General features: G+C 74.5%; 55 protein-coding genes and 3 pseudogenes (2 of these 58 only partly in view). 12 read left to right on the top strand and 46 right to left on the bottom strand.

The features are described 5' to 3' along the window. The 3 genes from pyrH to rpsB all read right to left on the bottom strand — a co-directional run. On the bottom strand, positions 1-190 hold the 5' end (the start) of the coding sequence (gene pyrH / locus V2J63_RS10940) for a UMP kinase (protein ID WP_331231065.1). The gene continues 566 nt to the left of window position 1, outside the view; 190 of the gene's 756 nt are visible here — the first part of the coding sequence; the start codon lies at positions 188-190; the stop codon falls past the left edge of the window. 94 nt (positions 191-284) lie between these two features. Further along, positions 285-1,124 carry a translation elongation factor Ts gene (tsf, locus tag V2J63_RS10935; RefSeq protein ID WP_331231064.1) on the bottom strand — a complete coding sequence of 280 codons (840 nt, stop codon included), beginning with the start codon at positions 1,122-1,124 and terminating at the stop codon, positions 285-287. 30 nt (positions 1,125-1,154) lie between these two features. After that, positions 1,155-2,198: a 30S ribosomal protein S2 gene (gene rpsB / locus V2J63_RS10930; RefSeq protein WP_331231063.1), complete on the bottom strand. Its 1,044-nt coding sequence runs from the start codon at positions 2,196-2,198 to the stop codon at positions 1,155-1,157. 398 nt (positions 2,199-2,596) lie between these two features. Here rpsB and V2J63_RS10925 point away from each other — a divergent pair, with 398 nt between their 5' ends. Further along, the gene (locus tag V2J63_RS10925) at positions 2,597-3,169 is read left to right on the top strand and encodes a M23 family metallopeptidase (protein WP_331231062.1); all 573 of its coding nucleotides are present in this window, start codon (positions 2,597-2,599) and stop codon (positions 3,167-3,169) included. Between the two features lie 4 nt (positions 3,170-3,173). On the opposite strand, the gene V2J63_RS10920 is transcribed toward V2J63_RS10925, so the two are convergent. From V2J63_RS10920 to ileS, 34 genes and pseudogenes are all read right to left on the bottom strand, one after another. Beyond that, a complete protein-coding gene (locus tag V2J63_RS10920; RefSeq protein ID WP_331231061.1) occupies positions 3,174-4,118 on the bottom strand; it encodes a tyrosine recombinase XerC in 945 nt (314 codons plus the stop codon). Positions 4,119-4,346: 228 nt separating this feature from the next. Beyond that, a complete protein-coding gene (gene dprA, locus V2J63_RS10915; RefSeq protein ID WP_331231060.1) occupies positions 4,347-5,528 on the bottom strand; it encodes a DNA-processing protein DprA in 1,182 nt (393 codons plus the stop codon). Further along, positions 5,521-7,065, bottom strand: a complete 1,545-nt coding sequence (locus tag V2J63_RS10910) for a YifB family Mg chelatase-like AAA ATPase (protein ID WP_331231059.1) — start codon at positions 7,063-7,065, stop codon at positions 5,521-5,523. The genes dprA and V2J63_RS10910 overlap by 8 nt, the downstream gene beginning before the upstream one ends. Beyond that, on the bottom strand, positions 7,066-7,431 hold the full coding sequence (locus V2J63_RS10905) for a YraN family protein (protein WP_331231058.1): 366 nt from the start codon (positions 7,429-7,431) through the stop codon (positions 7,066-7,068). 135 nt (positions 7,432-7,566) lie between these two features. Further along, on the bottom strand, positions 7,567-7,881 hold the full coding sequence (locus V2J63_RS10900) for a DUF2469 domain-containing protein (protein ID WP_331231057.1): 315 nt from the start codon (positions 7,879-7,881) through the stop codon (positions 7,567-7,569). After that, entirely contained in the window at positions 7,878-8,615 is a 738-nt protein-coding gene (gene rnhB / locus V2J63_RS10895) for a ribonuclease HII (RefSeq protein ID WP_331231056.1), read from the bottom strand. Before rnhB ends, V2J63_RS10900 begins: the two co-directional genes overlap by 4 nt. Before the next feature lie 65 nt (positions 8,616-8,680). Beyond that, complete coding sequence (gene lepB / locus V2J63_RS10890; RefSeq protein ID WP_331231055.1) at positions 8,681-9,460, bottom strand: signal peptidase I; 780 nt, start codon at positions 9,458-9,460, stop codon at positions 8,681-8,683. 85 nt (positions 9,461-9,545) lie between these two features. After that, entirely contained in the window at positions 9,546-9,902 is a 357-nt protein-coding gene (rplS, locus tag V2J63_RS10885; protein ID WP_331231054.1) for a 50S ribosomal protein L19, read from the bottom strand. A 148-nt stretch (positions 9,903-10,050) separates the two neighbouring features. Continuing rightward, positions 10,051-11,466, bottom strand: coding sequence for a tRNA (guanosine(37)-N1)-methyltransferase TrmD (gene trmD / locus V2J63_RS15875; RefSeq protein ID WP_491062236.1), 1,416 nt, complete (start codon positions 11,464-11,466; stop codon positions 10,051-10,053). A 1-nt stretch (position 11,467) separates the two neighbouring features. Next, positions 11,468-12,055 carry a ribosome maturation factor RimM gene (gene rimM / locus V2J63_RS10870; protein ID WP_331231053.1) on the bottom strand — a complete coding sequence of 196 codons (588 nt, stop codon included), beginning with the start codon at positions 12,053-12,055 and terminating at the stop codon, positions 11,468-11,470. 84 nt (positions 12,056-12,139) lie between these two features. Continuing rightward, positions 12,140-12,433: a YciI family protein gene (locus V2J63_RS10865; protein ID WP_331231052.1), complete on the bottom strand. Its 294-nt coding sequence runs from the start codon at positions 12,431-12,433 to the stop codon at positions 12,140-12,142. Positions 12,434-12,655: 222 nt separating this feature from the next. Next, a complete protein-coding gene (locus tag V2J63_RS10860; protein WP_331231051.1) occupies positions 12,656-12,901 on the bottom strand; it encodes an RNA-binding protein in 246 nt (81 codons plus the stop codon). Beyond that, a complete protein-coding gene (gene rpsP, locus V2J63_RS10855) occupies positions 12,891-13,364 on the bottom strand; it encodes a 30S ribosomal protein S16 (protein WP_331231050.1) in 474 nt (157 codons plus the stop codon). The genes V2J63_RS10860 and rpsP overlap by 11 nt, the downstream gene beginning before the upstream one ends. 230 nt (positions 13,365-13,594) lie before the next feature. Further along, entirely contained in the window at positions 13,595-14,377 is a 783-nt protein-coding gene (locus V2J63_RS10850; protein WP_331231049.1) for an ABC transporter permease, read from the bottom strand. Further along, positions 14,374-15,316 (bottom strand): annotated as a pseudogene (locus tag V2J63_RS10845) (ABC transporter ATP-binding protein). Before V2J63_RS10845 ends, V2J63_RS10850 begins: the two are co-directional and overlap by 4 nt. Positions 15,317-15,352: 36 nt before the next feature. Then, entirely contained in the window at positions 15,353-16,120 is a 768-nt protein-coding gene (locus tag V2J63_RS10840; RefSeq protein ID WP_331231048.1) for a hypothetical protein, read from the bottom strand. Further along, positions 16,117-16,992 (bottom strand): ABC transporter ATP-binding protein, encoded by an 876-nt coding sequence (locus V2J63_RS10835; protein ID WP_331231047.1) that lies wholly within the window; start codon positions 16,990-16,992, stop codon positions 16,117-16,119. Before V2J63_RS10835 ends, V2J63_RS10840 begins: the two co-directional genes overlap by 4 nt. Next, entirely contained in the window at positions 16,989-17,360 is a 372-nt protein-coding gene (locus V2J63_RS10830) for a GntR family transcriptional regulator (protein WP_331231046.1), read from the bottom strand. The genes V2J63_RS10835 and V2J63_RS10830 overlap by 4 nt, the downstream gene beginning before the upstream one ends. 361 nt (positions 17,361-17,721) lie before the next feature. Continuing rightward, positions 17,722-18,816 carry an amidohydrolase family protein gene (locus V2J63_RS10825; protein ID WP_331231045.1) on the bottom strand — a complete coding sequence of 365 codons (1,095 nt, stop codon included), beginning with the start codon at positions 18,814-18,816 and terminating at the stop codon, positions 17,722-17,724. Positions 18,817-18,841: 25 nt separating this feature from the next. Continuing rightward, on the bottom strand, positions 18,842-20,410 hold the full coding sequence (gene ffh / locus V2J63_RS10820) for a signal recognition particle protein (RefSeq protein ID WP_331231044.1): 1,569 nt from the start codon (positions 20,408-20,410) through the stop codon (positions 18,842-18,844). Positions 20,411-20,572: 162 nt separating this feature from the next. Beyond that, positions 20,573-22,369 carry a [protein-PII] uridylyltransferase family protein gene (locus tag V2J63_RS10815; protein WP_331231043.1) on the bottom strand — a complete coding sequence of 599 codons (1,797 nt, stop codon included), beginning with the start codon at positions 22,367-22,369 and terminating at the stop codon, positions 20,573-20,575. Positions 22,370-22,379: 10 nt separating this feature from the next. Next, positions 22,380-22,718, bottom strand: a complete 339-nt coding sequence (locus tag V2J63_RS10810) for a P-II family nitrogen regulator (RefSeq protein WP_331231042.1) — start codon at positions 22,716-22,718, stop codon at positions 22,380-22,382. Continuing rightward, positions 22,715-24,034 (bottom strand): ammonium transporter, encoded by a 1,320-nt coding sequence (locus tag V2J63_RS10805; RefSeq protein ID WP_331231041.1) that lies wholly within the window; start codon positions 24,032-24,034, stop codon positions 22,715-22,717. Before V2J63_RS10805 ends, V2J63_RS10810 begins: the two co-directional genes overlap by 4 nt. A 170-nt stretch (positions 24,035-24,204) precedes the next feature. Beyond that, positions 24,205-25,368: a signal recognition particle-docking protein FtsY gene (ftsY, locus tag V2J63_RS10800; protein ID WP_331231040.1), complete on the bottom strand. Its 1,164-nt coding sequence runs from the start codon at positions 25,366-25,368 to the stop codon at positions 24,205-24,207. Between the two features lie 63 nt (positions 25,369-25,431). Next, complete coding sequence (locus tag V2J63_RS10795) at positions 25,432-25,728, bottom strand: hypothetical protein (protein ID WP_331231039.1); 297 nt, start codon at positions 25,726-25,728, stop codon at positions 25,432-25,434. Positions 25,729-25,806: 78 nt separating this feature from the next. Continuing rightward, positions 25,807-29,466 carry a chromosome segregation protein SMC gene (gene smc, locus V2J63_RS10790; RefSeq protein ID WP_331231038.1) on the bottom strand — a complete coding sequence of 1,220 codons (3,660 nt, stop codon included), beginning with the start codon at positions 29,464-29,466 and terminating at the stop codon, positions 25,807-25,809. A gap of 41 nt (positions 29,467-29,507) precedes the next feature. Continuing rightward, positions 29,508-29,951: a nucleoside-diphosphate kinase gene (ndk, locus tag V2J63_RS10785; protein WP_434056316.1), complete on the bottom strand. Its 444-nt coding sequence runs from the start codon at positions 29,949-29,951 to the stop codon at positions 29,508-29,510. 5 nt (positions 29,952-29,956) lie between these two features. Beyond that, positions 29,957-30,481 (bottom strand): DUF4233 domain-containing protein, encoded by a 525-nt coding sequence (locus tag V2J63_RS10780; protein ID WP_331231036.1) that lies wholly within the window; start codon positions 30,479-30,481, stop codon positions 29,957-29,959. Then, a complete protein-coding gene (locus tag V2J63_RS10775) occupies positions 30,478-31,278 on the bottom strand; it encodes an HAD-IIA family hydrolase (protein WP_331231035.1) in 801 nt (266 codons plus the stop codon). The genes V2J63_RS10780 and V2J63_RS10775 overlap by 4 nt, the downstream gene beginning before the upstream one ends. Before the next feature lie 37 nt (positions 31,279-31,315). Beyond that, positions 31,316-32,023, bottom strand: a complete 708-nt coding sequence (dhaM, locus tag V2J63_RS10770; RefSeq protein WP_331231034.1) for a dihydroxyacetone kinase phosphoryl donor subunit DhaM — start codon at positions 32,021-32,023, stop codon at positions 31,316-31,318. After that, the gene (gene dhaL, locus V2J63_RS10765) at positions 32,020-32,682 is read right to left on the bottom strand and encodes a dihydroxyacetone kinase subunit DhaL (RefSeq protein WP_331231033.1); all 663 of its coding nucleotides are present in this window, start codon (positions 32,680-32,682) and stop codon (positions 32,020-32,022) included. Before dhaL ends, dhaM begins: the two co-directional genes overlap by 4 nt. Before the next feature lie 7 nt (positions 32,683-32,689). Then, positions 32,690-33,691: a dihydroxyacetone kinase subunit DhaK gene (gene dhaK / locus V2J63_RS10760; protein ID WP_331231032.1), complete on the bottom strand. Its 1,002-nt coding sequence runs from the start codon at positions 33,689-33,691 to the stop codon at positions 32,690-32,692. Between the two features lie 7 nt (positions 33,692-33,698). Beyond that, positions 33,699-35,297 carry a bifunctional folylpolyglutamate synthase/dihydrofolate synthase gene (locus tag V2J63_RS10755; RefSeq protein WP_331231031.1) on the bottom strand — a complete coding sequence of 533 codons (1,599 nt, stop codon included), beginning with the start codon at positions 35,295-35,297 and terminating at the stop codon, positions 33,699-33,701. Further along, the gene (gene ileS, locus V2J63_RS10750; RefSeq protein ID WP_331231030.1) at positions 35,294-38,545 is read right to left on the bottom strand and encodes an isoleucine--tRNA ligase; all 3,252 of its coding nucleotides are present in this window, start codon (positions 38,543-38,545) and stop codon (positions 35,294-35,296) included. Before ileS ends, V2J63_RS10755 begins: the two co-directional genes overlap by 4 nt. 398 nt (positions 38,546-38,943) lie before the next feature. On the opposite strand from ileS, the gene V2J63_RS10745 reads away from it, so the two are divergent. Next, entirely contained in the window at positions 38,944-39,558 is a 615-nt protein-coding gene (locus tag V2J63_RS10745) for a PepSY domain-containing protein (RefSeq protein ID WP_331231029.1), read from the top strand. A gap of 88 nt (positions 39,559-39,646) precedes the next feature. Here the strand turns inward: V2J63_RS10745 and V2J63_RS10740 are convergent, their stop codons facing one another. Next, entirely contained in the window at positions 39,647-40,414 is a 768-nt protein-coding gene (locus V2J63_RS10740; RefSeq protein WP_331231028.1) for an SDR family oxidoreductase, read from the bottom strand. Between the two features lie 189 nt (positions 40,415-40,603). Here V2J63_RS10740 and proC point away from each other — a divergent pair, with 189 nt between their 5' ends. From proC to V2J63_RS10720, 4 genes are all read left to right on the top strand, one after another. Further along, positions 40,604-41,425 (top strand): pyrroline-5-carboxylate reductase, encoded by an 822-nt coding sequence (proC, locus tag V2J63_RS10735; protein ID WP_331231027.1) that lies wholly within the window; start codon positions 40,604-40,606, stop codon positions 41,423-41,425. A gap of 137 nt (positions 41,426-41,562) precedes the next feature. Then, a complete protein-coding gene (locus tag V2J63_RS10730; protein ID WP_331231026.1) occupies positions 41,563-42,648 on the top strand; it encodes a putative F420-0 ABC transporter substrate-binding protein in 1,086 nt (361 codons plus the stop codon). Continuing rightward, positions 42,645-43,721 carry a putative F420-0 ABC transporter permease subunit gene (locus tag V2J63_RS10725; RefSeq protein ID WP_434056315.1) on the top strand — a complete coding sequence of 359 codons (1,077 nt, stop codon included), beginning with the start codon at positions 42,645-42,647 and terminating at the stop codon, positions 43,719-43,721. Before V2J63_RS10730 ends, V2J63_RS10725 begins: the two co-directional genes overlap by 4 nt. Beyond that, complete coding sequence (locus V2J63_RS10720) at positions 43,718-44,548, top strand: ABC transporter ATP-binding protein (RefSeq protein WP_331231025.1); 831 nt, start codon at positions 43,718-43,720, stop codon at positions 44,546-44,548. The genes V2J63_RS10725 and V2J63_RS10720 overlap by 4 nt, the downstream gene beginning before the upstream one ends. A gap of 148 nt (positions 44,549-44,696) precedes the next feature. Here V2J63_RS10720 and V2J63_RS10715 read toward each other — a convergent pair whose 3' ends face one another. Continuing rightward, positions 44,697-45,482: a hypothetical protein gene (locus V2J63_RS10715; RefSeq protein WP_331231024.1), complete on the bottom strand. Its 786-nt coding sequence runs from the start codon at positions 45,480-45,482 to the stop codon at positions 44,697-44,699. A 405-nt stretch (positions 45,483-45,887) separates the two neighbouring features. On the opposite strand from V2J63_RS10715, the gene V2J63_RS10710 reads away from it, so the two are divergent. Together V2J63_RS10710 and V2J63_RS10705 are read left to right on the top strand one after the other, a co-directional pair. Beyond that, entirely contained in the window at positions 45,888-46,670 is a 783-nt protein-coding gene (locus tag V2J63_RS10710) for an alpha/beta hydrolase (protein ID WP_331231023.1), read from the top strand. 57 nt (positions 46,671-46,727) lie between these two features. After that, entirely contained in the window at positions 46,728-46,922 is a 195-nt protein-coding gene (locus V2J63_RS10705; protein ID WP_331231022.1) for a hypothetical protein, read from the top strand. Between the two features lie 112 nt (positions 46,923-47,034). Here the strand turns inward: V2J63_RS10705 and V2J63_RS10700 are convergent, their stop codons facing one another. From V2J63_RS10700 to V2J63_RS10685, 4 genes and pseudogenes are all read right to left on the bottom strand, one after another. Then, positions 47,035-47,178: a hypothetical protein gene (locus V2J63_RS10700; protein ID WP_331231021.1), complete on the bottom strand. Its 144-nt coding sequence runs from the start codon at positions 47,176-47,178 to the stop codon at positions 47,035-47,037. A gap of 138 nt (positions 47,179-47,316) precedes the next feature. Further along, entirely contained in the window at positions 47,317-48,036 is a 720-nt protein-coding gene (locus tag V2J63_RS10695; RefSeq protein ID WP_331231020.1) for a class I SAM-dependent methyltransferase, read from the bottom strand. A 205-nt stretch (positions 48,037-48,241) separates the two neighbouring features. Next, positions 48,242-48,882 (bottom strand): annotated as a pseudogene (locus V2J63_RS15870) (dihydrofolate reductase family protein). 12 nt (positions 48,883-48,894) lie between these two features. Next, on the bottom strand, positions 48,895-49,461 hold the full coding sequence (locus V2J63_RS10685; RefSeq protein ID WP_331231018.1) for a dihydrofolate reductase family protein: 567 nt from the start codon (positions 49,459-49,461) through the stop codon (positions 48,895-48,897). A 116-nt stretch (positions 49,462-49,577) separates the two neighbouring features. On the opposite strand from V2J63_RS10685, the gene V2J63_RS10680 reads away from it, so the two are divergent. Next, positions 49,578-50,933, top strand: a complete 1,356-nt coding sequence (locus V2J63_RS10680; RefSeq protein ID WP_331231017.1) for an adenylate/guanylate cyclase domain-containing protein — start codon at positions 49,578-49,580, stop codon at positions 50,931-50,933. On the opposite strand, the pseudogene V2J63_RS15865 reads toward V2J63_RS10680, so the two are convergent. Continuing rightward, positions 50,927-51,191 (bottom strand): annotated as a pseudogene (locus V2J63_RS15865) (hypothetical protein); the annotation flags it as partial. The gene V2J63_RS10680 and the pseudogene V2J63_RS15865 sit on opposite strands and share 7 nt — an antisense overlap. A gap of 2 nt (positions 51,192-51,193) precedes the next feature. On the opposite strand from V2J63_RS15865, the gene V2J63_RS10675 reads away from it, so the two are divergent. Further along, entirely contained in the window at positions 51,194-51,637 is a 444-nt protein-coding gene (locus tag V2J63_RS10675) for a hypothetical protein (RefSeq protein ID WP_331231016.1), read from the top strand. Between the two features lie 87 nt (positions 51,638-51,724). Further along, on the top strand, positions 51,725-52,543 hold the full coding sequence (locus V2J63_RS10670) for a TIGR02569 family protein (protein WP_331231015.1): 819 nt from the start codon (positions 51,725-51,727) through the stop codon (positions 52,541-52,543). Positions 52,544-52,591: 48 nt separating this feature from the next. Here V2J63_RS10670 and cofE read toward each other — a convergent pair whose 3' ends face one another. After that, complete coding sequence (cofE, locus tag V2J63_RS10665) at positions 52,592-53,347, bottom strand: coenzyme F420-0:L-glutamate ligase (RefSeq protein WP_331231014.1); 756 nt, start codon at positions 53,345-53,347, stop codon at positions 52,592-52,594. 114 nt (positions 53,348-53,461) lie between these two features. Further along, complete coding sequence (locus V2J63_RS10660) at positions 53,462-54,460, bottom strand: TIGR03557 family F420-dependent LLM class oxidoreductase (RefSeq protein ID WP_331231013.1); 999 nt, start codon at positions 54,458-54,460, stop codon at positions 53,462-53,464. A gap of 194 nt (positions 54,461-54,654) precedes the next feature. Between V2J63_RS10660 and valS the strand changes: the two genes are divergently transcribed. Beyond that, on the top strand, positions 54,655-55,559 hold the 5' portion of the coding sequence (gene valS / locus V2J63_RS10655) for a valine--tRNA ligase (RefSeq protein ID WP_331231012.1). The gene runs 1,825 nt beyond the window's last position; only the first 905 of its 2,730 coding nucleotides appear in the window; the start codon lies at positions 54,655-54,657; its stop codon lies beyond the right edge, outside the window.

The raw sequence follows: 55,559 nt of genomic DNA, 5'->3' as shown, positions 1-55,559 counted from the left end.
CGCGGAAGAAGTTCCCGCCGCCGACGACGATGGCCACCTGCACGCCTGCGCGCACGGCCTCGGCGATCTCGCGGGCGACGGCGGCGACGACGTCGGCGTCGAGCCCGATGCCCCCGCCCCCGAACACCTCCCCCGAGAGCTTGAGCAGCACCCGGCGCGGGGTGGTCACGGTCTGTACGGGAGCGTTCATCGAGCGGGTCCTCCTGGGTGCTGCACCGGCGGTCGTGGGGTGGTGCACCGGTGGCCCCGGCCCCGATGAGGGACCGGGGCCACCGGTGAAGGGGTCAGGCTCCGACGCGGAAGCGGGCGAAACCGGTGACGGTCCCCCCGACTCCCTCGACGACCTTGCCGACCGTCGTCTTCGGGTCCTTGGCGAACGCCTGCTCGAGCAGGACGTTCTCCTTGAAGAAGCCGTTCATCCGGCCCTCGATGATCTTCGGGAGCGCGGCCTCGGGCTTGCCCTCGTTGCGCGAGGTCTCCTCGGCGATACGACGCTCGCTCTCGACGACGTCCGCGGGGACGTCGTCGCGCGTGAGGTACGTCGGGGAGTACGCCGCGATGTGCATGGCGATGTCCCGCGCCACCTCGGCGCCGGCGGCGTCCGTGGCGACGAGCACGCCGACCTGCGGGGGCAGGTCCTTGGCCGTGCGGTGCAGGTAGCTCGCGACCTTCTCGCCCGAGACGCGGGCGACCCGGCGCACGACGAGCTTCTCGCCGAGCGTCGCGGCGGTCTCGTCGACGAGCGTGGCCACCGTCGAGCCCTCGGTGTCCGCGGCGAGGAGCGACTCGGCGTCGCCCGCACCGGAGGAGACCGCGGCCGCGAGGACGCGCTCCGCGAGGGAGATGAACGTCTGGTTCTTCGCGACGAAGTCCGTCTCGGAGTTGACCTCGACGAGGACGCCGGCCTCGCCGGCGCCGTCGGCGACGACCTCGATGGCCACGAGGCCGTCGGAGGCCGAGCGGTCCTCGCGCTTCGCGACGCCCTTGAGACCCTTGACGCGGATGATCTCGAGCGCCTTCTCGGCGTTCCCGTCAGCCTCGTCGAGGGCCTTCTTGACGTCGAGCATGCCTGCGCCGGTCTTCTCGCGCAGGGCCTTGATGTCAGCGGCGGTGTAGTTCGCCATCAGTGGTGATCCTCCAGATCCGTTGAGTGCTCAGGCCTGCTCGGGCGTCTCGGCCGGGGCGGCCTCCGCCTCGGGTTCTGCCGTGGTCGCCTCGGCGGCGTCCTGGGCTGCGACAGAGTTGTCCGCGACCTGCGTGTCGTTCGCGCTCTCGCCGCTCGTGACGGGGGCGACGACGTCGGCCTCCTCGGCGGCCTCGGCCACCTGCTCGGCCGGGTTGACGGCGCCGGCGACGTGCTCGGCGGCCTCGACGTCGGTGGCCGGGGCGTCGGCCTGGACGACCGAGGCGGTGGCGCTCTGGTCGGCCTCGTGGGCGGCGAGGAGCTCGCGCTCCCACTCGGCCAGGGGCTCCGCCTCGGGGGCGGCGGCGTCGCCGGAGCGGCCGGAGTGGCGCGTGACGAGGCCCTCGGCCGCGGCGTCCGCGATGACGCGGGTGAGCAGCGCGACGGCGCGGATGGCGTCGTCGTTGGCGGGGATGCCGTAGTCGACGTCGTCCGGGTCGCAGTTCGTGTCGAGGATCGCGACGACCGGGATGTTGAGCTTGCGCGCCTCGGCGACGGCGAGGTGCTCCTTGTTGGTGTCGACGATCCACACCGCGGAGGGGACCTTCGCCATGTCGCGGATGCCACCGAGGGTGCGCGTGAGCTTGTCGCGCTCACGGCGCTGCATGAGCAGCTCCTTCTTGGTGAACGAGCTCGAGGCGACGTCGTCGAAGTCGACCTGCTCGAGCTCCTTGAGGCGCTGCAGACGCTTGTAGACGGTGCCGAAGTTGGTGAGCATGCCACCGAGCCAGCGCTGGTTGACGTAGGGCATGCCCACGCGCGCAGCCTGCTCGGCGACGGCCTCCTGCGCCTGCTTCTTCGTGCCGACGAACAGGATGGAGCCGCCGTGGGCGACCGTCTGCTTGACGAACTCGTAGGCGCGGTCGATGTCCGCCAGCGACTGCTGGAGGTCGATGATGTAGATCCCGTTGCGCTCGGTGAAGATGAAGCGCTTCATCTTGGGGTTCCAACGACGGGTCTGGTGCCCGAAGTGGACGCCGCTCTCGAGGAGCTGGCGCATGGTGACGACGGCCATGGCACGTCCTTCCCGTACGGGCGGGGCCCGCACGTCATGGCGGGCAGCACCCGGGCGGACTTCTCCGCCGGGCGTGCTCGCAGTTCGGTTGTCTGCGGTCGGTCTGATGACCGCCGCTCCTGGTGCCCACGACGCGCCTGCGCCCGCCCAGGGGGCGGGACCGCTGCCGGCGTGCCTCGCCGTGCTCCACCGGTCGGAGACCGGCTGCCTGGCGACAAGTGGGCGCGCGTTGTCAACCGGAGTGATCCGGTTGCGGAGGTGATCCTACCCGATCGCCCGCAACCGTTGTCACTGCGCCGGTCGGGCGCCTTCTCCACAGGGCGGGCCCGTGTGCCGTCATCCTCCGGGGCGGGCCCTGGCGCGGAGCTCGGACGACGGCGGTGCGCAGCCTGGGTCGCATGTCCGCCTCCTCGTCACTGTCCGTCGCGGCGGCGGCGCTCGCCGTGTCGGCGGTCCTCGTCCTCCAGCCGGCTGCCCGCGACCCCACCGGGTCCGCACCCCCGGCCGGGTCGACGATCTCGCGCGACGGCACGGCACCCCCGCAGACGGCGGGCGGGGCGCCTGCGCTCGCGTACGCGTGGCCCACCCTGGCCGAGGTGCCGGTCCTGCGGGCGTTCGACCGGCCGGACGCGCCGTGGGCGAGCGGCCACCGCGGCGTGGACCTCGCGCTCGCCGTCGGCGCGCCGGTCCACGCCGCGGCCGACGGCGTCGTCGCCTTCGCCGGCGTCGTCGTCGACCGCCCGGTCGTCTCCGTCCAGCACCCCGACGGCGTGCGGACGACGTACGAGCCGGTCCTGCCCGCCGTCACCCGCGGGCAGGCGGTCGCGGCGGGTGACGTCATCGGTCGTCTCGGCACGGGTGGCCACTGCGGGGCGTGCCTGCACTGGGGCGCGCGGCGCGGGTCGGACGACTACCTCGACCCGTTGAGCCTCCTGCGCGGCCGGGTCGTCATCCGCCTCCTGCCCGGGTGAGCGCTCAGGCGCGGGGGTGCGCCTGGGCGTAGGCGGCGCGCAGACGTTCGGCGGAGACGTGGGTGTAGCGCTGGGTGGTCGCGAGCGAGGTGTGGCCGAGGATCTCCTGGACGGTGCGCAGGTCCGACCCGCCGCTGAGGAGGTGCGTCGCCGTCGAGTGCCGCACGCCGTGCGGGGCGAGGTCCCGCACGCCCGCGAGCGCCGTGAGGGCGTGGACGCTCTCCCGCACGGCACGCACCCCGAGGCGCCCCCCGCGAGCGCCGAGGAAGAGCGCCGCCGGCGACGCGGGGCTCACGAGGGCCGGGCGTCCGCGCTCGAGCCAGGCGTCGACGGCCCGCGCCGCCGGGATGCCGTAGGGCACGACGCGCTCCTTGGCGCCCTTGCCGAGCACCCGCACGGTGCGCTCGCGACGGTCGACGGCGTCGACGTCGAGGCCGACGAGCTCGCTCACCCGTACGCCCGTCGCGTAGAGCAGCTCGAGCGCCGCCCAGTCCCGCAGGTGCGCGGGATCGCCGTCGTCGGCGCGGGCCGAGGCGACGGCGAGGAGGTCCGCCGCCTCGTCCTCGGCGAGGACCTCGGGGACGCGTGTGTCCGGCCGCGGGCTGCGCAGGCGCAGGCCGACGTCGGCGGGCAGGTGGCCCTGCCGGTGCGCCCAACCGGTGAAGGTGCGGGCGGCCGCCGCGCGCCGGGCGAGCGTCGCTCGGGACCGGCCGGCGCGGGACTGCGCGGCGAGCCACGCGCGCAGGGCGGTGAGGTCGAGGCGCGCAAGGTCGGGCGGCGCGTCACCCGTCGCGGTGAGGTCTGGCACGGCGTCGCTCAGCGTCGCGAGAAGCGACGCGACGTCGGCGACGTAGGCCCGCACGGTGTGCTCGGACAAGCCGCGCTGGAGGGTGAGGAAGCGCGCGAACTCCGTGAGCAGGTGCTCGGGCGGCGCGGGTGTGGTGGGCACGTCCCTACGGTGGCCCGCGTGCCTGACGAGGGCAAGGGACCGCGCCGGGCCGCACGGCGGGCCGTGCGGCCAGGCCGGTGGTCCGCCGCCTCGCCCGGGCCGTCCGCCCGGCCCGCCGGGTGGTTCCCGCCCTCGCCCAGCGGGCTGTCCACCGGCGTCCACTCACCTCGGCGGGCCGCGCCCCCCCGACCTGCTGTCGGCGCGCCCCCGCGCAGTCCGCGTCGCACGTCAGCGTCCGCTCGTCCGGGCCCGGCGCCAGCCGGCGCCGTCGCGCTCGATCCGGCCCGCGAGCTCGAGCGTCCCGAGCGCCGAGCGGACCTCACCCGGGCTGAGGCCGCTCGCGCGCACGAGGTTCCCCGTGGCGGCTGTCGCCCGCACGGGCAGGGCGTCGAGGAGCCGCGAGGACACGGGGTCGAGCTCGTCGAGCAGCCCCGCCTGGACGGCGCGTTCGGGGGCGAGGTCCTCCCCCGCGGGGGCGACGAGCTCGAGGACCTCCGCGGCGTCCGTCACGCACACGGCGTCCGTCTCCCGCAGGAGCCGGTGGCAGCCGGCCGACGCCATCGACGTGACCGGGCCCGGCACGGCACCGACCGGGCGCAGGAGGACGGCCGCGTGGCCGGCCGTGCTGAGGGCCCCGGAGCGCCACGCGGCCTCGACGACGACGCACCCCTGGCTCAACGCCGCGATGAGGCGGTTGCGCTGGAGGAAGCGGTGGCGGCTCGGGGCGCTCCCGGGCGGCGCCTCGGCGACGACGGCCCCGGTGGCGAGGACCTCCTCGAGCAGCCGGGTGTTCCCGGCGGGGTAGAGGCGGTCCACCCCGCCGGCGAGGACCGCGACGGTCACGCCACCGACGCTGAGTGCCCCGCGGTGCGCGGCGGCGTCGATCCCGTACGCCCCGCCGGAGACGACCCCGACCCCGCGCTCGCTGAGGCCGAGGGCGATCTGGGCGGCGACGTGCTCGCCGTAGCTCGTGCTCGCGCGGGCGCCGACGACCGCGACCGACCGGCGCACGGCCCGCAGGCCCTGGCCGCGCACCCACAGCGCCACGGGCGCCGCCGCGCCGAGGTCGGCCAGGCCCGCGGGCCACTGCTCGTCCCCGTCCACGACGAGGTGCCCGCCGAGCGCGGCGAGGACGTCGAGCTCGCGCCGGATGTCGAGCCCGGCCAGGCGCGGCGCCCACCGCGCCACCGCCTCGTCCGAGGGCGTCGTCGCGCCGCGCCCGCCCGCCCCGGTGCCCCCGCGCCGTGCCGCGTGGAGGACCCAGTCGAGCGCGGCCACGGGCCCGAGGTGGGCGAGGAGCGTCCCGGCGGCCCCGTCGCCCGGCTCGGCCAGGCGGCTCCACGCGGCGGCGGCGAGCCGGGGGTCGGTGGCGTCGAACGGCAGCCGTTGGTCGCTCGTCTGCTCAGGCACGGGTGCCTCCTCTCGTCCGCAGGCTCAGCGCCGCCCCGATCTGCGCCGCCCGGGGACTCTCCTCGCCGTCGAGGTCCGCGAGCGTCCAGGCGAGGCGGAGCACGCGGTCCATCCCGCGCAGGCTGAGGGCACCGCTCTCCATCGCGCGCTCGAGGTCGCGCCGCATGGGTGCGGTCAGCCCGCCCTCCCGGCGCCGCAGCCACGCGCCGGGCACCTCGGCGTTCGTCCGCCACGGCATGCCGGCCCAGCGTGCCCGTTGCGTGGCCCGGGCGCGGCGGACCCGCTCGGCGACCGTCGCGCTCGTCTCCGGCGTCGCCGAGACGGACAGCACGGCCCGGGTCACCGCCGCGACGTCGACCTGGATGTCGATCCGGTCGAGGAGCGGCCCGGACAGGCGCGCGAGGTACCGGCGCCGTGCCATCGGTGTGCACGTGCACGACAGGCCCTTGCCCGCCGCGTTGCCGCACGGGCACGGGTTGGCGGCGAGGACGAGCTGGAACCGCGCCGGGTACCGGGCGGTCCCCCGGGCGCGGTGCAGGACGAGCTCCCCGTGCTCGAGTGGCTGGCGCAGGGTCTCGAGGACCCGGGGTGAGAACTCCGGGGCCTCGTCGAGGAAGAGCACCCCGCGATGGGCGCGTGACGCGGCGCCGGGACGCGGGATCCCTGAGCCGCCGCCGATGACGGCCGCCGGCGTCGCCGTGTGGTGCGGGTCCTCGAATGGCGGGCGCCGCACGAGCCCGCCGGCCGCGTCGAACGTGCCGGCGACGGAGTGCACGGACGTGACCTCGACGGCCTCGGCGTCGGACAGGTCCGGCAGGAGGCCCGGCAGCCGGGCCGCGAGCATCGTCTTGCCCGCACCGGGCGGACCCATGAGGAGGAGGTGGTGCCCGCCCGCCGCTGCGACCTCGAGGGCGAAGCGTGCCTCGTCCTGTCCGAGGACGTCCGCGAGGTCCCCGGCCGGTCGCGGCCTGGGCGCGGCCCCGCCGTCCGCCGCGCCGCCCGCCGCCGTGCCGGGGACGACCGCCTGCCCGCCGTAGTGCCGGACGAGCTCCCCCAGGTGCGCGACGCCGTGGACCCGCGCGCCGGGGACGAGCGCGGCCTCGGCGACGTTGCCCTCGGGCACGACGACGTCCCGGCGTCCCTGGGTGACGGCCGCCGCCACCGCGGGCAGGACGCCCCGCACCGGGTGGACCCGCCCGTCGAGCCCGAGCTCACCGAGGTGGACGGCGCGACCGGCCTCGGCGGCGCCCGGCAGCCCGTCGGCCACGAGGCACGCGACGGCGATCGCGAGGTCGAATCCCGACCCCGCCTTGGGCAGCGAGGCCGGCGCGAGGTTGATCGTGCGCCGCCGCGAGGGCCAGGCGACGTGGCACGACGCCACCGCGGCGCGCACGCGCTCGCGCGCCTCCGACAGCGACGCGTCGGGCAGCCCGACGAGCGTGAACGCCGGCAGGCCGTCGGCCACGTGCGCCTCGACCTGGACGAGGTGTCCGGCGAGCCCGACGAGCGCCACCGACCACGTGCGGCCGAGCCCCACTCAGACCACCGCCCGCAGGTGCTCGACCCTCGCCGGCCCCGACGGCTGCGGCCACACCGCGACGACGTCGATCCGGACCCCGGCGGCGTGCTCGTCGTGAGCCGCGAGCCACGCCGCCGCGAGCCGCCGCAGCCGCGCGGCCTTGCGCCCGACGACCGCCTCGGCCGGGTGCCCGAAGCGCGCCGACGACCGCGTCTTCACCTCGACGAAGACGATCTCGTCCGCAGCCGGGTCACGCGCGACGATGTCGAGCTCCCCCTCGGGGCACCGCCAGTTCCGCTCGAGGACCTCGAGGCCCGCCTGCGTGAGCATCATCGCGGCGACCCGTTCGCCGTACGCACCGACGGCGTCCTTCGCTGCGGCCATGGCAACCACCTCCGCCGCCAGCCTGGCCCGCACCGGCGACACCGCCCAGGGTCACCGGACGCCGGTGTGGACGTCGCGGCGCGACGCGAGGCTGGGGAGGAAGCGCGCCTGACCGCGAGAGAAAGGACGGGCAGCTCAGCTGAGCCGGTCGGGCATCCGCAGCTCGGCCTTGGCGAGCTCCTCGACGTTGACGTCCTTGAACGTCACGACGCGCACGGAGCGCACGAACCGCGCGGAGCGGTAGACGTCCCACACCCAGGCGTCGCCGAGGGTGAGCTCGAAGAAGACCTCACCGCCGGCCGTGCGCACCTGCAGGTCCACCTCGTTGGCGAGGTAGAACCGCCGCTCGGTCTCGACCACGTAGGAGAAGAGCCCCACGACGTCCCGGTACTCGCGGTACAGCCCCAGCTCGAGCTCGGTCTCGTAGTTCTCCAGGTCCTCAGCGCTCACGTGCTCATCATGCCTCCTCCGGCGACGGCGGCGCCCACGGCGTCCTCCTCGCGGGCCGGCAGGCGCCAGCTGCGGCGGTGGAGCGGGGACGGGCCGAGGCGCCGGAGCGCGTCGACGTGCCAAGCCGCCCCGTAGCCCTTGTTCGCCGCCCAGCCGTAGGCGGGGTGCTCGGCGTCGAGCTCGACCATCATCGCGTCGCGCTCGCACTTGGCGAGGACGCTCGCCGCCGCGACGACGGCGCACGTGAGGTCCGCCTTGACCTGGGTGCGCACCGGCACGAGCGGTGCCGCACCGGCGGCGTCGGGCACCACGGCGAAGAGGTCCTCCTGCGCGGGCGGGGTGAGCCAGTCGTGGATGCCGTCGAGGACGACGACATCGGGCACGAGCCCCTCGGCAGCGAGCGCGGCGAGCGCCCGCGTCCCGGCGAGCCGGAGGGCCGCGATGATGCCGACCGCATCGATCTCGGCCGGGCTCGCGTGCCCGACGGCGGCGCCGGTGCACCACGCGCGGATCGGCCCGCACAGCTCCTCGCGGATCGCGGCGCTGATGAGCTTGGAGTCGCGCAGCGCGCCGGGGTGCCGGCCCGTCGCCTCGTCGACGACGGCGACGCCGACGCTGACGGGGCCGGCCAGCGCGCCCCGCCCGACCTCGTCCATCCCGGCGACGAGGCGGTGCCCCTCACCGAGGAGGCGGCGCTCGAGGCGACGGGTCGGGGTACGGGCAGCGGGAGGCACGCGCCCATCGTAGGCAACGCCCGGCCGTGCCCGGCCCGCCGCGCGCGGTCCCGCGCCGGAGAGGCTCAGGGCTCGGGGACCTCGGCGAAGACGTCGCCGGGGTTGCGCAGCAAGCCCCAGCTGTCGACCGGCCAGAGGACGACGAAGGCCTTGCCGACGACGTTCCCCATCGGCACCGCGCCCCCGCCGGCGCGTCCCTGGTGCGCGCGGGAGTCCTGCGAGTTCGAGCGGTTGTCGCCCATGAGCCACACGTGGTCCTCGGGCACAAGGCGCTCGAACTCGGTGTCGCTCGGCGACACCCCGGGATGGAGGTACGGCTCGTCGATGCCCTCGCCGTTGACGGTGAGCCGGCCCTCGGCGTCGCAGCAGGCCACGGTGTCCCCGCCGACGCCGATGATGCGCTTGATGAGGTGCTCGCCGGCGTTGTGCGGGAGCAGCCCGATGAACGTGAGGACGTTCTCCGCCCCCCGCTGGAGCACGTTGCGGGTGTCCGGGGGTGGCTCGCCGAGCCAGCCGCCCGGGTCGACGAAGACGACGACGTCCCCGCGGTGGACGTCGAGCGGTCCGGGCGCGAGCTTGCTCACGAGGACCCGGTCGCCCACCTCGAGCGTCTGCTCCATCGACCCCGAGGGGATGAAGAACGCCTGGACGAGGAACGTCTTGATGAGGATCGACAGCACGAGCGCGCTGGCGAGGACCACGACGGCCTCGCGGAGCACTCCCCCGCGCTTGGCCGGTGCTCCGGCGGGCTCCGCCTCGTCGTCGGGCCGGCGGAGGTCGTCACGCTGGCGCCGGGGCGGCGCGTCGGGCAAGCCGTCGGTGACGCCGTCGTCCTCGTCGTTCACGACGTCGACCGCTCCTCTCGCCTACCCCTGGAAAGGCCACCTGCCCAGCTCTGGCGAGCCGGGCAGGTGGTATCGCGCGTACGCCTCACTTCGAGGTGACGTCGCGCTTCTCCTTGATCTTGGCCTTCTTGCCGTGCAGCGCGCGCAGGTAGTACAGCTTCGCGCGACGGACGTCGCCGCGGGTGACGACCTCGATGTGGTCGATGCTCGGGGAGTGCACCGGGAAGGTGCGCTCGACGCCGACGCCGAAGCTCACCTTGCGGATGATGAAGGTCTCGCGCACGCCGGCGCCGGAACGGGCGATGACGACGCCCTGGAAGACCTGGATACGCGAGCGGCTTCCCTCGACGACCTTGACGTGCACGCGCAGCGTGTCACCGGCGCGGAAGGCGGGGACGTCGTCGCGGAGCGAGCCCGCGTCGATGTGGTCCAGGGTCTGCATAGTGTTCTCTTCCCGCCGGTGCCACAGGTCACCCGCGCTTCTCAGGGCAGCCGGGGGCTGCTGACGTTGTCGGTTGGTGCGACGCGTCCGGCTGGCGCCGCTCCCCTGTGGCAGACACGGCGAATAGTGTCGCGGACGCGCGACCGGCTCATTCTGCCACAGTGCGCGCGGTGCTCGCGAAGACGAGCGCCATGACGACGTCGTCCTCGAGGACGTCACCGACCCGGAACTGCCGCGCGCCGACGACGGTGAACCCGTGCCGGGCGTAAAAGCGCCGGGCGCGGCCGTTGACCCGGTTCGTGCCGAGCCACACCCGGTCCGGCCCGCTCGCGCGGGCCACGTCGAGGGTGGCGGTGAGGAGCACGTCGGCCAGACCGGTGCCCTGGTAGGCCGCGTCGATGTAGCACTTGCTCAGCTCGGCGGTGGAAGGCGGCCCACCCGGCTCATCCGGCTCACCGGCAGGGTCGGTCTCTCCGGGGGCGGCCGAGTCGTGGACGAGCATCGTGTAGCCGACGGCGCGCGCGGCGCCGCCCAGCTCCTCCTCGGCGAGGAGGAGGACGCGGGCGGGGTCGGCCAGGTACGCGGCGAACCGTGCGGGGTTGAGGGAGTCCGTGACGAAGGCGGCGATCGAGGCGTCGTCGAGCGTGGGCGGGCAAGCGAGCGGGAACGTCCGGGCGGCGACCTCCGCCAGCACGGGTGCGTCGGCGGCACCGGCGCGGCGCACACGCACCTGGCGCAGGGCGTCGGACGCGGCGAACCACCCGAGGCCGGCGAGGACGCGCCGGTCGTGGGCGTCGAGGTCGGCGGGCGCCAGGGCGGCGAGGAGGTCCGGGCGGCGCTCGGCGGTGCGGCGCAGCGCCTCGTCGCGCCGCCAGCGGGCGACCTTGCCGTGGTGCCCGGAGAGGAGGACGTCGGGGACGGCGAGCTCCTCCCACACCGGCGGCTTCGTGTAGACGGGGTACTCGAGCAGCCCGGCGGCACCGTGGGACTCCTCGACGAGCGAGAGCGGGTTGCCGATGACGTCGGGCAGGAGCCGGGCGACGGCCTCGACGACGACGAGCGCCGCCACCTCCCCCCCGTTGAGGACGTAGTCCCCGATGGAGACCTCGCGCACCTCGACGTCGCGCCGCGCGCGGTAGTGCTCGGTCACGCGCGCGTCGATGCCCTCGTAGCGCCCGCAGGCGACGACGAGGTGCTCGGCGCCCGCGAGGTCCTCGGCGGTGCGCTGGGTGAACACCTCGCCCGACGGCGTCGGCACGAGGAGGACCGTGCGGCGGGCGCCGACGGCGGCGTCCCCGCCGTCGGGGTCGCCGTCGCCCGGGTCCCCGGCGCGGCCGCCGGCGAGCACGTCGTCGAGCGCGAGGCCCCACACGTCCGGGCGCATGACCATGCCGGCGCCGCCGCCGAACGGGGTGTCGTCGACGGTGCGGTGGCGGTCGGCCGTCCAGTCGCGCAGGTCGTGCACCGCTAGGTCGAGGAGGCCGTCCCGTCGCGCCTTGCCGACGAGGGAGAGGTCGAGGGCGTCGAGGTAGGCCGGGAAGATCGAGACGACGTCGATGCGCACGTCAGGCGCCCTCGCCCGTGCTCTCGTCGCCGCGCACGCGCGCACCCGCGTCCGGGGTCGCGTCGTCCGCGGGCAGCGGGTCGCTCGCGAGGAGGCCGCGGGGCGGGTCGACGACGACGCGCCCGCCCGCGACGTCGACGACGGGGACGATCTGGCTGACGAACGGCACCATCGACCGCTCGCCGCCCGCCTCGGTGACGACGAGGACGTCGTGCGCCGGCGGGTGCTCGACAGCGGCGACCGTGCCCAGCACCCGGCCGTCGACGTGCTCGACACGCAGGCCGACGAGCTCGTGCGGGTACCAGGCGTCGTCGTCGTCCGCGGCGTCGTCGGAGTCCGTGTCGACGACGAGCGCGGTGCCCCGCAGCGCCTCGGCGGCGGTGCGGTCGGCGGCCTCGGCGAAGCGCACGTGCCAGTGCCCGCCCTGGTTCGCCACCTCGGCCACGGTGAGGGGCCCCCGGTCGCGCGGGTCGGTCACGAGGACCGCCCCGGTGGTGAACCGCTCCTGGGGTGCGTCCGTGCGCAGCTCGAGCCGCACCATGCCGCGCAGGCCCCGGGGCGCGCCGATGCGCGCGACGATCAGCTCCACGTCCGTCCCCTCGATGTCATGTGTGGTGCGCTCGGGCGCACCGGTGATGTTCTAGCAGCGGGTGGACCGTCCACGGAAGCACGGTCAGGACTCGGCGAGCACCCCGAGGACAGGGTTCCACGCGCGGAACGTGCGGTGCGTGATGAGGTGCGCCCGGTGGAACGGGTCGTCGTCGAGCAGGCGCGTGGCGTGCTCGACGTCCTGCGCCACGACGAGGAGGAGCGCCCCGGGGGCAGCGTTGTCGAGCCACGGGCCCGACGCGAGGAGCTCGCCGGACTCGACGAGACCGGCGAGGTACTCCCGGTGCTCGGGCCGCAGCGTGGCGACGTCGTCGGTGCGGGCGGAGTCGTAGGTGTACTCGACGGCGAAGATGGTCATCCCCCGACCGTAGCCCCGCGCAGCACCCGGGGCAGCCGCGACGCCGTCGGCCGCCGCGCGGGCACGGCGCCGGCACCGCCACCGGCGCCGGGTGAGGCCGTGGTCCCCGGGCGGCAGGAACGCGAAGGACCCCCGGGCCGGTCCGTCCCCGGGGGGCTCGGGCCGGACCCGGAGGCCCTCTCGATCAACGCGCTGGCCACCCGTGGGGGGGCCGGTGGTGCCTCAGCCGCGGTCGGCGTCCGTGTCGACGACGTCGACCCGGACGGGGCCGTCCGTCGACAGCGCACCGACGACGGTGCGCAGCGCGCGGGCCGTGCGTCCCTGCCGCCCGATGACGCGACCGAGGTCGCTCGGGTGGACACGGACCTCAAGCAGCTCGCCGCGGCGCAGTGAGCGCCCGGTGACAGTGACGTCGTCAGGGTTGTCGACGATGCCCCGCACCAGGTGCTCGAGGGCGTCAGCCAGCATCGGTCTCGCCGTCGGCCGGCTCGGTCGCCTCGGCGGGTGCCTCGGCAGCGGCGGGGGCGGACGCGGCGGCCTTCTCGGCGTCCTCCGCGGCGCGCGCCTTGCGCTTCTCGGCGTCGTCCTCGGCGGCCTTGACGGCGGCGGCCTTGGCCTCGGCAGCGCCCTCCGTCGTCGAGTCCTTCGTGCGCAGGGTGCCCTCGGTGCCGGGCAGGCCCTTGTGCTTCTGCCAGTCACCGGTGATCTTGAGCAGGACCTGGACCTGGTCGCTCGGCTGGGCGCCCACGGAGAGCCAGTACTGCGCGCGCTCCGAGTCGATGTCGATGAGCGAGGGCTCCTCGGTCGGGTGGTACTTGCCGATCTCCTCGATCGCCCGGCCGTCGCGCTTCTTGCGGCCGTCCATGACGACGACGCGGTAGTACGGCGCACGGATCTTGCCCATGCGCTTGAGACGGATCTTGACTGCCACTGTGGTGGTCGCTCCTGGTTCGTGGGGGTGGACCGCGCCCGTCCCCGGTGGGTGTCGGGGTTGAGTCTGGTCCTGGACACGGCTGCGGGACGGAGAGAGGGGCCGTCCAGGCCGAGTACAGCGAGTCATTCTGCCAGACGCCGGCCACATGCCCAACCTCCAGGGGTGTCCGCGGCCCGCGGGGTGACGGATCCGACACCCCGCGGCGCGGTGGCGTCACGGGCGCCGGCTCACGACCAGCGGAACAGCTTCGCGGCGAGCGGGTAGAGGACGGCGACGTACCCGAGCATGACGACGACCTGGAGCGCCGGGAACCCGTCGGAGAACCACGCGGCGGTCATCGCCTGGCTCGCGGCGCCGAGCGGGGTGTAGGAGCCGATCGTCGCGAGCGTCTCGGGCATCATCGGCCCCGGCGTCCACATCCCGGCGAAGAGGAGCATGGGGAAGTAGACGAGCATCCCCAGGCCGGACGCGGCGCTGCCCTTGGGTGCGCGCGCCGCGATGAGCAGGCCGACACCGAACATGGCGGCCGCGCCGAGCAGGAACGCGAGCACCGCCACGGCCGGCTGCTCGGGGGCCGGCGAGCCGAAGACGACCGCGGCGATGACGAGGGCGAGCACCGCCGCGGCGGCGAGCGCGGCGATGTTGACGGCCACCTGCGCGACGAGGACGCCCTGGGGGCGCATGGGGGTGGTCGAGAGGCGGCGCAGGATCCCCTGCTCGCGGTAGGTGGCGAGGAAGACCGGGAGCGTCGTCAGGGCCGGTGTGGCGATGGCCGTGGCGAGGACGACGGGCGTGAAGATGTGGATCGGGAGCATCCCGGCCCACGGCTCGGCGAGGTCCGTGATGCGCTCACGCATCCCGGGGATGGCGAACCCGATGCCGACGAGGAGGATGCTCGGGAACGCGAGGGCGAAGAAGGAGCCGCCGGCGTCGCGGAGGAAGAGGCGGGCCTCGGCGGCGGTGAGGGCGCCGAGCCCTCGGGGCGAGCGGGTTGCCGTCAGGGTGGTCATGGCGCGACCTCCTCGGTCTGGATGCTGGTGGTGGAGGACCCGGTCACCTCGACGAAGACGTCCTCGAGGGTGCGGGAGATGGTGCGGACCTCGGTGGGGATGACGTCGTACCGGGCGAGCTCGACGATGGCGGCCGGCAGGACGCGCTCGCTCCCGCTCACCTCGTACTCGTCGCCGTCGCGGCGCACGGCGTGGACGTCCGGGAGCGCGAGCAGGGCGTCCGCGGCGGCGGGGGCGTCGTCGGGCAGCCGCATGCGGAAGGCGCGCTCGTGGCTCGCGCCGCGGATGAGCTCGACGGGCGAGCCGGAGGCGACGACGCGGCCGTCGTCGATGATGACGAGCCGGTCGCACAGGCGCTCCGCCTCGTCCATGAAGTGGGTGACGAGGACGACGGTGACGCCGGTGTCGCGGACCCGCTCGATGAGCGCCCACGTGTCGCGCCGGGCCTGCGGGTCGAGGCCGGTGGTCAGCTCGTCGAGGATCGCGACCTGCGGGTTGCCGATGAGGGCGAGCGCGATCGACAGGCGCTGCTGCTGGCCGCCGGACAGGTCCGCGAACGCCGTGCCCTTCTTCTCGCGCAGCCCGAGGAGGTCGAGCAGCTCCTCGGGGTCCGCCGGACGGGGGTAGAACGCGGCGTAGAGCTCGAGGGCCTCCCCCACCCGGAGCTTGGCCGGCAGCTTCGCCTCCTGGAGCTGGATCCCGACGTGCTCGCGCACCGCGGCCGGGGTCCCGCTGGGGGTCCGTGCCGAGGAGGCGGACCGTCCCGCCGTCGGCGTGGCGCAGGCCGGCCAGGCACTCGACGGTCGTCGTCTTGCCGGCCCCGTTGGGACCGAGGATCCCGAAGATCTCGCCGCGCTCGACGACGAGGGAGACGTCGGCGACGGCGACCTTCTCGCCGTAGGTCTTGCGGAGGTGGTCGATCTCGATGACGGGACTCATGGCGTGCTCCGATCCGAGGTTGAGGCGGCCGCGCACTCAGGTGGTGACGCGGTGGATGGCGACGTCGCGGGCCAGCCGGTGGAAGGCGAGGGCGCCGAGGGCGATGAGGAGGACCCGCGCCGCGGCGAGCGCGAGCGGCGAGGTGAAGAGGGCGAAGGCGCTCCACCCCTCCTCCGCGGCATCAGCCACGAGGAGGGAGGCGTACACCGGCGCCACCGTGAGCGGCAGGAGCAGGGTTCCCCACCACCCACCGAACCGGTAGTAGGCGATGCCGACGAGGAGCCCGCTCACCTGGGCGGCCAGGAAGATGAGCGCCATGTCGAGCAGGCCCGCGGCGAACCCGTCCTGCCACGCGGCGAAGCCGTCGTCGCCGGCTGTGTGCGGCCATCCGAGGCGTGCGAACAGCGCGCCCTCGGCGAGCAGGGCCAGGTTGAGAACGAGGGCGTACGCGCAGGCGCTCACGACGACGGTGACGAGCTGGGCGCGGATGAACGCGCGCCGGGTCATGCCGTTGGCGACGTGCACCCCGAGCTGGGTGGTGGCGAAGATGATGGCGGTCGCGAACGGGAACCACGTGGCGCCCTGCGCGGCGAACTGCACGATCGACATCTCCACCGTCGCGACACGGTCGACGACGATGAGCGCCGCCGTCACGCCGACGGCGACGATGACCCAGAACCAGGCGGCGAGGACGAGGTTGGCGCCCAGCGACCAGGCGGCCGCGCGGCGCCACTGAGGACCACGCCGGGTCCGCCGCGGGTAGGTGAAGAGGCCACCGCTCGTGGGTGAGGTGAGGGTGCTCATGATGCTCCTGAGGTGAGGTGGACGAACAGGTCCTGCATGCTGACGGGGCCGACCTCGAACCCGTCGTCGGCGAGGCGGGCCCGCACGGGCTCGGTGAGGTCGCCGAGGACGGTGACCTCCGCCGTCGGGCCGAGGTCGCGACGCCCGAGCACCTGGAGGCCGTCGACGGCGGTGTCCACCCGCGCGGCCGGGCCGACGACCGTCGCCCCGCGCGAGCGCAGCGAGTCGGCGTCCTCGGCGAGGAGGACCCGGCCGTGATCGAGGACGAGGACGTTCTCGAAGAGCCTCTCGACCTCGCTGATGAGGTGGCTCGAGAGGATGATCGTGCGCGGGTTCTCGACGTAGTCGGCGAGGAGCGCGTCGTAGAAGCGGTACCGCGACGGCGCGTCCATGCCGAGGTAGACCTCGTCGAAGATCGTCAGCGGTGCGCGGGACGCGAGGCCGATGACGGCGCCGACGGCGGAGCGCTGGCCGCGCGAGAGGGTGCCGGGCCGCTTCTTCGGGTCCAGCCCGAACAGGTCGAGCAGCTCGCCGGCGTACTCCGCGTCCCACGTGGGCCGGGCCGCGGCGACGACGTCGAGCGTGGCGCAGATCTTCTCGTCCGCGAGCACGTCGCCGCTCTCCCGCACGAGGCAGACCCGCTCCATGACGCGCTCGTTCTCGAACGGGTCCTCCCCGTCGACGAGGACGGTGCCGCCGGTCGGCCGGCGCAGGGAGGCGAGGATCGACAGGAGCGTCGTCTTGCCCGAGCCGTTCCGCCCGAGCAGGCCGGTGATGCCGCCCGGCGCGAGCTCGACGCTCGCGTGGTCGACGGCGCGGGTGTCGCCGAAGTGGACGCTGAGGTCGCGGACCTCGACCGAGAAGCCGGTCATGCGTGCGTTCCCTTCTCGTAGGTGGATCGGATGTAGCCGAGCAGGTCGTCGGCGCTCAGGCCGAGCGCTCGCGCCTCGGCGAGGACCGGGTCGAGGTGGTCGGCGAGGAAGCTGCCTCGCCGCTGCTCACGAAGCCGCTCGCGGGCACCGTCGGCGACGAACATCCCGACGCCGCGCTGCTTGTAGAGCACGCCCTCGTCGACGAGCGCCGCGAACGCCTTGGCGGCCGTGGCCGGGTTGATGCGGTACGTCGTCGCGTACTGGGTGGTGGACATGACCTGCTCCCCCTCCGCGACCGTCCCTTCCAGGACCTGGCGCCGCAGCTGCTCGGCGATCTGCACGTAGATCGGCGTCGTGGCGTCGAACATGCTCACCTCGGTTCAGTGGTTCATTACAACAGCAATGAACCACTGAACCGCCGGGGCGTCAAGTGGCTCCTGGACCGAGGGCCACGACCGCCTGGACTCGGCGGTGGGGCTCCGACGTCTGTGCGCCTCGACGCGCGCTGTGCGCCTGGTGCACCACCAGCACAGCGCGTGTCGAGGCGCACAGACCCCGCGAGGTGCCTCGCCGGATGGCGGGCGGGCCGCACGCGCTGGCCGGGCGGGGCGCGCTGTGCCGGGTCGTGGCGGGTCTGGCGGGAGCCGCGAGGAACGAGCGGCGGAGGGAAGACCCGGCGCGGCGCGCCCCACCCGGCACCCCCGGCCGGGCCAGCGACTTACGGACCAGCTAGTACCGCACGCCGCGCAGGACGACGGCGCTCGGCCGCGCGAGGACGGCGATGTCCTCGCGGGGGTCCTCCGGGTAGACGACGACGTCCGCGCTCGCGCCCTCGACGAGCCCCTCGGCGCCGAGGAACGCGCGCGCCTCCCACGTCGCGGCGGCGACGACGGCGGGCGCCGGCACCCCGGCGCGGACCACCTCGGCGAGCTCGGCCGGGAGCGACCCGTGCGCGATGGTGCCGCCGGCGTCGGAGCCCATGAGCAGCGGCACGCCGGCCGCGTGCAGCGCCCGCACCTGCTCGTGGCGCCGCGCGTGCATCGCGCGCATCCGCCCGGCGTAGACCGGGTACTTCTCCCCCGCCTGGTCGGCGAACGCGCCGAACTGCGCGACCTGGAGCAGCGTCGGCGTCACGGGGACGCCGCGGCGCGCGGCCTCGGCCATGTGGTCGGCGTCCATGCCGGTGCCGTGCTCGATGCCGTCGATGCCGGCGTCGAGGAGCGGGCCGATCGCCTCGTGGGAGAACGCGTGCGCCGTGACCCGGGCCCCGTTCTCGTGCGCGGCGGCGATCGCGTCGGCGAGGACGTCAGCGGGCCAGAGCGGGCGCAGGTCCGCCTCGGCGCCCTCGGACCGGTCGATCCAGTCGGCGACGATCTTGACCCAGCCGTCGCCGTCGCGCGCCTGCTCCGCGACGGCGTCGGGCAGGTCCCCCACCCGGTCGAGCTCGAGGCCGTAGTTGCGCAGGTAGCGCTTGGGGCGCGCGAGGTGGTGCCCGGCCCGGAGGAGCCGCGGGAGGTCGCCATGCTCCTGCACCCACCGGTTGTCCATGGGCGAGCCGGCGTCACGGACGAGGAGCGTCCCCGCGTCCCGGTCCGCGAGGGCCTGGGCGAGCGCCTCGTCGGTGCTCACCTCGCCGTCGGGCCCGAGGCCGATGTGGCAGTGGACGTCGACGAGCCCGGGCAGCACCCACCCCTCGAGGACGACGGCGCCCGCCGCGCCCGGCGGGGGCGTCGCCGTGAGGACGCCGTCCGCCACCCAGCACTCGTCGAGCTCGGCGTCCTCGCCCGCGACGACGACGCCGCGCAGGTGCAGCACCTCGCTCATGCTGGCTCCTTCCGAGCCGGTGGGGCTAGCGCCCGAGGAACTTCTCCAGGCCGGCGGGCAGCTCGAGGTCGCTGGGGCGCGGACCGGCGCCGGCATCGGTGGGCGCGACGCCGAAGGCCGACCCCGCGGGGGCGGCGGGGCGCGCGGGGACGTCGCGCTCCTGCTGGGCGCGCTTGGCGGGGTTGCCGGACTTGCCCTTCTTGCCCTTGCGCTGCGGCGGCGGTGCCATGCGGCCCTTGGACTTCTTGCCGCCGCCGGGGAGCTGGCCCATCCCGCCGGGCATCTTGCCGCCGGACCGCGCCATCTGACGCATCATCGTCTTCGCCTGGTCGAAGCGCTCCATGAGGGAGTTCACCTCGGCCACGGTCGTGCCGGAGCCGCGGGCGATGCGCGAGCGCCGTGAGCCGTTGAGGATCTTGGGGTTCGTGCGCTCGGCCGGGGTCATCGAGTGGACGATCGCCTCGACGCGGTCGACGTCGCGCTCGTCGAAGTTGTCGAGCGCCTCGCGCATCTGACCCATGCCCGGGAGCATCCCGAGCATCTTCTTCATCGAGCCCATCTTCTTGAGCTGCTGCATCTGGTCGAGGAAGTCCTGGAGGGTGAAGTCCTCCTCCCCCGCGACCTTGGCGGCCATGCGCTCGGCCTGGTCGGCGTCGAACGTGCGCTCGGCCTGCTCGATGAGGGTGAGGATGTCGCCCATGTCGAGGATGCGTGAGGCCATGCGGTCCGCGTGGAACCGCTCGAAGTCTCGCAGGCCCTCACCGGTCGAGGCGAAGAGGACCGGCTGACCCGTGACCTTCGCGACCGAGAGCGCGGCACCGCCGCGGGCGTCGCCGTCGAGCTTGGACAGGACGACGCCGGTGAAGCCGACGCCCTCGGCGAAGGACTGCGCCGTCGTCACGGCGTCCTGGCCGATCATGGCGTCGAGGACGAAGAGGATCTCGTCCGGCTGGACGGCGTCGCGGATGTCCGCCGCCTGCGCCATGAGCTCGGCGTCGACGCCGAGCCGTCCGGCGGTGTCGACGACGACGACGCTGTACTGCTTGTCGTGGGCGTGCGCGAGGCCGGAGCGGGCGACGTCGACCGGGTCACCGACGCCGTTGCCCGGCTCGGGGGCCCACACGGGGACGCCGGCGCGCTCACCGACCACCTGGAGCTGGGTGACCGCGTTGGGCCGCTGGAGGTCCGAGGCGACGAGGAGCGGCGTGTGGCCCTGCTCGCGCAGCCACAGGCCGAGCTTCCCGGCGAGCGTCGTCTTGCCGGCGCCCTGGAGGCCCGCGAGGAGGATGACCGTGGGCGGGCGCTTCGCGAAGTGGATCTCGCGTGCCTGGCCGCCGAGGATCTCGATGAGCTCGGCGTTGACGATCTTGACGATCTGCTGGCCGGGGTTGAGGGCGGCCGACACCTCGGCGGACATCGCCCGCTCCCGGACGGCGGCGGTGAACTGCCGCACGACCGGCAGGGCGACGTCGGCCTCGAGGAGGGCACGGCGGATCTCGGCGACGGTCGTGTTGATGTCGTCCTCGGTCAGCCGCCCCTTGCCGCGCAGGGAGCGGAAGGTGGTGGTCAGGCGGTCGGACAGGCTGGCGAACAACGACTTACCTCGCCTCGTTCGAGAGGGACACGGTCAAGGACCCAGGATATCCGCCAGGGCGCCCGCGCGGGTCACCGCGCACCCGGGCCGCCCGCGCACCAGCCGCACGGGTGCCCGGGGCCGGCCCCACGGGGCCGGCCGCGTCGTCCTCCGGGCGACGCTCTACCGCAGCACCTCCCGCACGCGCTGCGTGAGCTCGTCGACGAGGCGGGCCCGCCACGCCGTCCACGCGGCCGGGCCGGCCGCGCTCGCGTCGGCCTCGGTGAGGAGACGCAGGACCTCGAGCACGTCGCGCCGCCTGCCGACCGCGGCCGCCACCCGATCGACGACGGCGGGATCCGCGATGTCCTCCCGCGTCGCCGTCTCCGACAGGGTCAGGTGCTCGCGCACGAGGACGACGACGACGTCCGCCACGTCCCGCCGCACGCCGATGCGGGCGAGGACCGGGCCCACACGCTCGGCGCCGGCCGCCGAGTGGTCCACCGCGCCCGCGACCTTGCCGATGTCGTGGAAGAGCGCGCCGAGGAGGAGCGCGTCCGCCAGGCCCCCCTGCGGGACCCACACGTCTTGCGCCCCCGCGTCGCGGAGCAGCTCGGCGGCGTTGGCGGCGGTCTGGACGAGGTGCCGGTCCACCGTGTGGCGGTGGATGGGCGAGCGCTGGGGGCGGTTGCGCACCGCCGCCCACTCGGGGATCCACCGCGCGACGGTCCCGGCGAGGTCGAGCGCCTCCCACACGGGCACCTGCGCCTGCCCGCTGGCGAGCAGCTCGAGGAGGTGCTCGCGCGCCGGCACCGGCCACGGCTCGGGCAGGGCGGGCGTGGCGGCGAGGCTGTCGAGCGTCACCGGCGAGAGCGGCAGGCCCAGACGCGCGGCGGTCGCCCCCGCCCGCAGTGCGAGGACGGGGTCGGTCCCCGGCGCGGCGTCGAGGCCGAGGACGAGCTCGCCGTCGTGCTCGACGAGTCCCGCCCCCACCGACCGCAGCCGCGGGGCGACCCGGCGCCCCCGGACGACGAGGGGGCCGCGACGCCCCGGCGCCGGGCGGCGCAGCGCCTGCCGGGCGTGGCGCACGGTCGTGTCGAGGGCGGCGGAGACGACGCGTGCGGACTGAGCGAGGTCGGCGAGGAGCTCGTCGGCGTCGCCCGCCCCCACCCGTTGCGCCACGGCGTCCGCGTCGACGAGGAGGAGCCGGTTCGTGCGGCGCCCGGCGACGAGGGCGAGGGCGTCGCGCACGTCGAGGAGGTGCGTGTACGCCGCGTCGAGCTCCCCGTGCGGGCGGTCCGTCAGCCACGTGGCCGCGAGCGCCTTGACGACGATCGCGTCGCGCATCCCGCCGCGGGCCTCCTTGAGGTCCGGCTCGATGAGGTACGCGACCTCGCCGTGCCGGTCGGCGCGCTCGCGCACGGAGGTGAGCAGCTCGGGCAGGCGGCGGCGGGCCGCCGCGCGCCAGTCCTCGAGCAGGGCCGTTCGCGCCCGGTGGACGACGACGCCGTCCCCGGCGACGGGCCGCAGGTCGAGCAGCCCGATCGCGGAGGTGAGGTCGGCCAAGGCCACGCGCCGGCACTGGGCGAGGCTGCGCACCGAGTGGTCGAGGTCGAGGCCGGCGTCCCAGATCGGGTACCACAGCGACTCCGCCAGCTCGGCGACCTGCGCCTCGGCGAGGGTGCGCCCGTCGTGGACGAGCATGAGGTCGAGGTCGCTCGTGGGGCCGGCGTCGCGCCGCCCCTGGCTGCCGACGACGGCAAGGGCCACGCCCTCGACGTCCCGGCCGCCGACGGCGCGTCGCCACAGGTCCGCGAGCGCGGAGTCGACGAGGTCGGACAGCGCCCGCCGGTACGGCCCGCCCGCGCCGGCCCGCGGCGCGGGCACCTCGAGCCGGGCGCGGCGCAGGTCCCCCACCGAGATGTGGGGGACCTGCGCCGCGCGGTCGGGCGGACTCGCCGCCCCGTCCCGCACGTCCACCGTCAGAAGCTCACAGCGCCGAGGCGCCGCGCTCCCCGGTCCGGACGCGGACGACGTCCTCGACCGGCACGGTCCACACCTTGCCGTCGCCGATCCGGCCCGTCTGGGCCGCCTTGACGAAGGCGCCCGTGATGAGGCTGGCGTCCTCGTCGTCGACGAGGATCTCGACCCGGACCTTGGGGACGAGGTCCACCGTGTACTCCGCGCCGCGGTACACCTCGGTGTGGCCGTGCTGGCGGCCGTAGCCGCTGGCCTCCGAGACCGTCATCCCGCGCACGCCCACCGCGGCGAGCGCCTGCTTGACCTCGTCCAGCCGGTGGGGCTGGATCACGCCCGTGACGAGCTTCATGCGTTGACCTCCGTCGAGTGAGAATCCTGAGCCGTGGTGCTGCGCGGCGCGGGGGTGAACGCGGAGCCGCGTCCCGTGCCGAGCGTCTCGTACGCCGTCTCGCCGTGGACCGCCGCGTCGATGCCGCCCGCCTCCTCGGCCTCCGGCACGCGCCAGCCCATGGTCGCCTTGAGCGCGAGGCCGATGACGAGCGTGACGACCGCCGAGAGCGCCATCGCCACGACGGCGATGATGACCTGGACCGCGAGGAGGTTGAAGCCGCCGCCGTAGAAGAGGCCGCCGTCCGTCGCGAGGAAGCCGATCATGACGGTGCCGACGAGCCCACCGACGAGGTGGACGCCGACGACGTCGAGCGAGTCGTCGAAGCCGAGCTTGTACTTGAGGCTCACCGCGAGGGCGCACAGGCCACCGGCGAGGAGGCCGAGGACGATCGACCCGACGGGGCTGAGCGAGCCGGCGGCGGGCGTGATCGCCACGAGGCCGGCGACGATGCCCGACGCGGCGCCGAGGGACGTCGCGTGACCGTCTCGCAGCTTCTCGACGGCGAGCCAGCCGAGGATCGCGGCGGCGGTGCACGTCGTGGTGTTGACCCAGGCGAGCCCGGCCATGCCGTCGGCGCCGTAGGCGGAGCCGGCGTTGAACCCGAACCAGCCGAACCACAGCAGCGCCGCACCGAGCATGACGAACGGAAGGTTGTGCGGGCGGCTCGGCTCGGTGCCGAAGCCGCGGCGCTTGCCGACGATGAGCGCGAGCACGAGGGCCGCGACGCCGGCGTTGATGTGGACGACCGTGCCGCCGGCGAAGTCGACCGGCTCGGCGATCGACGCGAACGGGCCGTCGCCGCTGAGGAGGCCCCCGCCCCAGACCATGTGGGCCATGGGGAAGTAGGCCAGCGTCACCCACAGGCCCGTGAAGACGAGCCACGTGCCGAACTTCACGCGCTCGGCGAGCGCGCCGCTGATGAGCGCCGTCGTGATGATCGCGAACGTCACCTGGAAGCCGACGTCGACGATGACCGGGAGGCCGCCGTCGAGGACGAACTCACCGCTCTCGTCGTAGATCGCCCCGGCGAGACCGAACATCTCGAACGGGTTGGCAAAAAAGCCCCCGATGCTCTCCGAGCCGTAGGACATCGACCAGCCCCACAGCACGTAGACGACGCCGATGACGCCCATGGCGCCGAACGACATCATCATCATGTTGAGCACCGACTTGGAACGGGTCATGCCGCCGTAGAACAGCGCCAAGCCCGGTGTCATGAGCAGCACCAGGGACGCTGAGGTCAGCATCCACGCGGTGACTCCGGTATCCAGCATCTGCAGTCCTCTCGCTCCCGACTCGTGGGCCGGCCGAGAACAACTGTCGACCTAAGTCGTTACGCCACGCGCACGCCCGTGTTTCGGGCGTGTGACACCTGCGCGCCGCGCGTGACGATCGTGTGTCGTCCAGGGTGAGGTCTCGGATGCCGAGACGACCGCTCGCGCGCTCAGGACAGCAGTGCGTCGACGAAGTCCTCCGGGACGAACGGCGCGAGGTCGTCGGCGCCCTCGCCGAGCCCGACGAGCTTGACCGGGACCCCGAGCGCGCGCTGGACGGCGACGACGATCCCGCCCTTGGCGGTGCCGTCGAGCTTGGTGAGGACGATGCCGGTGACGTCGACGACCTCGGCGAAGACCTGGGCCTGGCGCAGGCCGTTCTGCCCGGTGGTCGCGTCGAGGACGAGGAGCACCTCGCTCACGGGCGCCTGGCGGGAGATGACCCGCTTGATCTTGCCGAGCTCGCCCATGAGGTCTGCCTTGTTCTGCAGCCGCCCGGCCGTGTCGACGAGGACGACGTCGACGCCCTGCTCCCGGCCCGCCTTGACGGACTCGAACGCGACCGAGGCCGGGTCCGCGCCCTCGCGGTCGGAGCGCACGACAGGCACCCCGACGCGCTCGCCCCACGTCTGGAGCTGGTCGGCGGCGGCGGCGCGGAACGTGTCCGCGGCGCCGAGGAGGACGCTGCGGTCCTCGGCGACGAGGACGCGGGCGAGCTTGCCGACCGTCGTCGTCTTGCCGGTGCCGTTGACGCCGACGACGAGGACGGTCGCGGGGTGCGGCTCGCCGTCGTCGCCGACGCCGGGCGAGACCTTGAGGGAGCGGTCCATCGCGGGGTCGACGAGGGCGAGGAGCTGGGTGCGCAGGACGTCGCGGACGGCCGCCGCGTCGTTCGTGCCGAGCACCTTGACCTGGGTGCGCAGCTCGTCCATGAGCTCGGTCGTCGGGCCGATGCCGACGTCGGCGAGCAGGAGCGTCTCCTCGATCTCCTCCCAGTCGGCCTCGGTGAGGTCGCCGCGGGAGAGGATCGCGAGCAGGGACTGCCCGAGGGTGCCGGAGCGGGCGAGGCGGGCGCGCAGGCGCACCATCCGCCCCGCGACGGGCTCGGGCCGCTCGAGCGTGGGCGCGGGCGGCTCCTCGACGGCGACGTCCTCGCGCTCGAGGGTGGCGGTCGCGGTCGCGGCGGGACGCTCGTCGGAGGAGAGGTCGACGCGCTCCTCGGGCAGGGCGGGCGGTGGCTTGCGCCGGCCCCGCAGCCCGGAGGTGAGCGCGATGGCCCCTCCGCCGAAGACGACGATGACGGCGGCAACGATGGCCCAGATGTCTTCAGTCACAGTCACCCAGTCTGGACCACGCGGGCGAGGACCCGCGAACGCGCCTCAGGCGCGCGCGGCAGCTCAGTGCGCGGGGCGGCGCAGGCGCACGGCGGCGAACGTCTCGCGCAGGTCCTCGGCGCGCATGTAGGCGGACTCCGCGACCGGCTCGCTCAGCGCGTAGAGGTCGGCCAGGTCGCCGACGTCGGAGGCGTCGTCCGCGGCGTCCTTCCAGCGCAGGTCGTCGCCCCGCCACGCGGTCAGCGACGAGCGCAGCCACCCGTGCCACCCCTCGGCGGGCTGGCGCGGGGCCAGCAGGAGCGCGAGCACCCCGGCCGCGCACACGAGGGCAAGGATCGTCACCACCACTAGTCCCGTCATGCCGCAATTATCACCCGGGGGCACGGCAGATGGTGGGCCAGGACCGGCCCGGCGCGGCGTGTCCGGCGGTGGTGTTGCTCACACCGGCGCGCGGTCGTCCTCCGTCATCCGCTGACTGATGAGCGTCGTCACACCGTCGCCCCGCATCGTCACGCCGTAGAGGGCGTCGGCGATCTCCATCGTGCGCTTCTGGTGCGTGACGACGATGAGCTGGGAGTCGCTGCGCAGCTCGGTGAAGATCTCGAGGAGCCGGCCGAGGTTGGCGTCGTCGAGCGCGGCCTCGACCTCGTCCATGACGTAGAACGGGCTCGGCCGCGCCTTGAAGATGGCGACGAGGAGGGCGACGGCGGTGAGCGAGCGCTCACCCCCGGACAGGAGCGAGAGCCGCTTGACCCGCTTGCCCGCCGGGCGCGCCTCGATCTCGATGCCGGTGGTGAGCATGTCGTCCGGGTCGGTGAGGACGAGCCGGCCCTCCCCGCCGGGGAAGAGCCGGCCGAAGACGTCGACGAATGCGGCGGAGGTGTCGGCAAAGGCCGAGGCGAAGACGTGCTCGACGCGCTCGTCGATCTCGCGGACGATCTCCATGAGGTCCGCGCGGGACTTCTTGAGGTCGGCGAGCTGGGTGACGAGGAACGTGTGCCGCTCGGCGAGCGCGGCGTGCTCCTCGAGCGCGAGCGGGTTGACCCGGCCGAGGCGGGCGAGGTCGCGCTCGGCCCGCCGCAGCCGGCGCTCCTGCTCCTCGCGGACGTAGGGCACCGTCTCGGGCGGTGCGTCGCCGTCGGGAGCGGGATCGGCCACGGACGAGGCGCCGGCACCGGACGTCGTGCCGCCGTCGAGAGCGGCCGCGCGCGTGCCACCCTTCGCCTCGGCGCCGGCCGGCGCGGCGGCGACGGGCACGGGGCGGTCGGGGCCGTACTCGTCGACGAGGACGGCCGGGTCGAGGCCGAGGTCGGTCACGGCCCGCTCCTCGAGCTGGGTGATGCGCAGGCGCTGCTCGGCGCGGGCGACCTCGTCGCGGTGGACGGCGTCGGTGAGGCCCGCGAGCTCGGTCGACGTGGCCTCGAGCTCGGTCCGCACGCGGGCGACCTCGCCCTGCCGCTCGGCCTGGTCCGCGTCGGCCTCCTCCCGCGCCCGGGCCGCGGCCTCGAGCGAGGTGCCGATGGCGGCGAGCGCGCGCTCGGCGCCGGCGTGCACCTCGTGCGCCACCCGTGCCTGCTCGGCGCGGACCCGTTCCCGCTCGGCGGCCCGGCGGCGCGCCGCACGCTCGGACTCCGCGGCGCGGGCGAGCGACGCGGCCCGCCCGGCCAGGGCGCTCGCGCGCTCCTCCAGGGTGCGCAGCGCAAGACGAGCCTCGGTCTCGGCGGCGCGGGCGGTGCGGGCGTGGGCGGTGGCGGCGTCGCGGGCGGCCGTCGCCGCGGTGAGGTCCTCCTCGGCGCGGGCGGGCTCGCGCTCGGCCACCGCGAGGCGCTCGACGAGGGCGGCGAGCTCGCGCTCGTGCTCCTGCCGGGCGGCGGTGGCCCTGGCGATGGCCGGCCGGATCCGCTCGGCCTCGGCCTCGGCCGCGCGGGCGGTCGAGCCGAGGCGCCCGAGCCGCTCGGCCACCGCCGCGAGGCGCGCGTCGGAGGCGTGGAGGTCCGCGAGGGTGGCCTCGACCGCCACCCGTGCCCGCTCGACGCGCTCGCGCGCCGCCACGAGGGCGAACCGCGCCTGGTCCCGGCGGGCCGAGGAGGCGGCGAGCTCGCTTCCGGCCTCCTCGTGCGCGGCGTGGAGCTCGAGGACGCTCGGCCCGCCGCTGCCCCCGCCGCTCGCGCTGACGCGGGAGAGGACGTCCCCGTCCCGCGTGACGGCGACGACGTCCGCGGCGGCGAGCACGGCCCGGGCCGCGGCGAGGTCCTCGACGACGACGACGTCGGCGAGGAGCCGGTCGAGCGTGGGCCTCAGGTGCTCGCCCGCGGTGACGAGCTCGCGCGCCCACCGCCCGCCGTCGGGCGCGGGACCGGTGGCGGTGGCTGCCCCCGCGCCGCCGGCGGCGAGGACGAGGCGCACCTGGCCGACGTCCTGCTCGCGGGCGCGCCGCACGGCGTCGACCGCGACGTCGACGGACTCGACGACGGCGGCGTCGGCGGAGGGGCCCAGTGCCGCGGCGACGGCGTTTTCGTAGCCGTGCTCGACGGTGAGGGAGTCCGGGAGCGAGCCGAGGAGGCCGGGGAGCCGGTCGCTCGCCTCGAGGAGCGCGCCCGTGCCGTCCTTGCGACGCAGGGACAGGCCGAGGGCCTCCCGGCGCGCGAGCCACGTCGTCCGCTCCCCCTCGGCGGCGCGCTCGGCCTCGACGAGCGCGGCGACGGCGGCGCTCGCCTCGTCGTGCTCGAGGGCGGCGCGCTCGTGCGCCTCGTCGAGCCCCTCCTCCCCCTCCTCCGCACCGGCGGCCTGCTGCTCGAGGGCGACGAACTCGGCCTGCGCCTCGGCCGCCCGCCGCTCGGCCTGCTCGAGGGTGGCGCGCAGGCGGCCGAGCTCGGCCTCGCCGCCCTCGAGGGAGCTGCGCCGCGCCGCGACCTGCCCGCTGAGCCGGGCGAGGCCCTCACGCCGGTCGGCGACGCCGCGGTGGACGGAGGCGAGGGCGCGCTCGGCCTCCCGCTCGGCGTCCTCGGCCCCGGTCCGGGCGGCCACGGCCGTCTCGAGCACCGCCCGCCCGGCGGCGACCTCGGCGCCGATGGCCTCCTCCTGGGTGCGCGCGGCCGCGGCCCGGGCCTCGAGCTCGTCGGGGTCCGCGCCGGAGTGCTCCGGGCCGGGGGTTCCGAGGAGGCGGGAGCGCTCGGCGGCGAGCCCGGCGAGGCCGCGCAGGCGCTCGCGCAGGCCGGACAGGGAGTGCCACGTGTCGGTGGCCGCGCGCAGCTGCGGCGCGGCAGCGGCGGCGCGCTGCTCGAGCTCGGCGAGCCGGGAGCGGGCGGCGTCCTGGGCGGCCTCGACGGCGGCGCGGCGCGCACGCAGGGCCGTCTCGTCGGCGACCTCCCGGGCGAGGGTCGACGTCAGCTGGACGAGGTCGTCGGCGAGGAGGCGGGCGCGGGCGTCGCGCAGGTCCGCCTGGACGGTCTGAGCGCGGCGGGCGACGTCGGCCTGCCGGGCGAGCGGACCGAGCTGGCGGCGGATCTCCGTCGTCAGGTCCGTCACGCGCGCGACGTTGGCCGCCATGGCGTCGAGCTTGCGCAGCGCCTTCTCCTTGCGGCGCCGGTGCTTGAGGACGCCGGCGGCCTCCTCGATGAAGCCGCGCCGCTCCTCGGGCCCCGCGGCGAGGACGGCGTCGAGACGCCCCTGGCCGACGATGACGTGCATCTCCCGGCCCATGCCGGTGTCCGAGAGGAGCTCCTGGATGTCGAGGAGCCGGCACGACTCACCGTTGATCGAGTACTCGGACCCGCCCGCCCGGAAGAGGGTGCGCGCGATCGTCACCTCGGAGTACTCGATGGGCAGCGCGCCGTCGGTGTTGTCGATCGTCAGGGACACCTCGGCGCGGCCGAGCGGCGCGCGCGAGGACGTCCCCGCGAAGATGACGTCCGCCATCGACCCGCCGCGCAGGTTCTTCGCGCCCTGCTCCCCCATGACCCAGGCGAGCGCGTCGACGACGTTCGACTTGCCGGACCCGTTCGGCCCGACGACGCACGTGATGCCGGGCTCGAGGTGGAGGGTCGTCGCTGAGGCGAAGGACTTGAACCCCCGCAGCGTCAGCGTCTTCAGGTGCACGAGGGCAGACTACTTGGCGCCCGCCCGCGGACGGGCGAGCCTCAGAGGCCGGGGAACCAGAGCGCGATCTCGCGGGCGGCGGACTCGGCGGAGTCCGAGCCGTGGATGAGGTTCTGCACGACGGCCGTGTCCCACGTGCGGGCGAGGTCGCCGCGGATCGTGCCGGGCGCGGCGACGGTGGGGTCCGTCGCGCCGGCGAGGGAGCGCACGCCCTCGATGACGCGGTTGCCCTCGACGACGGCGGCGACGAGCGGACCGGAGCCCATGAACTCGAGCAGCGGCGCGTAGAAGGGCTTGCCCTCGTGCTCGGCGTAGTGCTCGCCGAGGAGGTCGGCGTCCGCGGCGCGCTGCTCGAGCGCGACGACGCGGTAGCCCTTGGCCTCGATGCGGCGCAGGATCTCCCCGGTCAGGGCACGGCGCACGCCGTCGGGCTTGATGAGGACGAGGGTGCGCTCGGCGGCGCTGGCAGTCGTGGTCACGGTCATCGAGACTACCTGCCGGGCGCGCCGGGCGACCCGCCGGCACCGCCCGGCCCGGGCGCGGTGGGTCCGGCCTCGAGCCCGGCCTCGGCGCGCTCACGCTCCACCCGCTCGGCGTCGATCCGGGTCCCGACGCGCAGCGAGGAGACCCACACGAGGAGGAAGACGGCCCCGATGGCGAACATGGCGCCGAGGACGAACCCGCACAGGAGCAGGACGCCCTGGACCGCCCACCCGAGCGCGTACCCCGCGCGGCCCCGCCGGACGAGGCCGGCGGCGAGGACGCACCCGAGCGCGACGCCGCCCCCGACGCCGAAGACGACGGCGGGCTCGGCCACGCGCAGCCCGAACGCGACGAGGGCGGCGAAGAAGACGACGAAAGCCTCGAGGACGAGGATCGTCGTGGCGAAGAGGGCGCGGGCCGAGCGGCGGGGTCGCGCCGGGGCGCCTGCCCCGCGCGCGGCTGCCCCGCTCCGGGCTGCCCCGCTCTGGGGGTCGCCGCTCTGGGGGTCGCCGCTCTCGGCGGCGCCGCTCACGGGAGCGGCCCGAGCTCGGCGACGAGGGGCACGAGGTCCGCGATCGAGTCGACGACCCGCGTGGGGCGGTACGGGAACCGGTCGACCTGCTCGCGCCGCGTCGAGCCGGTGAGGACGAGGACGGTGCGCATGCCGGCCTCGAGCCCGCTCACCATGTCCGTGTCCATCCGGTCGCCGATCATGACGGTCGTCTCCGAGTGGGCGTCGAGGCGGTTGAGCGCGCTGCGCATCATGAGCGGGTTCGGCTTGCCGACGTAGTACGGCTCCACCCCGGTCGCCCGCGTGATGAGCGCGGCGACGGCGCCGGTCGCCGGCAGGGACCCCTCGGGCGAGGGGCCGGACGGGTCCGGGTTCGTCGCGATGAACCGCGAGCCGGCCTCGATGAGCCGGATGGCGCGGGTGATGGCGTCGAAGGAGTAGGTGCGCGTCTCCCCGAGGACGACGTAGTCCGGAGCGCGGTCCGTCATGACGTACCCGACCTCGTGGAGCGCCGTCGTCAGCCCCGCCTCGCCGACGACGTACGCCGTGCCGCCGGGGCGCTGACCGTCGAGGAACTGCGCGGTGGCGAGCGCCGATGTCCAGATCGCGCGCTCGGGGACGTCGATGCCGCCGAGGAGGAGGCGGGCCCGCAGGTCCCGGGGGGTGAAGATCGAGTTGTTCGTCAGGACGAGGAACGGTCGCCCGCTCGCGACGAGCGCCTCGATGAAGTCGGCGGCGCCCGGGATGGCGCGCTCCTCGTGGACGAGCACGCCGTCCATGTCCGTGAGCCAGCACTCCACCGGCTTGGGGTCGGTCATGCTCCTATCCTGCCCCAGCGCGACCCCACCCCGGCGCTCACTCCTCGCCGAACCGGTCCTCCACGACCTGGGCGATGGCGTCGAGGGCGTGCTCGGCCTGCGGGCCGGTCGCCCGCAGCGTGAGCACCTCGCCGTGCCCGAGGCCCAGGCCCATGAGCGCGAGGACGCTCGCGCCGTCGACCCCGTTGACCTCGACCCGGGCGTCGAACCCGACGACGAGGCGGGAGAGCATGGCCGCGGCCCGCGCGTGCAGGCCCAGCTCGTTGCCGAGGACGAGGGTGCGCTCGAGGGGCGTCACGCCGCCGTGCCCCGCCTCGGGCAGGGCGTGCCCCGTCCGCTGCGCCGCCGCGAAGGCGAGCGCCGCCTCCTCGGCGGCGTGCCGCACGGCACCTGCGGGGGCGCCGCCCTGGGCGGCGACGGCCGCGGCGACGGCTCCCTCGACGAGCGGCCCGTCGGCGAGCTGGACCCGCTCGTCCACGCCGAGCACCTCGAGCACCGCCTCAGCGGTCATCGTCGCCGAGCCGAGGTCCGTGAGGACGACGACGGAGCCCGTGCCGTCCGGCCCCCGGGCGGCGCTCACGGCGGCGGAGATGCGGTCGAAGCTCGTGCCGAGGGCGCCCTCGTCCGTGCCGCCCGCGGCCCGCAGGACGACGTCGGGCGCCATCTGCTCGGCGAGCTCGACGACCCCCGCCGCGAGGTCGGCGGAGTGCGAGACGACGACGAGGGACGTCGTCGGTCTGGTCATCGGCCCGTCCCCGGACGCGCCGCCTCGGCGGCTGCTCGTAGAAGGAGCGCGCTCGAGACGGCGCCGGGGTCGCGGTGCCCGGCGCTGCGTTCGCCGAGGTAGCTCGCCCGGCCCTTCGTCGCGATCATCGGCTCGGTCGCCGTGGCGCCGGCCTCGGCGGCGTCGGCTGCGGCGGCGAGGACGGCGGGGGCGTCCTGACCATCCGTGGCGGCGGCGCGGGCGGCCTCGGCGGCCGGTGCCCAGGCGTCGACCATCGTCTTCTCCCCCGGCGCGGCCTTGCCGCGAGCGGTGATCCCGCCGACGCCCGCCTCGAGCATCGCGGCGACGCCCGCACCGTCGATCGTCTCGCCGGTGGAGGTCGTGGCGGCGCGCAGGAACGCCGTGCCGAAGAGCGGGCCGGCGGCTCCGCCGACGGTCGACATGAGCGTCGTCGCCACGGTCCGCAGGACCTCCCCGGGGGTGCCCGACCCGGCGCCGGGGCCGGCGAGCTTGGCCGCGACGGCCGTGAACCCGCGGTCGAGGTTGTCCCCGTGGTCGCCGTCGCCGATGGCGCGGTCGAGCTCCATGAGGTCGATCCGGTTGGCGGACACCACCTCCTGCGCCAGGCTCGCCCAGCGGTACGCCCACGCGGCGTCGAGTGCTGCTGCAGTCTCGCTCATCAGGTCCTCACATTCCCCAGCGCAGTGCGGCGGTACACACAGGAGCGTCCCACAGCTCGGTCATCTCCTCATCGAGGCGGAGCACGCTCACGCTCACGCCCGCCATGTCGAGGGACGTCACGTAGCTGCCGACGAGGGAGCGCGAGACGACGACGCCGGCCGCCTCGAGGCGGGCGCGCGCCCGCCCGTAGACGACGGCGAGCTCCATCGGCGGCGTGGCGCCCATGCCGTTGACGAGGAGGAGGACCTCCTCGCCGGCACGGAGGCCGAGGTCGGCGACGACGGGCTCGAGGAGGCGGTCGGTGAGGGCGTCCGCGCCCGCGTGTGCGACGCGGGCCCGGCCCGGCTCGCCATGGATCCCGACGCCGAGCTCGACCTCGTCGTCGGCGAGGTCGAACGAGGGGCGCCCGGCGTGCGGGAGCGTCGGCGCGGACAGCGCGAGCCCCATCGAGCGCACCGAGCCGGCCACGCGCTGGGCGAGGGCCTCGACGGCGGCGAGGTCGTTCCCGCGCTCGGCGGCTGCACCGGCGATCTTCTCGACGAGCAGCGTCCCGGCGACGCCCCGCCGCCCGGCGGTGAAGGTCGAGTCCTCGACGGCCACGTCGTCGGCGACGAGGACGGTGCGCACGTCGATGCCCTCGGCGTCGGCGAGCTCCGCGGCGATCTCGGCGTTGAGGACGTCGCCCGTGTAGTTCTTGACGACGAGGAGGACGCCCGACCCGCCCGCCGCCGTGCGGACCGCGGCGAGGAACGGCTCGGGCGGCGGCGAGGTGAAGACGTGCCCCGGCACCGCGGCGTCGAGCATCCCGTGCCCGACGTACCCCGTGTGCAGCGGCTCGTGCCCGCTCCCCCCGCCGGAGACGAGGCCCACCTTCCCCGGCACGGCGCCACCCGCGCGCGTGACGACGAGCGGGTCCTCCTGCAGCGCGAGCACCCCCGGGTGGGCCGCGACGAAGCCCGCAACGGCCTCGGCGACGACGTCTTCGGGTGCGTTGATGAGCTTCTTCACGGTCCTCCTAGGGGCGTCCGAGCAGCTGGCGTGCCTCGGCGACGACGAGGATCGAGCCGGTGACGAGGACGGCGGACGTGCGCGGGTCGTCGTCCGCCTCGGCCCGCGTGACGGCGCGGTCGATCGCCTCGTCGAGCCGCTCGGCGACGTGGACGCGGTCCTCGCCGAAGACGTCCCGGGCGATCTCGGCGAGGTCCTCGACGTCGTGCGCGCGCTCGGTCGACGCGCGGGTGATGACGATCTCCGCGAGGAGCGGCTCGAGCCCGGCGAGCATCGTCTCGGCGTCCTTGTCCGCCATGATCCCGACGACACCGACGGTGCGGGCGACGTCGAACGCCTCCTCCATCGCGGCGCGCAGGGCCTCGACGCCGGCGGGGTTGTGCGCGGCGTCGACGAGGATGCTCGGGCTGCGGCGCACGAGCTCGAGGCGCCCGGGCGAGTCCACCGCGGCCATGGCCTGCTCGACGACGCCCGGGTCGAGGGACCCGCCGCCGAAGAACACCTCGGCCGCGGCGAGGGCGAGCAGCGCGTTGTGCGCCTGGTGCTCGCCGTGCAGGGGCAGGAACACGTCGGTGTACGTCGCGCTCGGGGTGCGCAGGGTGAGCATCTGCCCGCCGACGGCGATCTGCCGGTCGACGACGGCGAGGTCGGCGCCCTCGACGACGAGCCGCGCGTCGAGCGCGTGCGCGGCGTCCGCGACGATGCCGGCGACCTCCTCGACCTGGTCGGCGCTGATGACCGTCGAGCCGGGCGTGATGATCCCGACCTTCTCCGCGGCGATGGACGTGAGCTCGTGCCCGAGCCACCGCTCGTGGTCGCGCGAGATCGGCGTGAGGATCTCGACGAGGCCGTCGACGACGTTCGTCGCGTCCCAGCGCCCGCCCATCCCCACCTCGATGACGGCGACGTCGACGGGGGCGTCGGCGAACGCGGCGAGGGCCATGACGGTGAAGACCTCGAAGAAGCTGAGGCGCGGGCCGCCGGCCTCCCGGGACCGCTCGTCGACGAGCGCGATGTACGGCTCGACGTCCGCCCACGTGGCGACGAACGCCTCGGGGCTGATCGGCTCGCCGTCGATGGCGATGCGCTCACGGACCGTGCTCAGGTGCGGGGACGTGAATCGGCCGGTGCGCAGCCCCATCTCGCGCAGGAGCCGCTCGACGACCCGCGCCGTCGACGTCTTGCCGTTCGTGCCGGTGAGGTGGATGACGGGGTAGGCGCGCTGGGGCTCGCCGAGGAGCTCGCAGACCTGCTGCACGCGCTCGAGGCTCGGCTGGACGTCGTGCTCCGGTGCCCGCTCGAGGATCTCGGTGTAGATCCGGTGCACCTCGGTCTCCGCCTGGGCGCGGGCCGTGGCGGCGGCGGTCTCGTCGACGCCCACCTCGGGCGCGCCGAGGACCTCCTCGATGACGTCGGGGTCCGGTCCCGCGATGAGGTCCGAGGCGAGGACCCGGCGCAGGCCGGCGTCGTGCTCGGCGTCCTGCGCGGCGCGCTCGGCGCGGGTGGCCTCGTCGGTGCCGTCGTCGTCGTCGAAGTAGCCCTCCGGGTCGGGTGTGCCCGGCCCGACCGTGCGGTAGCGGCCGTCGGGGCCGTCCGTCTCGCTCATCGTGCCTCCGTCTTGTGGATGTCTACCTCGAGGCTGCCGGCGGGGTTGACGTCGACCCGCACCTCGACGGCGAGCGTCTCCGCCGCGATGAGGTCCGCGTGGGCGTGGGTCCACGCCGCGCGGTCCGCCGGGACCGCGAGCGCGAGGACGATCCGGTCGCCGATGTTGAGCCCGGCGGCCTTGCGCTCGTCCTGGACCCGGCGCACGAGGTCGCGGGCGTACCCCTCGGCGAGGAGCTCCTCGTCGAGGGCCGTCTCGAGGACGACGAACCCTCCCCGGGCGAGGACGCCCGCCGCGAGCGCGTCGCCCGCGCGGTCCTCGACCTCGGTGCTCAGGGTGTACTCCCCCTCGACGAGCGGGGTGCCGTCGACGACGACCGTGCCGTCGGGGAGCTGCTCCCAGGCACCGACCCGGGCGGCCTTGATGACCTGCTGGACGCCCTTGCCCAGGCGCGGGCCGGCGGCGCGGGCGTTGACGGTGAGCTTGGTGTAGACGCCGTACTCCGCGGCGGCCCCCTCGGCGAGGGAGCGCACCTCGACGTCCTTGACGTTGACCTCGCCCGCGATGAGGTCGACGAAGGACTCGAGGTCCGCCGTGTTCTCTGTGACGATCCGCAGCGCCCGCAGCGGCTGGCGCACACGCAGCGCGTTGGACTTGCGCAGGCCGAGCGTCGTGGAGACGACGTCGCGCACACCGTCCATCGCGGCGACGAGCTCATCCGCGGCGAACGCCTCGTCGAGCTCGGGCCAGTCGGTGAGGTGGACGCTGCGCCCGCCGGTGAGCCCGCGCCAGATCTCCTCGGAGACCAGCGGGGTGAGCGGGGCCATGACGCGGGTGAGGACCTCGAGCGCCGTCCACAGCGTGTTGAAGGCGTCGGCGTCCTCCTCCCAGAAGCGGTCCCGCGACGTGCGCACGTACCAGTTCGTCAGGAGGTCGAGGTGCTCGCGGATCGCCTGCGCGGCGCCCGGGACGTCGTAGGCCTCCAGCTGGGTGCGCACGCTCGCCGCGAGGTCGCGGGTGCGGGCGAGGAGGTAGCGGTCCATGACCGGCAGGCCGGCGGCCTCGGCGGGCTCGACGGCGCGGCCGAGGACGCCGGCGCCCCCGTTAGCGGTCCCGGCGTAGAGGCTGAAGAAGTACCACGTGTTCCACAGCGGCAGGAGCACCTGGCGCACGTTCTCGCGGATGCCCTCCTCGGTGACGACGAGGTTGCCGCCGCGCAGGATCGGGGAGGCGAGGAGGAACCAGCGCATGGCGTCGGAGCCGTCGCGGTCGAGCACCTCGGAGACGTCCGGGTAGTTGCGCAGCGACTTGCTCATCTTGCGCCCGTCCGAGCCGAGGACGATGCCGTGGGAGACGGAGGTGCGGAACGCCGGCCGGTCGAAAAGCGCCGTCGCGAGGACATGGAGCGTGTAGAACCAGCCGCGCGTCTGCCCGATGTACTCGACGATGAAGTCGCCCGGGTAGTGGCGGGAGAACCAGTCCGCGTTCTCGAACGGGTAGTGGACCTGGGCGAACGGCATCGACCCGGAGTCGAACCACACGTCGAGGATGTCCGGGATCCGGCGCATCGTCGCCCGGCCGCTCGGGTCGTCCGGGTTCGGGCGGGTGAGCTCGTCGATGTAGGGCCGGTGGAGGTCGACCTCGCCGTCGACGTTGCGCGGGAGGCGGCCGAAGTCGCGCTCCATGTCCGCGAGCGAGCCGTAGACGTCCGTGCGGGGGAAGGCGGGGTCGTCGCTCACCCACACGGGGATCGGCGTGCCCCAGTAGCGGTTGCGGGAGATCGACCAGTCGCGGGCGCCGGCGAGCCACTTGCCGAACTGGCCCTCCTTGATGTGCTCCGGCACCCACGTGATGTCGCCGTTGAGCTCGACCATCCGCCTCCGGAACTCGGTGACGCGGACGAACCAGCTCGTCACGGCCTTGTAGATGAGGGGCGTGCGGCAGCGCCAGCAGTGCGGGTAGGAGTGGTCGTAGGTCTCCTGGCGCACGAGCCGGGCACGGCTCGCCTCCGGCACGCGGGCGAGCGGCCCGCTGCCGGCCTTGAGGTCGGCGATGATCGCGCGGTTGGCCTCGAAGACCTGCTGGCCGGCGTACTCGGGCACCTCGGAGGTGAAGCGCCCCGCGGCGTCGACGGGCACGACCGTGCCGATGCCGGCGGCGGCGGACACGGCCATGTCCTCCTCACCGAAGGCGGGGGCCTGGTGGACGAGGCCGGTGCCGTCGTCGACGGAGACGTAGTCCGCCGTCAGGACGGTCCACACGCGCTCACCGAGGTCCTCGCGGCCGGTGAAGAAGTCGAAGATCGGGGTGTAGCGGCGCCCGGCGAGCTCGGCGCCGGTGAGGGTGGCGACGACCTCGGGCTCCTCGCCCAGCTCGCGGGCGTAGGCGCCGAGGCGCGCCTGGGCGAGCAGGACGCGCTCCCCCGCGAGCGGCCCCTCGGCCGGGACGACGGTGACGTAGTCGATGCCCGGCCCGACGGCGATGGAGAGGTTGGAGGGCAGGGTCCACGGCGTCGTCGTCCAGATGAGGGCGAGCTCACCGGTCTCGAGGCGCACGCCCACGGTCGCGGCTGGGTCCTGACGCATCTGGTAGACGTCGTCGTCCATTCGCAGCTCGTGGTTGGACAGCGGCGTCTGGTCCTGCCAGCAGTAGGGCAGGACGCGGTAGCCCTCGTAGGCGAGGCCCTTGGCGTGGAGCTGGGAGAACGCCCAGATGACGGACTCCATGTAGGAGACGTCGAGGGTCTTGTAGTCGCGCTCGAAGTCGACCCACCGGGCCTGGCGCGTGACGTAGTCCTCCCACTCGCCGGTGTAGCGCAGGACGGAGTCGCGGCAGGCCTTGTTGAAGGCGGCGATGCCCATCTCGTCGATCTGCGACTTGTCCGTGATGCCGAGGATCCGCTCGGCCTCGAGCTCGGCGGGCAGGCCGTGGGTGTCCCACCCGAAGCGGCGCTCGACGCGGCGCCCGAGCTGGGTCTGGAAGCGCCCGACGGCGTCCTTGACGTACCCGGTGAGGAGGTGCCCGTAGTGGGGCAGGCCGTTGGCGAAGGGCGGACCGTCGTAGAAGACGAACTCGTTCCCGCCGTCCTCGCCGGCGTCGCGCGCCTCGACCGAGGCGGCGAACGTGCCGTCGGCCTTCCAGTACGCGAGGACACCCTCCTCGAGGGAAGGGAAGCTCGGGGAGGCCGGGACGCCGTCGTCGGGGCGGTGGAGGGGGTAGCGCTGCGGATCGGCTGGCGTCGTGGCCATGGGTGGTGGTGCTCCTCGTCGGTGCGGTTCGTCATGCACGTCGGTGCGAGGACGACGCCGGCCGGCCCACGTCGGGGCCGGGTCCGCTGCCGCGGTACCACCTCGCTTGCCGTCGGGTCCGCGGCTGACGCCACGGCCCGGGGCCACTCTCGTGCGGGATGACGGTCCGCGACCGGCCGGTTCTACTGAGGGCTCGCGCCCCGTTCTTCCAGCGGCTCACCGGTGATGGCCGGGTCAGTGCCTGTGGGCCCAGTCTAGCCGGACCCCGCTCGCACCCACGAGGCGGCTGGCGGGCCGTCTCGACGCGCCGGCGGCTGCCCCCCGGGTAGCGGGCGCATGCCCGCGGGGACCGGTCCCGCGCGGGTGCGGCTGCCTGGTGCCGGTGGTAGGCAGGGCGTATGAGACGCCTCCTCCCCACCGCTGCAGCCCTCACCCTCGTCGCCGGTGCCCTCGCCGGTTGCGGCGGCGACGGCGGGTCCGACCAGACGGAGGAGCCCGGGATCGAGTCCACCGGGTCTCCGGCGGCGAGCCCGTCGGAGACCGTCACCGACCTCGCGCCGGACCAGCCGAGCCTGTCCCCCGGCTCCAGCGCCTCACCCGACGCGTTCGCCGCCGACGACGCAGGACTCACCGCGCTCAGCACGGCCGAGACGGCGGTCGAGAACGCCCGGGCGTTCGAGCTCGACCGCTCCGACGACGACGGCGGTCGCTGGGAGGTGCAGATCGCCGCCGACGGCGTCGAGCACGAGGTCCGCGTCAGCCTCGACGGCACGACGCTCATCGACCACGAGCGCGAGGACGAGCTCGACGACGAGGACCGCACGCGCCTCGACGCGGCGTCGGTGGCGGCGGCCGAGGCGGGCTTCAACGCCCTGAGCGAGGTCTCGGGGGCCATCACCGAGATCACCCTCGACGAGGAGCGCGGCACGGTCGTGTGGGAGGTCGAGGTCCGCACGAGCGACGGCGCCGACATCGACGTCCTCATCGACGCCGCCACCGGCGAGGTCCTCTGACCCGCTAACCGCCGGGGCGGCCCCCTCCGCCCCCGCTCCCGTCCCGACCCACCTCCCGTGATCATGCAGAGGTGCCGGCCGCGGCGCCTCAGGCTTCGTCGCGGGCGACGAGGTGGTTCGCGGCCTGGGCGCGCGGGCGGATGACCATGGAGTCGACGTTGACGTGGTGCGGGCGTTCGAGCGCCCAGCCGATCGCCTCGGCGACGTCCTCGGCGACGAGGGGCTCCGCGACACCTGCGTACACCCGGGCGGCGGCCTCGGGGTCGCCGAGACGGTTGAGCGCGAACTCCTCCGTGCGCACCATCCCCGGCGCGATCTCGATGACGCGGACCGGCTGGCCGACGAGCTCGAGGCGCAGTGTCTGGGCGATGACCCGCTCGGCGTGCTTGGCCGCGACGTAGCCGCCCCCGCCCGGGTAGGTGTCGAGCGCGGCCGTGGACGTGACGAGGAGGACGTCCCCGGCGCCGGTGGCGCGCAGGTCCGGCAGGAGGGCCTGCGTGAGCCGGAGCGTGGCGAGGACGTTCATCTCGTACATCGCCAGCCAGTCGGCCGGGTCCCCGTCCTCGACGCTGTCGGCGCCGATCGCCCCGCCGGCGTTGTTGACGAGGCTCTGCACGCCCCCCGTGGCTCGGACGTGGGCGACGAGCGCGGCGACGTCGTCGGGAGCGGTGAGGTCGGCGGCGAACCACGAGCAGCCGGTCTCGGCCGCGAGCGCCTCGAGCCGCTCGGTGCGCCGGGCGGTCGCGAGGACGTCCCAGCCGGCGGCGCGCAGCCGGCGCACCGTCGCGGCGCCGATGCCGGTCGAGGCGCCGGTGACGAGGACGCGGCGGGTGGGGGCGGTAGTCGTGGCGCTCATGCGCCGATCCTGCCGCACCGCCCGGGCGTACCGCGCGAGGTGCCGTGGCGAGGACGGCAGCGCGCACCCGGACCGCCTGGTGCCCGCACGCGTGGAGGCATGCGTGGCCGGTTGTGGCGCCGGTGGCGCCCGCGCCGCGATACTGGCGCGACGGCCCGGCGCGGCGCCGGAGACGAACGAGGAGCTGGTATGCGGGTCGGATTCATCGGTGCAGGGAACATGGCGGGCGCGATCGTCCGCGGGATCACGGCGGCGGGCGTCGTCGCCGGCGACGACGTCCTCGTCGTCGACGCCCGGCCCGAGGCCTCCGCCGCCCTCGCGGACGCGACGGGCGCCCGCGTCCCCGCCTCGGCCGCCGATCTCGTCGCCGCGAGCGACGTCGTCGTCCTCGCCGTCAAGCCCCAGGTCATCCCGGGCGTCCTCGCCGAGCTCGGCGGGGCACTCGTCGCGCGCCGCCCGCTGCTCGTCTCCATCGCGGCCGGGACGAGCCTCGCCGCCCTCGCGGGCATGCTCCCCGACGGCGCGGACCTGCCCGTCGTGCGCGTCATGCCGAACGTCAACGCGATGATCGGCGCCGGCATGGCCGCCGTGTGCGGGAACGCCGCCACGAGCGCCGACGACGTCGAGCGCGTGCGGGCGCTCTTCGCCGCCGTCGGCGACGCCGTCGTCCTCGCCGAGGCCGACTTCTCCACGTACACGGCCATCGCCGGTTCGGCCCCGGCCTTCGCGTTCGCGTTCATCGACGCCCTCGCCCGCGGCGCCGTCAAGAACGGGATGCCCAAGGCCCTCGCGACGCGCATCGCCGCGCAGACCCTCCTCGGCAGCGCCCGGATGGTCCTCGAGCGGGCCGAGGACGGCCTCACCCCGGCGGACCTGGTCGACATGGTCAGCTCCCCGGGCGGGACGACGGTCGCCGGAACCGTCGCCATGGACGAGGCCGGGTTCGGCCCCGCCGTCGTCCGCGGCGTCCAGGCGACGATCGACCGCGACCGCGAGCTCGGCGCCCGCTGAGCTCGCGCCGAGACCCGGCGTAGGATCGCTGCGGATCCCCGGCGTACGCCGGGTGCGCGGGCCTGGACTGGGGCCGCCGATCCGCGCGCGGCGCTGTGTCTGCGCAGTCTGCTTCCACCGACTGCCCTGGAGACCTCATGCCGCGCCGCCCCCTCACCGCCGGCTCCCTCGCCGTGCTCGCCCTCGCCCTCGCCGCCTGCGGCCCCGCTGATGGTGGCGATCCTCGTGCCGCCGGGACGGACGCCGACGGCGGGACGGCCTCGGCTTCAGCCACGCCTGGCGATGCGGCCTCGGCCGCTCCCGGCGCCTCGGGCTCGGCCACGCCGAGCACGGCCGCCTTCCCCCTCACCGTCTCGACGTGCGGGGTGGAGACGACGCTCGTGGCTCCCCCGGAGCGCATCGTCACCATCAAGTCCTCGGCGACGGAGATGGTCCTCGCGCTCGGCGCGGGCGACAGGCTCGTCGCCACCGCGTACCCCGACGGCGAGGTCCCCGCCGACCTCCCCGCCCCGGCCGCGGACGTGCCGGTGCTCGCCGAGAAGAACCCCTCCTCCGAGGCGGTGCTCGCGCTCGCCCCGGACCTCGTCTACGCGGGCTGGGAGTCGAACCTCTCCGCCGACGCCGCCGGGGAGCGGTCCCGCTACGAGGACCTCGGCATCTCGACCCTCGTCTCCCCCTCGGCGTGCAAGGGTGCGGCGCACAAGCCCGACCGGCTCACGTTCGACGCCGTCTTCGCGGAGATCACCCAGGCCGGGGCCGTCCTCGGGGCCGAGGACGCCGCCGCGGCGCTCGTCGCCGCGCAGCGCGCCGAGCTCGCCGCGCTCGAGCCGTCCGGCGCCGGCCGCACTGCGCTCTGGTACTCCTCGGGCTCGGACATCCCGTACGTCGGCGCCGGCACCGGGGCACCGCAGATGCTCATGGAGGCCGTCGGGCTCGAGAACATCGCGGCCGACGTCGCCGACACGTGGACGTCGCTCGCGTGGGAGGCGGTCGCCGACCGCGACCCCGACGTCATCGTCCTCGTCGACTCCGCGTGGAACACCGCCGAGCACAAGATCGAGATCCTCGAGTCCAACCCCGTCACCGCCGTGCTGCCCGCCGTGCGCGAGGAGCGCTACGTCGTCGTCGACTTCCCGGCGACCGAGGCCGGGGTGCGCAACGTCCCCGCAGCGACCGACCTCGCGGCCCAGCTCGCCGCGCTCGACGGCGCTCCCCCGGCGTGAGGGACGGGCAGGAGCCCGCGCCGGCGGCGGTCCGACGCCGGGGCTCCGTCGGCCTCGCCGCGCTCGTCCTCGCCGCGCTGCTCCTCGCCGGTCTGACGTGGGCGCTGACACTGGGGCAGGCGGACATCGCCGCGGGTGGCGTGTGGACCTCGGCATGGCACCGCGTGTGCACGGCGCTCGGCGGCACGGCCGGCGCGGGGTGGTGCGCCGCGGAGCCCCTGACGACGATCGAGCAGGCGATCGTCTGGGACGGGCGCGCGCCCCGCGCGGTGACCGCCGCGGCCGTCGGCGCTGGCCTCGCCGTGTGCGGTGGCGTCATGCAGGCGCTCACGCGCAACCCGCTCGCCGACCCCTACCTGCTCGGCATCTCCTCCGGCGCCTCCCTCGGCGCCGTGGCCGTGCTCGTCCTCGGCGTCTCGGTCATCCTGCCGGTCGCCGCGTTCGCCGGGGCGCTCGCCGCGCTCGTCCTCACCCTGGCCCTGGCGACGGCGCGCGGCGGCGGGCTCTCCCCCGTGCGGACGATCCTCGCCGGTGTCGCTGTCGCGCAGGCGTGCTCCGCGCTCGTCAGCTTCGTCATCTTCTCCTCGGCCACGGGCGACTCCTACCGCGAGATCCTCGCCTGGCTCCTCGGCTCCCTCGGTGGGGCGACATGGGCCGACGCCGCCATCGCCGTCGGAGCACTCGCCGTCGTCGGGGTCTTCCTCACCGCCCAGGGCCGCACGCTCGACGCCTTCACGTTCGGCGACGTCTCGGCGGCCTCCCTCGGCATCGACGTCCGCCGTACGCGCTGGCTGCTGCTCACCGCCGTCGCGCTCCTCACGGGCGCGCTCGTCAGCGTCTCCGGCGCCATCGGGTTCGTCGGGCTCGTCCTGCCCCACGCCGTGCGGCTCCTCGTCGGGGCGCGCCACCACCGCCTCCTCCCCCTCGCCGCGCTCGGCGGCGCGGCGTTCCTCCTCGCCGCGGACACCGCGGCCCGGAGCATCGCCGAGCCGCGCGAGCTGCCCGTCGGGATCCTCACCGCCGCCATCGGTGCGCCCGCCTTCGCCCTCCTCCTGCGCCGGAGCACGACGTGAGCGGCCGGCGCGAGCCGCTCGAGGCGGCTCGGGCGGGTGCCCGCGGCGACGACGGCGCGCCCACTCTCGCCGTCGACGGCCTCACGTTCGCCGTCGGGGGCGTGACGATCCTCGACGGCGTCGACGCCACCGTTCCGGCGGGGGCGGTGAGCGCCGTCGTCGGCCCGAACGGCTCGGGGAAGTCGACCCTTCTGCGCCTCGTCGCGGGCGCGCTCACCCCCACTGCGGGGATGCTCCGGCTCGACGGCGCCGACCTCACCGCGATGCCGGCGCGGGAGCGGGCCCGCCTGGTGGCGCTCGTCGAGCAGGACTCGACCGCCGAGGTCCACCTGCACGCGCGCGACGTCGTCCTCCTCGGCCGGGTGCCGCACCGCGCGCGCTGGGGCGCCGACTCCCCCGCCGACCTCGCCGTCGCGGAGGCAGCCCTCGCCCGGACAGGGGCGGCCGACCTCGCCGGACGCGACTTCGCCACGCTCTCGGGCGGCGAGCGCCAGCGCGTCCACCTCGCGCGAGCCATCGCCCAGGTGCCGCACCTGCTCATGCTCGACGAGCCGACGAACCACCTCGACGTCGGCGCCCAGCTCGCCGTGCTCGGCCTCGCCCGCGAGCTCGCGGACGACGGCGTCACCGTGCTCGCCGCGCTGCACGACCTCAACCACGCCCTGCGGTACTGCGACCACGTCGTCGTCCTCGACGCCGGCCGGGTGACCGCTGCCGGGCCGCCCGCCGAGGTCCTGAGCGAGGCGCTCGTCAGCCGGGTCTACGGGGTGCGTGCCCGCCGGGTGCACGCGGGCGGGCGGGACCTGCTCCTCTTCGACCCGGTATGAACCGGGCCGCGCCCGACCGCGAGCGGACGCGCCCCGGCAGGTGGCCACCGAGGCGAGACGCACGGACATGCCGACGTCAGGGCTCTTTCGATCGGCGCACTGTCCACGCCGCATTCGCGGCGCGCTCTCGGAGGCACCGAGGAGGCGGTCAGTGCGGCGGCCGCAGATCTGCGAACGCCGTGCTGGCCCTGCAGCCGAGCTCGCCGGGCTTGAGGTAGATCGACGGAACGTACACGTCGTGCACCTCGCCGGTCTCGGAGCGCGCCACGAGGACGCAGTCGTCGTCGTCGCCGGTGGCGACCGCGACCGTCCGGCCCTCGATGCTCGCCGTGACCTCTGCGAGCGGCGTGACGCCGTTCGGGTGCGGCTCCAGCAGCGCCGTCACGGCCGCGACGACGTCGGCCTCTGGCGGCAGGTCGTCGGGCAGGGCGCTCAGCGCCGACCGCACAGCCTCCTCGGCGTTGACGGCGACCCGGGGACGCTGAGACGGCGGTGCGGGTACGGCCACGAGCTCGTCGGGACAGTCCACGCCGCGGACGCCATCCACGCCCCAGTTGTCGAACGCGACCCGGAAGCAGTGGGGACCCGGGTCCTGCTCGGCCGGTGCGTCCCAGTACCCTCGCGGTGCTCGCGTGTCGGGGACGGTGAGGCCCAAGGTGATCCAGCCGATCGCCTCGCCGGCCACGTGCATGTCGGCGTCCACCTCCTCAACGCCGAGCATGACGATCCCGCTGCCCTCGGTAGCCGCCTGGACGCGCTCGGCGAACTGCACGACGTCGTAGGCGTGCGAGTGGAAGACCGTCGGCGCGAGCAGGTTGTCGATGGAGCTCCTCGCGTACTCCTCGCCGAGCGACGCGGGCGAGGAGCAGCCGACGAGAGCGGCCGCTCCTACGGCGGCGAGTGCGCTGATCACGTAGCGCGCGAGCAAACGCATGCCAGGACACTAGCGGGGGCCCCTCGAAGGCCGTCACTGGCACCGACCCTTCTCGCCACGGCAGACCGCGCCAGGCAAGAGGCGCTCGAGACGACACTCGCTCGGTTCAGCAGATCCATTGCTGGCACCAGGGGCTCGGTGACCTCCCTGCCATGCACGTCCACGCTCTCGTCCTGCGTGGTCGGCCGCACGGTCGCGCGGGTTGTGCTTTCGTTGGTGCTGCCGACGAAGGAGCGCAGAATGACAACGACGAACCAGCAGCAGCCAGCGACCGCGTCGGCGCCTCCTCCTGCTCCGACCGATGTCCCTGAGCTCCCGGATCTCCCAGTTCCACGCGCCGTCGACGACCGCCTGGTCTATGACGCGGTCACCTATGCCCGGCCGCTCGGCTTCCGACCGCTCCTGATGGACGTGCACCTGCCCGCCGATGCAGGCCGTCCTGCGCCGTGCGTCGTCTGGATCCACGGCGGTGCATGGTGGGAGGGCGACCGACGCTTCCCGCCGGGCAACTGGCCGCACGACGACCACTGGTTCCGGCTGCTGGTCGCATCCGGGTTGGCGGTCGCGACGATCGACTACCGGCTCTCCGGTGAGGCACGCTATCCCGCGCAGCTCGCGGACGCTCAAGCGGCGATCCGCTTCCTCCGTCACCACGCCGGCGCGCTGGGCATCGACCCCGACCGCATCGGGGCCGCCGGTGAGTCCGCCGGCGGCCACCTCGCGGCCCTCGTCGCACTCACCGGCGACACCCCGGTCGCTCCGACGGACCGCAGCGTCGTGGGGCCGAGCAGCGCCGTCGCAGCTGCGGTGCCGATGTACGCGGTGACCGACCTCCTCGCCTTCGGAACGGACGCTTCCGACGGCACCGAGGAGGAGTCGTGGGAGGGCCCCTCACCCGAGGACCTCCTCCTGGGCCGGCCCGTCGCGGAGATGGCCGACGTCGCCCGGGCGGCGTCACCGGTCGGGCACGTGCACCCCGCCGCGCCGCCGATGCTCCTGCTGCACGGCGCCGCAGACACCCTCGTCCCTCCCGCGCACAGCGAGCGCCTGGCCGCCGCCCTGCAGCACGTCGGTGCACCGGTGCGCCTCGAGCTCGTGCCGGGTGGCGAGCACTGCTTCGCCGGCGCCGACCCCGTGCCCGCCCTCCGGTCCGCGGTCGCGTTCCTCGCCGAGCACCTGCGTGCTTGACGCCTGGCACGCAGCCGCTACGGCCCTGGCGCAGTGCTCTCTGCGACGATAGCTGGCATGGAGATCCTGCTCGTCACCGTGTTGATCTACGTCGTGGCACTGCTGGTCGTCGGATACGTGTTGTACCGGGCGGTCCGTGCCGGTGTGCGGGACGGCATCCTGGGAGCTGACCAGTACCGGAAGCAGGCCGCCCGGGACACTGCACGCATGTCCACCGACGCTGCGCCGCACCCGGGCACTCTCGACAGCTGACTTGCGCGTGGGGCTTGAGCGCCGCGCGCTCAGGGGCGGTAGAGCTGCCACATGGTCAGCTCGCTGTCGTGTTTCCGGAGGCGCGTGATGGCTTCGTCGAGGCTGCGTCGTTCTAGAGCTCCAGCCCTGCTCGCACGGCCTCGCCCTCGCCAGACTCGATGTCGATGATGTCGACCTGAGCCCACGAGAGGGCACCTGCTTGGACCTCACGTATCCGTGAGGGTCGAAGTGAGGCGATGTGGTCGTGCTCGTCCATGCCACTCATCCTCCCGCACGGGTTCATGACGGGCGACGGTCGCGCGCCTCGCTTCCCGGCTGCTGTAGACGCGTACCAAGAGCGTCCGGACATGCCGCCTGACCGATGCGCGTCACTGGGCTGCCGCAGGGTTCGACCTCAGACGGCTTCGAGGACGAAGAAGAGGAAGCACAGGAACGACCGGCCCTCGAAGTCGGGTGGGAGCAGCTCCGGCGGGGTGTCCGGGGCGGGAGGCGGTTCGCTCACCGTCGCGATGCGAAAGCCCGCCGCGGCGAAGGCATCTGTCATGGCGTGCAGTGGTCGGTGCCAGAAGGTCAGGACCGCACGCTGTCCGTCGAAGGTGTAGTCCTCGGAGTACCTGGTGACCGCGAAGTAGTCGGCCTCCGGGTACACGGAACGCTGCGCCGCGTACTCGATCGCGTAAGAGGTCGGGTGGTTCACCGCGAGGATGAGACGACCACCCGGCTCCAGCACCCGTCGCAGCTCGGCGAGCGGACCGGCCCAGTCCTCAAGGTAGTGCAGGACGAGAGAGGCGACGACGTCATCGAACTCGGCGTCGGCGAACGGCAGCGGCTCGCCCAGGTCGGCTACGCGCACGTCAGTGTCCTCGCCCAGCCTCTCGCGTGCCAGGTCGACCATGGCTGCGCTCGTGTCGAAGGCCGTGATGACGGCGCCCTTGGCGCGGATCGCAGCCGACAACGGCCCGGCACCACACCCCGCGTCGAGGATCCGGCGCCCCGAGACGTCGCCGAGGAGCCGGAGCATCTCAGGGCGCTCGTAGTACGCGTTGAAGAGGTTGGACTCGTTGTCCGCCGAGTAGGCGCTCGCGAAGCTGTCGTAGTCGCTGGACGTCACCATGAGCTCGTTCTCGCAGGAAGCATGGGTTGTTCCTATCGGGGCGATGCGGGTGGGACAAACCCGCACGCGGTCCGGGCGGCGCGAGCACGCACTCGTGCCGCACTGAGAGCGCGTCGCGCTCGCCGCGACCTCGCCCCGGTCAACCGGCCGAGCACGGCGCGCTGACCGGCGTCTCCGAGCCGACGACGGCACAGGGTCCGCGCCGTTACGACCTCGTGAACGTCAGGTGGGTGACGCCACTGGGGGTGGAGACGGCCTCGACGTCGTAGTGCTCCTCCAGCGCCTCGAGGCCGTCCCACAGCCGCACGCCCCGGCCGAGGACGATCGGCACCTGGACGAGGTGCACGTGGTCGACGAGCCCTGCCGCGATGAAGTCGCGAGCGACGGTCGGTCCCCCACCGATGCGCACGTCCTGGCCGGATGCGGCCTCACACGCGACCTCGAGCGCCTCGGCGGGCGAGGCGTCGAGGAAGTGGAACGTCGTCCTGGCTTCCATCTCGATCGGCGACCGCGGGCGATGGGTGAGCACGAAGGTCGGCGAGTGGAACGGCGGGTTCGGGCCCCACCACCCGCGCCAGTCGTCGTCGTCCTGCCAACCCGGGGGCCGAACTTGCCCGCGCCCATGATCTCGGCGCCGATGCCCGGCTCGTGCTGCTGGGCGAACGCGTCGTCGATGCCGGCGGTGCCGCCCTCACGTCCCAGGACGGGGGCGCCGAAACGGGTGGCGATCATCCACTCGTGCAGGCGGCTGCCGGCATGGCCCATGGGTGCGTCGGGCGCCTGGCCCGCGCCTGTGGCGAATCCGTCCAGCGAGATCGAGAGGTTGTGGATGCGGGTCCGTGTCATGTGCTCGCTCCGTCAGGTCGCGTCCCGGACCGCGTGGCGCACGTAGATCACTCCGCTGGAGAACCGGCCGTGGTCCAGCAGCTCGAGATCGAGCCGAACGCCCTGCGGCAGCGCCGGCTTTCCGCCGCCGACGAGCACGGGGTACAGGAGCAGGACGCACTCGTCGACCAGCCCGTGGCGGAACGCCTCGGCCCCGATGGTCGCGCCGCCGATGCTCAGGTCGGCGGCGGACTCCTCCTTGAGCTGTCGCACCGCGTCGGGCTCGAACCGCCGCTCGATCCGAGTCCGCGCCGTCGTCACCTCGTCGAGCGTCGAGGAGTAGACCACCTTGTGGGCGTCGCGCCAGATCCCCGCGTACTCGCGGACGACGGCGGGTTCGGTCGTCAACCACTCGTCGTCCTCCCAGACGCGCATGGTCTCGTACATGCGGCGGCCGTAGAGCGACGTGCCGATGTGCCGTTCGTGCTCGTTCCAGAACGCGTGCACGGCATCGTCAGGCACGGACCAGTCGAAGGAGCCGGCCTCGTCCTCGAGGTAGCCGTCGAGCGAGATGTTGGCCGCGTAGATCAGCTTGCCCATGGATGGCTCCTCATAGACGGGCTCACAGCGTGCCAGCGTCGCGCTGGCGCCGACAAGAGCATCGGTGCCGGGGGAAGACGGCAGACACGGGCACGTCGCGGTGGCAGGCTGCTGCCATGACGAGCCTCGGCGCCCCCGAGACCCGCTTCGCCAGGTCCGGTGACGTCGACATCGCCTATCAGGTGGTGGGCGAGGGCGAGCGGGACATCGTGGTTGGCATCGGGTGGGTCTCCCACCTCGAGCTGTTGTGGGAGCTGCCTGAGACGGTGCACTTCTTGCGTCGCCTCCAGTCGCTCGGGCGTCTCGTCCTGCACGACGCCCGCGGCACGGGCCTCTCCGACCGTCCTGCCCGCCCGGCGGCGCTCGACGACCTCGTCGACGACCTCGTCGCGGTGCTCGACGCTGTCGGCAGCACGCGCGCCGTGCTCGTCGGCTGGCTCGACAAGGCCGCGGGGGCGCTCGCGCTCGCGGCGCGTCACCCGGCACGGGTGGAGGCGCTCGTGCTCGGCGAGGCGATGGCCACGACGGTTCCGCGGGCGGGCCATCCGGAGGGGTTGGACCCCGCCGTCGTCGAGGACCTCGCGGCTGCTGTCGAGCAGGGCGCATGGGGCACCGGAGCCCTCCTGCCCGGCATCGCCCCGAGCGTCGCAGACGACCCGCGCATCGCCGCCTGGTGGCGACGCTGGGAGCGGATGTCAGCGACCCCGAACATGGCGGCGGGCGTGCTTCGGACGCTGCTCGACCTCGACGTGCGGGCCCTCCTGCCGGCCGTCACCGCGCCGACGCTCGTGCTGCACCGATCAGGCAACACCCTGGTGCCGGGCGCGGCTGTGCGTCGCCTCGTCCGTGACCTACCCGATGGGCGCCTCGTGGAGCTCCCCGGAGCGGACCTCGCCGCCTTCTTCGGCGACACCGACGCGCTCCTGGACGAGGTCGAGGAGTTCCTCACCGGCACCCGGACCGGCGCCGACTCGGACCGGGCCGTCCTCACCATGCTCGTCACCGACGTCGTCGGGTCCACCTCGCGCGCCGCTGAGCTCGGTGACCATCGGTGGAGCGAGCTGCTCGACTTCCATCACCGTGAGGTGCGCGGGGCCCTCGCGCGGCACGGCGGCACCGAGGTCGACACGGCGGGTGACGGGTTCCTCGCCGTCTTCGCACTCCCGAGCCGTGCCCTGGCATGCGCGCGCGAGGCGCGGGACCGGCTCGCCGCCGGCGGGCTGACCATCCGCGCCGGCCTGCACACCGCCGAGGTGGTCCGCTCCGGCACCGGCGTCCGCGGTCTCGGGGTGCACGTCGCCGCACGCGTGGCCGCGGGCGCGGGCCCGGGCGAGATCCGTGCATCGGGCACCGTCGCCGACCTGGTCGTCGGCACGCGCGCCACGTTCGCGGAGCTCGGGGACGCGGACCTGGCCGGGGTGCCCGGCCGTTGGCGTCTCGTCGCGCTCACGGACCGGGACGAGAAAGGGTGAGCGGCGCGCACGCCGGCCATCCCGGTCTCTCGTATCCAGTGGCAGAGGTACGTCGCGTCACCGCCGTCGACCAGGAGCACGTCGGCTGCGCGAACCCACGGGACCCACCGCTCCTCGTCGATGGTGGGTATCCGGTGCCCCCACTGGGGCGGTCGGCACGCAGAGGGCGTGGCAGTCGGAGATCGGCTTGCCGAGAGGCTGCACCAACGCGGCCTGCTCGGGTTGGTGATCCCGCTGGGCTCCCGGGCTACGGTGCACGGATGAGCAATCTCACCATCGTGGGCGACCGAGACTCGTGGCGCTGCTGGCTGTGCGACGAGCCGGTGGATCCTGACGCCTCGGTCAACTCCGACCGCGGCCCCAGCGTCGACGCCGGTCTCGCCAAGGCCAAGAAGAAGGGTGCGGCAGGCCCGGAGCGGCTCGCCCATCGCGCGTGCAACACGCGCAAGGGGGCCGTCAAGCCGGTGGTGCCGTGGTCGCCCGACCTCTTCGTCGTCGATCCTGCGCCGATCGCGGAGACCGTGGAGCGCCTCGGTCGCAAGGGAGGGCGCGAGGTGGTGGCGCGCTGCCCGAGCCGCGAGGACGCCGACGCGGCGGCCGCCTGGCTCGTCGACCGGCTGTCGCGCTTCGCTCCCGACCTCGCCGTCACGACGCAGGTCGAGCCGGGGGGCGGGCAGTTCCTGCTCGTGCTGCGCACCGTCTGACGCCGGCGCAGCACGCCCGCCCATGGCGCCGCGACGGGTGCTGGCATGACGACCATCGACGGCCGGCAGCTCGCTAGCCTGCTGTCCGTGTCCGATCTCTGCGGCGCCGCGCCCCCGGTGCACGTCATGAGCGCGTTCGGCATCGAGGGACCGGTTGAGCGGCTGTCAGGGGGTCAGGGCACGTCATGGCGGGCGGGGGCGCACGTGCTCAAGCCCGCCGGGGACGAGGTCGAGGCAGCGTGGCTGGCCGACACCCTGGCCCGGGTCGATCAGGACGGCTACCGCCTGGCGCAGCCGGCACGCGCCGCCGACGGTCGGTGGGTCGTCGAGGGGTGGACCGCTGCTCGGTGGGTGGCCGGTGACCCCGACCCCTCAGGGCGCTGGCCCGAGCTGCTCGAGGCCAGCCGCTCCTTCCACGTGGCCGTGCGACGTGTGCCGCGTCCGGGGTTCCTAGCGCGGCGGACGCACTGGTGGGCCGAGGCCGACCGGTCGGCCTGGGACGAGATCCCCCCTCCCGCCGTGCCGGCCCTGCGTCCACTCCGTGCCGACCTCGTGCGGCTCACCGCACCCGTGACGGAGCCCTCACAGCTCATCCACGGTGATCTCTGCGGGAACGTCCTCCTCCACGACAGCCTGCCGCCCGCCGTCATCGACGTGTCCCCGTACTGGCGGCCGGCGCTGCTCGCGGACGCGATCATTGTTGCCGACGGGTTGCTGTGGAGGGGCGAGGGGAACGACCTCATGCAGGCGGCGGGCCGTGCCGGGGAGCCGTCGTGGGTCGCGCGCGGACTGCTCTTCCGCCTCGACACGATGGGGCACCAGCTCGTGCACGGCGATCGCGCCACCACGGACGAGGAGCTCGCGCCCTACGACGCCGCTCTCGAGCGGCTCCAGCAGTCGGGTTAGCAGGACGCGGCGGACGGACAGTCGCGCCGTCGGCCGTGCGTGCGCGGATCAGTCCTCGTGCGCGACGCGGAACAGGTCCTCCTCCGGCGGGCGGACGAGGGCACGGGCACCCGGGCCGTCCTCGGCCGTCACGAGGTGGCCGAGGCCGCGCACGACGGCGACCGGCCGCCCGCTGACCTTGCCCTTGGCGAGCTCGGCGGCCGCGGCGATCTCATCCGCTGCCGCGACGACGCTCGAGCGCAGCTGGCGGCCGTAGGCGTCGGTGCGCCCGCGCATGTCCTCGAGGACCATGACGCCGGCGGCGCCGATGGCGATGTCGGCCACCCCCTGCCGCCACGGCCGTCCGACGGTGTCCGTGACGAGCACGCCGGGCCGCCCGCCCAACCGGGCGGCGAGCCCGCGGCGCAGGCTGCGCGCGGAGGCGTCCGGGTCCTCGGGCAGGAGGAGCGCGGTGCCGAGCGGGACGTCGGAGGTGTCGACGCCGGCGGCGGCCATGACGAGCCCCTGCGGGTTCTCGACGATCCGCAGGACCGAGCCGTCCGGGCGCGGCCGCTCGGCGACGACCCGCACGGTCTGGCCGGCGATGACGGCGTCACGCTCGGCGTCGTCCCGGGCGGCGACGAGCCGGCGCTCGGCCTTGGCGACGATCTTGCTGGCGACGACGACGATGTCGCCCTCGGCGAGGCCGGTGCTGCCGTCGGGCCAGATCAGCGCCTGGAGCGCGGGGGCGATGCGCGCAGCGAGGTCGTCGCCACCGGTGATCGTGGGCACGCCGTCGGGCGCCTGAGCGAGGAGCATCGTCATGGGCTCGACCTCCGCGAGCGAACTTCTGCCTGGTCATGCCCACGGGCGCGCGGATCCGCCCCGAGTTGAGGCCTGCACTTCTGCATGATCACGAACAATGGGGGTGGGGAGGGGTCAGCGGGCGAGCTTGGGCAGGACGTCGCGGCCGAACACCTCGAGCCACTCGGCCTGGTTGCGCCCCACGTTGTGAAGGTAGACGCGGTCGAAGCCGAGGTCGACGTACTTCTGGATCTCGGCGCGGTGGACGTCCGGGTCCGCCGAGATGACCATCCGGCCCGCGAAGTCCTCCTCGCGGACGAGCTTGGCGATCGCCGCGAAGTCGAACGGGGAGCGGATGTCCGCCTTGGGGAACTTCATGCCGCCGTTCGGCCACTCCGTCATGGCGTTCGCCATCGCCTCCTCGTCCGTCGGCGCCCAGGACAGGTGGAGCTGGAGGACGCGCGGCATCGTGCCCGGGTCCTTGCCGGCCTCGCGCGCGCCGGCGGCGAACTTCTCGAACAGCCCGCTGATCTTCTCCAGCGGCGCGCCGACCGTAATCAGCCCGTCGGCGTGCTTGCCGGCGCGCTTGGCGGTGACGGGTCCACCGGTGGCGACGAGGATCGGCGGGGCGACCTCGGGCATCGTCCACAGCCGGGTCGACTCGAGCTTGTAGTACGTGCCCGAGTGCTTCGTGTCCTTGCCGGCGAGCGAGGCGGTGAAGAGCTTGCGGATGATCTCGATGGCCTCGAACATCCGGTTGATGCGCTCGGGCGCCTCGGGCCAGTACCCGGCGACGACGTGCTCGTTGAGCGCCTCGCCCGAGCCGAGCCCGAGCCAGTGGCGCCCGGGGTACATCGCGGCCAGCGTCGCGCTGGCCTGGGCGACCATCGCGGGGTGCCAGCGGAAGGTGGGGGCCGTGACGCCGGGGCCGAGGTCCCCGCGCGTGCGCTCGGCGACGGCGGTGAGGACGTTCCACACGAACGCGCTCTGGCCCTGGGCGGGGGTCCAGGGCTGGAAGTGGTCCGCGGCCATGACGCCGGAGAAGCCGTGCTCCTCCGCGAGCGCGGAGTAGTCGACCGCCTCCGTGGGGTGGAACTGCTCGAGGGCGGCGGCGTATCCGATCGTCAGGCTCATGGTCCCCAGTCTCTCAGCACGGGCACGAGGGGTGCCCGCCGGACGACCACGGGGCCGCCGTGCTGTCCGGCACTACTTCCGCGCTGGCCGTCGCGTGCTGAACGTGACCGCCGTCATCCGCTCGGCGGCGACTTGTACTGCTCACGTTCAGTCATCCGCGGCCGGGGCGCCCGGACGTGGAAGAATCTCGCTCCATGACTGACGCGCACCCCTCCCGCCCCGACGCCACCTCGCTTCCCGCCGCTACGGTGCCGGACAAGGTGAGCCTCGACGGGCTCGAGCAGCGGTGGGACGCCCGGTGGGGCGAGCAGGGCACCTACGCCTTCGACCGCACCGCCGAGCGCGCCGACGTCTTCTCCATCGACACCCCGCCTCCCACCGTCTCCGGCTCGCTCCACGTCGGCCACGTCTTCTCCTACACGCACACCGACGTCGTCGCCCGGTTCCAGCGCATGCGGGGCAAGAAGGTCTTCTACCCGATGGGCTGGGACGACAACGGCCTGCCGACCGAGCGCCGCGTGCAGAACTACTTCGGCGTGCGCTGCGACCCGTCGCTGCCCTACGTCGAGGACTTCACCCCGCCCCACACCGGCGGGGAGGGCAAGAGCGTCAAGGCCGCGGACCAGGTGCCGATCTCGCGCAAGAACTTCGTCGAGCTGTGCGAGCGCCTCACCGCCGAGGACGAGCAGCAGTTCGAGGCGCTGTGGCGCCACCTCGGCCTCAGCGTCGACTGGTCGCACCACTACCAGACCATCGGCGCCGGCGCGCAGAAGGTCGCCCAGGCAGCGTTCCTGCGCAACCTCGCCCGCGGGGAGGCCTACCAGGCCGCCGCGCCCGGCCTGTGGGACGTGACGTTCCAGACGGCGGTCGCCCAGGCCGAGCTCGAGGCCCGGGACTACCCCGGCCACTACCACCGCGTGGGGTTCCATCTGCCCGCCGGCACCGCCGCGCCGGGTGCTGCGGGTGACGAGGCCGCCACGGGTGGCGCGGCAGACCGCGTGTACATCGAGACGACCCGCCCCGAGCTCCTGCCTGCCGTCGTCGCCCTCATCGCCCACCCCGACGACGAGCGCTACGCCCACCTCTTCGGCACGACCGT

Source organism: Georgenia wangjunii, assembly GCF_036421975.1.
GTDB lineage: Bacteria > Actinomycetota > Actinomycetes > Actinomycetales > Actinomycetaceae > Georgenia_A > Georgenia_A wangjunii.
The sequence above is the reverse complement of the archived record's forward strand: the minus strand, read 5'-3'. Positions and strand labels throughout refer to the sequence as shown.

What these genes read in the sequence shown, in the direction of transcription:
- tsf (WP_331231064.1), bottom strand. Translation starts at nt 1,124, where the DNA reads ATGGCGAACTACACCGCCGCTGACATCAAGGCCCTGCGCGAGAAGACC.
- rpsB (WP_331231063.1), bottom strand. Translation starts at nt 2,198, where the DNA reads ATGGCCGTCGTCACCATGCGCCAGCTCCTCGAGAGCGGCGTCCACTTC.
- V2J63_RS10925 (WP_331231062.1), top strand. Translation starts at nt 2,597, where the DNA reads ATGTCCGCCTCCTCGTCACTGTCCGTCGCGGCGGCGGCGCTCGCCGTG.
- V2J63_RS10905 (WP_331231058.1), bottom strand. Translation starts at nt 7,431, where the DNA reads ATGGCCGCAGCGAAGGACGCCGTCGGTGCGTACGGCGAACGGGTCGCC.
- rplS (WP_331231054.1), bottom strand. Translation starts at nt 9,902, where the DNA reads ATGCAGACCCTGGACCACATCGACGCGGGCTCGCTCCGCGACGACGTC.
- V2J63_RS10865 (WP_331231052.1), bottom strand. Translation starts at nt 12,433, where the DNA reads ATGACCATCTTCGCCGTCGAGTACACCTACGACTCCGCCCGCACCGAC.
- V2J63_RS10860 (WP_331231051.1), bottom strand. Translation starts at nt 12,901, where the DNA reads ATGCTGGCTGACGCCCTCGAGCACCTGGTGCGGGGCATCGTCGACAAC.
- V2J63_RS10850 (WP_331231049.1), bottom strand. Translation starts at nt 14,377, where the DNA reads ATGACCACCCTGACGGCAACCCGCTCGCCCCGAGGGCTCGGCGCCCTC.
- V2J63_RS10840 (WP_331231048.1), bottom strand. Translation starts at nt 16,120, where the DNA reads ATGAGCACCCTCACCTCACCCACGAGCGGTGGCCTCTTCACCTACCCG.
- V2J63_RS10835 (WP_331231047.1), bottom strand. Translation starts at nt 16,992, where the DNA reads ATGACCGGCTTCTCGGTCGAGGTCCGCGACCTCAGCGTCCACTTCGGC.
- V2J63_RS10830 (WP_331231046.1), bottom strand. Translation starts at nt 17,360, where the DNA reads ATGTTCGACGCCACGACGCCGATCTACGTGCAGATCGCCGAGCAGCTG.
- V2J63_RS10825 (WP_331231045.1), bottom strand. Translation starts at nt 18,816, where the DNA reads ATGAGCGAGGTGCTGCACCTGCGCGGCGTCGTCGTCGCGGGCGAGGAC.
- V2J63_RS10810 (WP_331231042.1), bottom strand. Translation starts at nt 22,718, where the DNA reads ATGAAGCTCGTCACGGGCGTGATCCAGCCCCACCGGCTGGACGAGGTC.
- V2J63_RS10805 (WP_331231041.1), bottom strand. Translation starts at nt 24,034, where the DNA reads ATGCTGGATACCGGAGTCACCGCGTGGATGCTGACCTCAGCGTCCCTG.
- V2J63_RS10795 (WP_331231039.1), bottom strand. Translation starts at nt 25,728, where the DNA reads ATGACGGGACTAGTGGTGGTGACGATCCTTGCCCTCGTGTGCGCGGCC.
- ndk (WP_434056316.1), bottom strand. Translation starts at nt 29,951, where the DNA reads ATGACCGTGACCACGACTGCCAGCGCCGCCGAGCGCACCCTCGTCCTC.
- V2J63_RS10775 (WP_331231035.1), bottom strand. Translation starts at nt 31,278, where the DNA reads ATGACCGACCCCAAGCCGGTGGAGTGCTGGCTCACGGACATGGACGGC.
- dhaM (WP_331231034.1), bottom strand. Translation starts at nt 32,023, where the DNA reads ATGACCAGACCGACGACGTCCCTCGTCGTCGTCTCGCACTCCGCCGAC.
- dhaL (WP_331231033.1), bottom strand. Translation starts at nt 32,682, where the DNA reads ATGAGCGAGACTGCAGCAGCACTCGACGCCGCGTGGGCGTACCGCTGG.
- V2J63_RS10755 (WP_331231031.1), bottom strand. Translation starts at nt 35,297, where the DNA reads ATGAGCGAGACGGACGGCCCCGACGGCCGCTACCGCACGGTCGGGCCG.
- ileS (WP_331231030.1), bottom strand. Translation starts at nt 38,545, where the DNA reads ATGGCCACGACGCCAGCCGATCCGCAGCGCTACCCCCTCCACCGCCCC.
- V2J63_RS10745 (WP_331231029.1), top strand. Translation starts at nt 38,944, where the DNA reads ATGAGACGCCTCCTCCCCACCGCTGCAGCCCTCACCCTCGTCGCCGGT.
- V2J63_RS10740 (WP_331231028.1), bottom strand. Translation starts at nt 40,414, where the DNA reads ATGAGCGCCACGACTACCGCCCCCACCCGCCGCGTCCTCGTCACCGGC.
- proC (WP_331231027.1), top strand. Translation starts at nt 40,604, where the DNA reads ATGCGGGTCGGATTCATCGGTGCAGGGAACATGGCGGGCGCGATCGTC.
- V2J63_RS10730 (WP_331231026.1), top strand. Translation starts at nt 41,563, where the DNA reads ATGCCGCGCCGCCCCCTCACCGCCGGCTCCCTCGCCGTGCTCGCCCTC.
- V2J63_RS10715 (WP_331231024.1), bottom strand. Translation starts at nt 45,482, where the DNA reads ATGCGTTTGCTCGCGCGCTACGTGATCAGCGCACTCGCCGCCGTAGGA.
- V2J63_RS10710 (WP_331231023.1), top strand. Translation starts at nt 45,888, where the DNA reads ATGGACGTGCACCTGCCCGCCGATGCAGGCCGTCCTGCGCCGTGCGTC.
- V2J63_RS10705 (WP_331231022.1), top strand. Translation starts at nt 46,728, where the DNA reads ATGGAGATCCTGCTCGTCACCGTGTTGATCTACGTCGTGGCACTGCTG.
- V2J63_RS10700 (WP_331231021.1), bottom strand. Translation starts at nt 47,178, where the DNA reads ATGGACGAGCACGACCACATCGCCTCACTTCGACCCTCACGGATACGT.
- V2J63_RS10695 (WP_331231020.1), bottom strand. Translation starts at nt 48,036, where the DNA reads ATGGTGACGTCCAGCGACTACGACAGCTTCGCGAGCGCCTACTCGGCG.
- V2J63_RS10685 (WP_331231018.1), bottom strand. Translation starts at nt 49,461, where the DNA reads ATGGGCAAGCTGATCTACGCGGCCAACATCTCGCTCGACGGCTACCTC.
- V2J63_RS10680 (WP_331231017.1), top strand. Translation starts at nt 49,578, where the DNA reads ATGACGAGCCTCGGCGCCCCCGAGACCCGCTTCGCCAGGTCCGGTGAC.
- V2J63_RS10675 (WP_331231016.1), top strand. Translation starts at nt 51,194, where the DNA reads ATGAGCAATCTCACCATCGTGGGCGACCGAGACTCGTGGCGCTGCTGG.
- cofE (WP_331231014.1), bottom strand. Translation starts at nt 53,347, where the DNA reads ATGACGATGCTCCTCGCTCAGGCGCCCGACGGCGTGCCCACGATCACC.
- V2J63_RS10660 (WP_331231013.1), bottom strand. Translation starts at nt 54,460, where the DNA reads ATGAGCCTGACGATCGGATACGCCGCCGCCCTCGAGCAGTTCCACCCC.